Origin of the sequence: Pseudomonas sp. SMN5, assembly GCF_052041925.1 — a bacterium.
Classification (GTDB): Bacteria; Pseudomonadota; Gammaproteobacteria; order Pseudomonadales; family Pseudomonadaceae; genus Aquipseudomonas.
In genome coordinates, this window is sequence record NZ_JBKGGX010000011.1 from 56,072 (window position 1) to 112,756 (window position 56,685).

A 56,685-nucleotide genomic window follows, 5' to 3' on the forward strand; every position below is an offset into this window, starting at 1 on the left:
ATGTCCGCGGCGTCCTTCCTGGGGATTTCCGCGCTGGTATTCGCCTCGGGCTATGACGGCCTGATCTACTCCATCGGCTTCCTGGTGGGCTGGCCGATCATTCTGTTCCTGATCGCCGAGCGTCTGCGCAACCTGGGTAAATACACCTTTGCCGACGTGGCGTCCTATCGCCTGGGTCAAAAGCAGATCCGCACCCTGTCTGCCAGCGGCTCGCTGGTGGTGGTGGCGTTCTACCTGATTGCGCAGATGGTCGGCGCCGGCAAGCTGATCCAGCTGTTGTTCGGCCTGGACTACCATGTCGCAGTGATCCTGGTCGGTATCCTGATGTGCCTCTACGTGCTGTTCGGCGGCATGCTGGCGACCACCTGGGTACAGATCATCAAGGCAGTGCTGTTGCTGTCGGGCGCATCGTTCATGGCGCTGATGGTCATGAAGCACGTCAACTTCGACTTCAACATGCTGTTTTCCGAAGCGGTCAAGGTTCACCCTAAGGGTGAGGCGATCATGAGCCCTGGCGGTCTGGTGAAAGATCCTGTATCAGCCTTCTCCCTGGGGCTGGCGCTGATGTTCGGTACCGCTGGCCTGCCACACATCCTGATGCGCTTCTTCACCGTGAGTGACGCCAAGGAAGCCCGCAAGAGCGTGCTGTACGCCACCGGGTTCATCGGTTACTTCTACATCCTGACCTTCATCATCGGCTTCGGCGCGATCCTGCTGGTCAGCACCAACCCGGCCTTCAAGGACGCGGCAGGTGCCTTGCTGGGCGGCAACAACATGGCGGCGGTGCACCTGGCCGACGCGGTGGGTGGCAGTATCTTCCTGGGCTTCATCTCGGCGGTCGCCTTCGCGACCATCCTGGCGGTGGTTGCCGGCCTGACCCTGGCGGGTGCTTCGGCGGTGTCTCACGACCTGTATGCCAGCGTGATCAAGAAAGGCAAGGCCAACGAGAAGGACGAGATTCGCGTCTCGAAGATCACCACCATCGCCCTGGCGGTGCTGGCGATCGGCCTGGGCATCCTGTTCGAGAAGCAGAACATCGCGTTCATGGTAGGCCTGGCGTTCTCCATCGCGGCAAGCTGCAACTTCCCGGTGCTGCTGCTTTCGATGTACTGGAAGAAGCTCACTACCCGTGGCGCCATGATCGGTGGCTGGATGGGGCTGGTCAGCGCCGTGGGCCTGATGATCCTCGGCCCGACCATCTGGGTGCAGATCATGGGTCACGAGAAGCCGATCTACCCGTATGAGTACCCGGCGCTGTTCTCGATGATCATTGCGTTCGTGGGTATCTGGTTCTTCTCCATCACCGACAAGTCGACGGCTGCCGACAACGAGCGGGCGCTGTTCTTCCCACAGTTCGTGCGTTCGCAGACGGGCTTGGGGGCGAGCGGGGCAGTAAATCACTAAAAAACAGTGGCGAGCTGCAAGCTTCAAGCTGCAAGTTAGAAGCGATGCAGCATCGGAAAAATACCCCTGTCGAGAGGCAGGGGTATTTTTTTGTGCCTGGACTAAGGAGGTGATCAGGTCTGCCGCCACCGCGAGCAGGCTCGCTCCCATAGGCGACCGCATTCCAGTGTGGGAGCGAGCCTGCTCCGATGGTGGCAGCCCCCTCACCACAGATCAAAGCGCTTACAAACAAAACGGCCCCCGCTCTTATATATAAGAAGCGGGGGCCGTTCCGGTGCAGCTTGAGACCTTAATGCAAGACCCGGGTCTTACTTGCGATCTTGCAGCTCGGTGATGTCACGCGACTCGTAGCCAGTGTACAACTGGCGAGGGCGGCCGATCTTGTACGGGCTGGAGAGCATTTCTTTCCAGTGGGAGATCCAGCCGACGGTCCGCGCCAGGGCGAAGATCACGGTGAACATGCTGGTTGGAATGCCGATCGCCTTGAGGATGATCCCCGAGTAGAAGTCGACGTTCGGGTACAGCGAGCGCTCGATGAAGTACGGGTCGGTCAGGGCGATCTCTTCCAGGCGCATGGCCAGTTCGAGTTGCGGATCGTTCTTGATGCCCAGCTCTTTCAACACTTCGTCGCAGGTCTGCTTCATGACGGTGGCGCGCGGGTCGCGGTTCTTGTAGACCCGGTGACCGAAGCCCATCAGCTTGAACGGATCATTCTTGTCCTTGGCCTTGGCGATGAACTTGTCGATGTTCGAGACATCGCCGATTTCATCGAGCATGGTCAGTACCGCTTCGTTGGCACCGCCGTGGGCCGGGCCCCAGAGTGCGGCGATACCGGCGGCGATACAGGCGAACGGGTTGGCACCCGAGGAGCCGGCCAGGCGCACGGTGGAGGTCGAGGCGTTCTGCTCGTGGTCGGCATGGAGGATGAAGATCCGGTCCATGGCCTTGGCGAGCACCGGGCTGATCGGTTTGATCTCGCACGGGGTGTTGAACATCATATGCAGGAAGTTTTCTGCATAGGTCAGGTCGTTGCGCGGATACATCATGGGCTGGCCCATGGAGTATTTGTAGACCATGGCTGCCAGGGTCGGCATCTTCGCCACCAGGCGGATCGCGGAGATTTCGCGATGCTGGGGGTTATTGATGTCCAGGGAGTCGTGGTAGAAGGCCGAGAGTGCGCCGACTACGCCGCACATGACCGCCATCGGGTGCGCGTCGCGGCGGAAGCCGTTGAAGAAGGACTTCAGCTGCTCGTGAACCATGGTGTGGTTCTTGACGGTGCTGACGAACTGGGCCTTTTGCTCTGCGGTTGGCAGCTCGCCGTTGAGCAGCAGGTAGCAGGTTTCCAGGTAGTCCGATTTTTCAGCCAGTTGCTCGATCGGGTAGCCGCGGTGCAACAGGATGCCGTTGTCGCCGTCGATATAGGTGATTTTCGACTCGCACGAGGCGGTCGACATGAAACCCGGGTCAAAGGTGAAACGGCCCGTGGCCGTCAGGCCCCGTACGTCGATTACATCGGGACCAACGGTGCCGGTTAAAATGGGCAGCTCGACGGGGGCTGCGCCCTCGATGATCAACTGCGCTTTTTTGTCAGCCATGTGGCCTCCTATTAATGCTTGGAATCATCAGACAGACCCCCCACGCAGGGCCCGCACCACTATAGTGAGATAAATCCGAAAGTCAATTTGCCTAAAGTCTTGCTCCAGAAGGCTTTAAGCGGACTTTTTCCTCGAAATTGCCTGCCGTTTACGCCTTTTGCCACGCTTGTGCAATGCGCCATCAGTGGAAGGTGAACGCGTTGTCATTAGTAGCCTAACTGTCTATACTCGGCCACCGACCGCCAGGGGCTTTTGGGCCAGCTTTGCTGGGGGTCGTCACTCCCTGGGTGGTGAGTACCTGACCAGTGCGCGCCGCAACAACTTTGCCCTGATTCTTAGGGGCTCTTCAGTGTGAAAAAAGCCGTGAAAAGCCAACGACCTGTAAACCTAGACCTAAGGACCATCAAACTCCCAGTCACTGCTTACACGTCCATCCTTCACCGAATCTCCGGTGTCATTCTTTTCGTCAGCCTGGCCATCATGCTTTATGCATTGGACAAGTCGCTCGACTCGGAAGAAGGCTTCGGTCAGGTGAAAGCGTGTCTGACCAGTCCGCTAGCCAAGCTAGTGATTTGGGGCATCCTGTCCGCCTTGCTATATCACCTGGTTGCCGGTGTGCGCCACTTGATCATGGACATGGGCATCGGTGAGACGCTGGAAGGCGGCAAGCTGGGCTCGAAAATCATTATCGCCGTGTCTGCGGTGCTGATCGTTCTGGCAGGAGTCTGGATATGGTAACCAACGTCACGAACCTCTCGCGTTCGGGCCTCTATGACTGGATGGCGCAGCGTGTGTCTGCGGTCGTTCTCGCGGCTTACTTCATTTTCCTGATCGGATATGTCGTAGCAAACCCTGGCCTGGGCTATGCCCAATGGCATGAACTGTTCGCAAACAACTGGATGCGTATCTTCAGTCTGCTGGCACTTGTCGCACTGGGCGCTCACGCCTGGGTCGGCATGTGGACCATCGCCACCGACTACCTGACGCAGATGGCGTTCGGCAAGTCGGCGACTGCCGTACGTTTCCTGTTCCAGGCCGTATGCGGCGTCGCGATGTTCGCGTACTTCGTCTGGGGCGTGCAGATTCTTTGGGGTATCTGATTCATGGCTAACATTCCTACGATTTCTTTCGACGCCATCATTATTGGTGGCGGCGGTGCCGGCATGCGCGCAGCGCTGCAACTGGCGCAGGGCGGTCACAAGACTGCCGTGATCACCAAGGTTTTCCCGACCCGTTCGCACACTGTATCCGCCCAGGGCGGCATCACCTGCGCCATCGCATCCGCCGACCCGAACGATGACTGGCGCTGGCACATGTACGATACCGTCAAGGGTTCCGACTACATCGGTGACCAGGACGCTATCGAATACATGTGTCAGGAAGGCCCGGCCGCGGTGTTCGAGCTGGACCACATGGGCCTGCCGTTCTCGCGTACCGAAACCGGTCGTATCTACCAGCGTCCGTTCGGTGGCCAGTCCAAGGACTACGGCAAAGGCGGCCAGGCTGCCCGTACTTGCGCGGCGTCCGACCGTACCGGTCACGCGCTGCTGCACACCCTCTATCAGGGCAACCTGAAGGCCGGTACCACGTTCCTGAACGAGTACTATGCCGTTGACCTGGTGAAGAACCAGGACGGCGCGTTCGTCGGTGTGATCGCAATCTGCATCGAAACCGGCGAAACCACCTACATCCGTTCCAAGGCCACCGTGCTGGCGACCGGCGGTGCAGGCCGTATCTACGCCTCCACCACCAACGCCCTGATCAACACCGGTGACGGCGTCGGCATGGCTCTGCGTGCCGGCGTGCCGGTGCAGGACATCGAAATGTGGCAGTTCCACCCGACCGGCATCGCCGGCGCCGGTGTGCTGGTCACCGAAGGTTGCCGCGGTGAAGGCGGTTACCTGATCAACAAGCACGGCGAGCGTTTCATGGAGCGTTATGCTCCGAACGCCAAGGACCTTGCCGGTCGTGACGTCGTGGCTCGTTCGATGGTCAAGGAAATCATCGCCGGCAACGGTTGCGGTCCGAATGGCGACCACGTGATGCTCAAGCTCGACCACCTCGGCGAGGAAGTGCTGCACAGCCGCCTGCCGGGTATTTGCGAACTGTCGAAGACCTTCGCCCACGTCGACCCTGTCGTGGCCCCGGTTCCGGTCGTTCCAACCTGCCACTACATGATGGGCGGCGTTGCCACCAACATTCATGGCCAGGCGATCACCCAGGACGCCGCAGGCGTGGACCAGATCATTCCTGGCCTGTTCGCAGTGGGTGAAGTGGCGTGCGTATCGGTCCACGGTGCCAACCGTCTGGGCGGCAACTCGTTGCTCGACCTGGTGGTGTTTGGCCGTGCTGCCGGCCTGCACCTGGAGAAGGCGCTGACCGACGGCATCGAATACCGCGACGCCAGCGACACCGACATCGATGTGGCCCTCAAGCGTCTGGCCGGCCTCAACGAGCGTACCGAGGGCGAAGACGTCGCCACCCTGCGTCGCGAGCTGCAAAGCTGCATGCAGAACTACTTCGGTGTGTTCCGTACCGGCGAATACATGCAGAAGGGTATCGCCCAGCTGGCGCAATTGCGTGAACGAATTGCCAACGTGAAGATCAACGATAAATCGCAGGCGTTCAACACTGCGCGTATCGAAGCGCTGGAATTGCAGAACCTGCTGGAAGTGGCCGAAGCCACTGCGATCGCGGCAGAAGAGCGTAAAGAGTCCCGCGGCGCCCACGCCCGCGAAGACTTCGAAGACCGTGACGACGAAAACTGGCTGTGCCACACCTTGTACTTCCCGGGTGAAAAACGCGTCGCCAAGCGTGCCGTGAACTTCTCGCCGAAGACTGTTCCGACTTTCGAACCAAAAGTCCGGACTTATTAAGGGTGACCGCTATGTTGCAAGTCAGTGTTTATCGCTACAACCCTGATCAGGACGCCGCGCCGTTCATGCAGGACTTCCAGGTCGATACCGGTGGTAAAGACCTGATGGTGCTGGACGTGCTGGCCCTGATCAAAGAACAGGACGAAGGTTTCTCCTACCGTCGTTCCTGCCGTGAGGGCGTTTGCGGCTCCGACGGCATGAACATCAACGGCAAGAACGGCCTGGCCTGCATCACGCCGTTGTCGGCGGTGGTCAAGGGCAACAAGCTGATCGTTCGTCCGCTGCCAGGTTTGCCGGTTATCCGTGACCTGGTTGTCGATATGAGCATCTTCTACAAGCAATACGAGAAGGTGAAGCCATTCCTGCAGAACGACACGCCGGCCCCGGCCATCGAGCGTCTGCAGTCCCCGGAAGAGCGTGAGAAGCTCGACGGTCTGTACGAGTGCATCCTGTGCGCCTGCTGCTCGACCTCGTGCCCATCCTTCTGGTGGAACCCGGACAAATTCCTGGGCCCGGCCGCCCTGCTGCAAGCGTATCGCTTCCTGGCAGACAGCCGTGACACCAAGACGTCCGAGCGTCTGGCTGCACTGGATGACCCGTTCAGCGTCTTCCGCTGCCGCGGGATCATGAACTGCGTCAACGTATGTCCGAAAGGCCTGAACCCGACTAAGGCCATCGGTCACGTGCGTAACATGCTGCTGCAAAACGGCGTGTGATTCAGCTGCTGTACCCGTAGAACCGCTGTACCCGTAGAGGCTAGGGCGCGGGCTTCAACCCGCGTCGTAGCATAACCAGAACAGCCGCTCACAAAGCGGCGGTTCTTATTTTGAAGAAATGAGACAAGCAGGGGCATCCGGGCTGGTACCCGGACTATCAGCGTGATCCTAAGTGGCTTGTTTTAGTCGCTGCATTCGGACTTCTGCAAGTTTGCTCGGTGTTTTCGCCGGTGGTGTTCCCCTAATCGAGGGTGACCAAGCATGCAAGAAAGCGTGATGCAGCGCATGTGGAACAGTGCCCACCTCTCCGGTGGTAACGCTGCCTATGTGGAAGAGCTCTACGAGCTCTACCTGCACGACCCTAACGCTGTGCCAGAAGAGTGGCGCACCTATTTTCAGAAGTTGCCGGCTGACGGTAATTCTGCCACCGACGTTTCGCACTCGACGATTCGCGATCATTTCGTGCTGCTGGCAAAGAACCAGCGCCGCGCTCAACCGGTGTCTGCCGGCAGCGTGAGCAGTGAGCACGAGAAGAAGCAAGTCGAAGTGCTGCGACTGATCCAGGCCTACCGGATGCGTGGCCACCAGGCAGCCCAGCTGGATCCGCTGGGGCTGTGGCAGCGTCCTGCACCTGCAGACCTGTCGATCACTCATTACGGCTTGACCAATGCCGATCTTGATACGACCTTCCGTGCCGGCGACCTGTTCATCGGCAAAGAGGAAGCGAGCCTACGCGAAATTCACGAAGCGTTGCAGCAGACATATTGCCGCACCATCGGCTCTGAGTTCACGCACATCACCGATTCCGAGCAACGCCAGTGGTTCCAGCAGCGTCTGGAAAGCGTTCGTGGCCGTCCGACGTACTCCGCGGACATCAAGAGCCACTTGCTCGAGCGCGTGACCGCCGGTGAAGGCCTGGAGAAATACCTGGGTACCAAATACCCGGGTACCAAGCGTTTTGGCCTGGAAGGTGGCGAAAGCCTGATCCCGATGCTCGACGAGCTGATCCAGCGTTCCGGTTCCTACGGCACCAAGGAAGTCGTCATCGGCATGGCTCACCGTGGCCGCCTGAACGTGCTGGTCAACACCTTCGGCAAGAACCCGCGCGAGCTGTTCGACGAGTTCGAAGGCAAGAAGAAGGTCGAGCTCGGTTCCGGTGACGTTAAATACCACCAGGGCTTCTCGTCCAACGTGATGACCACAGGTGGCGAAGTCCACCTGGCCATGGCGTTCAACCCGTCCCACCTGGAAATCGTTTCCCCGGTGGTCGAGGGTTCGGTCCGCGCCCGTCAGGATCGTCGCAACGATCCGACCGGCGAGAAGGTGCTGCCGATCTCCATCCACGGTGACGCGGCATTCGCCGGTCAAGGCGTGGTCATGGAAACCTTCCAGATGTCGCAGACCCGCGGTTTCAAGACCGGCGGCACCGTGCACATCGTGATCAACAACCAGGTCGGTTTCACCATCAGCAACCCGCTGGACTCGCGTTCCACCGAGTACGCCACTGACGTTGCGAAAATGATCCAGGCGCCGATCCTTCACGTGAATGGTGATGATCCGGAAGCCGTGCTGTTCGTGACCCAGCTGGCCATCGACTACCGCATGCAGTTCAAGCGTGACGTGGTGATCGACTTGGTCTGCTACCGTCGTCGTGGCCACAACGAGGCCGACGAGCCAAGCGGTACCCAGCCTCTGATGTATCAGCAGATCACCAAGCAGCGTACCACCCGCGAGCTGTATGCCGATCGCCTGATCCAGGACGGTGTACTGGAAGCCGAGCGCGTCCAGGAAAAAGTCGATGAATATCGCAACGCCCTGGACAACGGCCTGCATGTGGTAAAAAGCCTGGTCAAGGAACCGAACAAAGAGTTGTTCGTGGACTGGCGTCCGTACCTGGGCCACGCCTGGACCGCACGTCACGACACGCGTTTCGACCTCAAGACCTTGCAGGAACTGTCCGCCAAGCTGCTGGAAATCCCGGAAGGCTTCGTGGTCCAGCGCCAGGTTGCGAAGATCTACGAAGACCGGCAGAAGATGCAAGCCGGCGGCCTGCCGATCAACTGGGGCTACGCCGAAACCATGGCGTACGCGACCCTGGCGTTCGAAGGTCACCCGATCCGCATGACCGGCCAGGACATCGGCCGCGGTACGTTCTCGCACCGTCATGCCGTCCTGCACAACCAGAAAGACGCCAGCACCTACATCCCGCTGAAGAACCTGTACAAGGGCCAGCCGCTGTTCGATCTTTACGACTCCTTCCTGTCGGAGGAAGCTGTACTGGCATTCGAATACGGCTACTCGACCACTACGCCAAACGCGCTGGTGATCTGGGAAGCCCAGTTCGGTGACTTCGCCAACGGTGCGCAGGTGGTGATCGACCAGTTCATCACCAGTGGCGAGCACAAGTGGGGGCGTCTCTGCGGCCTGACGATGTTGCTGCCGCACGGTTACGAAGGGCAGGGCCCCGAGCACTCCTCGGCGCGTCTTGAGCGCTACCTGCAACTGTGCGCCGAGCACAACATCCAGGTGTGCATGCCCACGACTCCGGCACAGATCTACCACTTGCTGCGCCGCCAGGTGATTCGTCCGCTGCGCAAGCCGCTGGTCGTGCTGACGCCGAAGTCGCTGCTGCGTCACAAGCTGGCTGTTTCGACGCTCGAGGATCTGGCCGACGGTTCGTTCCAGACCGTTATCCCGGAAATCGATGCCCTGGACCCGAGCAAGGTCGAGCGCATTGTCCTGTGCAGCGGCAAGGTCTACTACGACCTGCTGGAAAAACGCCGTGCCGAAGGCCGTGAAGATATCGCCATCGTGCGTATCGAGCAGCTGTATCCGTTCCCTGAGGACGACTTGAAAGAAGTCCTGGCGCCTTACACCAATGCCAAGGCGGCTGTCTGGTGTCAGGAAGAGCCGATGAACCAGGGCGCGTGGTACTGCAGCCAACACCACCTGCGTCGCAGCATCAGCCACCTCAACAAGTCTCTCGTACTCGAGTACGCGGGCCGTGAGGCTTCTGCTGCACCTGCCTGTGGTTACGCATCGATGCACGCCGAGCAGCAGGAACAACTGCTGCAAGACGCGTTTACCGTTTAACGCCTTCGCGCACCTGAAACCGAATTTAAGGAACCAAAGACAATGGCTATCGAGATCAAAGCCCCCACCTTCCCGGAATCGGTTGCCGATGGCACCGTTGCCACCTGGCACAAGAAACCGGGCGAGGCCGTCAAGCGTGACGAACTGATCGTCGACATCGAGACCGACAAGGTCGTACTGGAAGTCCTGGCGACCGCCGACGGCGTGCTGGGCGCTATCGTCAAGAACGAAGGCGACACCGTCCTGTCCGACGAAGTGCTGGGTTCGATCGAAGAGGGCGGTGCCGCCGCCGCTGCTCCGGCCGCCGCTGCTGCTCCTGCCGCTGCCCAGGCCGCCGTTCCGGCTGCCGATGGCGAAGACGACCCGGTCGCCGCGCCTGCTGCTCGCAAGATCGCTGAAGAAAACGGCATCAACATCGCTTCCGTTGCCGGCACCGGCAAGGGTGGTCGTGTGACCAAGGAAGACGTGGTTGCCGCCGTCGCCGCCAAGAAAGCTGCTCCAGCCGCCGCAGCTGCCAAGCCTGCCGCACCTGCCGCCGCCGCTCCGGTGTTCGCAGCCGGTGACCGCGTTGAAAAACGCGTTCCGATGACCCGCCTGCGTGCCAAGGTTGCCGAGCGTCTGGTCGAAGCCCAGTCGAACATGGCGATGCTGACCACTTTCAACGAAGTCGACATGACCGAAGTCATGGCCCTGCGTTCGAAGTACAAGGACCTGTTCGAGAAGTCCCACAACGGCGTGCGCCTGGGCTTCATGTCGTTCTTCGTCAAGGCGGCCACCGAGGCGCTGAAACGCTTCCCGGCCGTCAACGCGTCGATCGACGGTTCCGACATCGTCTACCACGGCTATGCCGACATCGGTGTCGCGGTCTCCAGCGACCGTGGCCTGGTGGTTCCGGTACTGCGCAACGCCGAGCTGATGAGCCTGGCCGAAATCGAAGGCGGCATCGCCACCTTCGGCAAGAAGGCCCGTGACGGCAAGCTGTCCATCGAAGAGATGACCGGCGGTACGTTCACCATCACCAACGGTGGTACATTCGGTTCGATGATGTCGACTCCGATCGTCAACCCGCCACAAGCGGCGATCCTGGGGATGCACAACATCATCCAGCGTCCGATGGCGATCAACGGTCAAGTCGTGATTCGTCCGATGATGTACCTGGCACTGTCCTACGATCACCGCCTGATCGACGGTAAAGAAGCGGTGACGTTCCTGGTGACCATCAAGAACCTGCTTGAAGATCCGGCTCGCCTGCTCCTGGATATTTAAAAAGCAGCTGCAAGCTGCAAGCTCCGAGCCTCAAGCCCACCGCGGGTGAGGTTTGAGCTTGCAGCTTGCGGCTTGTAGCTTGCAGCTAAAAGGAATCTTTTTATGACTCAGAAATTCGACGTGGTAGTGATTGGTGCTGGCCCTGGCGGCTACGTAGCGGCCATCAAGGCTGCACAACTTGGCCTTTCCACTGCCTGCATCGAGAAATACACCGATGGCGAGGGCAAACAGGCCCTGGGCGGTACTTGCCTGAACGTCGGTTGCATTCCTTCCAAGGCGCTGTTGGACAGCTCCTGGAAATACAAGGAAGCCAAGGAAAGTTTCAACGTCCACGGCATCTCCACCGGTGAAGTCAAGATGGACGTCGCAGCGATGGTTGGCCGCAAGGCTGGCATCGTCAAGAACCTGACCAGCGGTGTAGCCACCCTGTTCAAGGCCAACGGCGTGACCTCGATCCAGGGCCACGGCAAGCTGCTGCTGGGCAAGAAAGTCGAAGTGACAAAGCCAGACGGTTCGGTTGAAGTGATCGAGGCCGAGAACGTCATCCTGGCACCGGGCTCGCGTCCGATCGATATTCCACCGGCTCCAGTCGACCAGAACGTCATCGTTGATTCCACCGGCGCCCTGGAATTCCAGTCCGTGCCAAAGCGCCTGGGCGTGATCGGCGCCGGCGTGATCGGCCTGGAGCTGGGTTCGGTATGGTCGCGCCTGGGGGCGCAAGTGACCGTGCTCGAAGCCCTCGAAACCTTCCTGGTAGCTGCTGACACCGCGGTGTCCAAGGAAGCGTTCAAGACCCTGACCAAGCAAGGCCTGGACATCAAGCTGGGCGCTCGCGTGACCGGTTCCAAGGTCAACGGCGAAGAAGTCGTGGTCAACTACACCGACGCCAACGGCGAACAGACCATCACTTTCGACAAGCTGATCGTTGCGGTCGGCCGTCGTCCGGTGACCACCGACCTGTTGGCTGCCGATTGCGGCGTGAACCTGGACGAGCGTGGTTTCATCGCGGTCGATGATCATTGTGCAACCGACGTACCGGGCGTCTACGCCATCGGTGACGTGGTTCGCGGCATGATGCTGGCGCACAAGGCGTCCGAAGAAGGCATCATGGTCGTCGAGCGCATCAAGGGTCACAAGGCCCAGATGAACTACGACCTGATCCCTTCGGTTATCTACACCCACCCGGAAATCGCGTGGGTCGGTAAAACCGAACAGGCCTTGAAAGGCGAAGGCGTTGAAGTTAACGTCGGCACCTTCCCGTTCGCCGCCAGTGGCCGTGCCATGGCAGCCAACGATACCGGCGGTTTCGTAAAAGTCATCGCCGATGCCAAGACGGATCGTGTATTGGGCGTTCACGTCATTGGCCCAAGCGCGGCCGAGCTGGTACAGCAAGGCGCGATCGCGATGGAGTTCGGCACCAGCGCCGAAGACCTGGGCATGATGGTCTTCTCCCATCCGACCCTGTCCGAAGCCTTGCACGAAGCGGCCCTGGCCGTGAATGGCGGCGCCATCCACGTGGCCAACCGCAAGAAGCGTTAAGAAATAATAAGAAACCACGGCGGTACGGCCCGTCGTGAGCCTTGCGAGCAAGACTCACCGCGGAATGTCCGCTGGACGCAGTCTTGCGTAGCTCTGCCGGTTCACCGGAAGGCTACGCAAGCAGCAGTCACAGGTGGTGCGGCACTAAAAATGGTGCAGCACCGAATGCGCAGTACCTAACGAAGACGGTAATAAGCATGAATCTTCACGAGTATCAGGGTAAGCAGCTGTTCGCTGAGTACGGCCTGCCAGTATCCACAGGCTACGCGGTAGACACCCCGGAAGCGGCAGCAGAAGCTTGCGACAAAATCGGCGGCAGCGAATGGGTTGTCAAAGCCCAGGTTCACGCCGGTGGTCGCGGTAAAGCGGGCGGCGTCAAGCTGGTTCGCAGCAAAGAAGACGCCAAAGCCTTCGCACAGCAGTGGCTGGGCAAGCGTCTGGTGACCTACCAGACTGACGCCAACGGTCAGCCGGTCACCAAAATCCTGGTTGAATCGTGCACTGATATCGCTAAAGAGCTGTACCTGGGCGCTGTCGTCGACCGTTCGAGCCGCCGTATCGTGTTCATGGCTTCCACCGAAGGTGGCGTGGACATCGAGAAAATCGCTCACGATACCCCTGAGAAAATCCTCAAGGCCACTATCGATCCGCTGGTTGGCGCACAGCCATTCCAGGGTCGCGAGCTGGCATTCCAGCTGGGCCTGGAAGGCAAGCAGGTCACTCAGTTCGCCAAGATCTTCGTCGGTCTGGCCAAGCTGTTCCAGGACCACGACCTGGCCCTGCTGGAAGTGAACCCGCTGGTGATCAAGGCCGACGGCGACCTGCACTGCCTCGATGCCAAGATCAACATCGACGCCAACGCCATGTACCGTCAGCCTAAGCTGAAGACTTTCCACGATCCGTCCCAGGACGATCCGCGCGAAGCGCACGCTGCCAAGTTCGAACTGAACTACGTGGCCCTGGAAGGTAACATCGGCTGCATGGTCAACGGTGCCGGCCTGGCCATGGGTACCATGGACATCGTCAACCTGCATGGCGGCAAGCCAGCCAACTTCCTCGACGTGGGCGGCGGTGCTACCAAGGAACGCGTAACCGAAGCGTTCAAGATCATCCTGTCCGACACCAACGTCGCTGCAGTACTGGTCAACATCTTCGGCGGCATCGTTCGTTGCGACATGATTGCCGAAGGCATCATCGGCGCGGTGAAAGAAGTTGGCGTGAAAATCCCGGTTGTTGTTCGCCTCGAAGGCAACAACGCTGAGCTGGGCGCTAAAGTACTGGCAGAAAGCGGTTTGAACATCATCGCTGCTACCAGCCTGACCGACGCTGCTCAACAAGTCGTTAAAGCTGCGGAGGGCAAATAATGAGCGTCCTGATCAATAAAGACACCAAGGTTATCTGCCAAGGTATCACCGGTTCGCAGGGTAGCTTCCACACCCAGCAAGCCATCGAATACGGCACCCAGATGGTCGGCGGCGTAACGCCGGGCAAAGGCGGCACCGAGCACCTGGGCCTGCCGGTCTTCAACACCGTCAAGGACGCTGTTGCAGCCACTGGCGCGACCGCCAGCGTGATCTACGTTCCAGCTCCGTTCTGCAAGGATTCCATCCTTGAAGCGGCGTTCGGCGGTATCAAGCTGATCGTATGCATCACCGAAGGCATCCCGACCATCGACATGCTGGAAGCCAAGGTCAAGTGCGACGAGCTGGGTATCACCCTGATCGGCCCTAACTGCCCAGGCGTGATCACTCCGGGCGAGTGCAAGATCGGCATCATGCCAGGTCACATCCACTTGCCAGGCAAGGTCGGTATCGTTTCGCGTTCCGGCACCCTGACTTACGAAGCCGTGAAGCAGACCACTGACGCCGGTTTCGGTCAGTCGACTTGCGTCGGCATCGGCGGTGACCCGATCCCGGGCTCCAACTTCATCGACATCCTGAAGCTGTTCCAGGAAGACCCGAAGACCGAAGCGATCGTCATGATCGGTGAGATCGGCGGTTCCGCTGAAGAAGAAGCCGCAGCCTTCATCAAGGCCAACGTGACCAAGCCGGTTGTTTCCTACATCGCGGGTGTGACTGCTCCTCCGGGCAAGCGCATGGGCCATGCTGGCGCAATCATCTCCGGCGGCAAAGGCACTGCAGACGAGAAATTCGCTGCGCTGCAAGACGCAGGCGTGAAAACCGTGCGTTCGCTGGCAGACATCGGCAAGGCCCTGGCCGAGCTGACTGGCTGGGAAATGAAGAAGTAAGCTTCGGCTGACCTTTTTCGTTCCAGCAACAAAGGCCACCTTCGGGTGGCCTTTGTCGTTTCTGGCCCTTGAGAATTTATGTGCTGTGGCAGCGGGCTCTAGTGGCGAGCGAGCTTGCTCCCGCTCGACTGCGAAGCGGTCGCAAAACCAGGCAGCGCGTTCCGTCTGGCTGAACCTCACGGTTATCGTTTGGGCCGCTTCGCAGCCCAGCGGGAGCAAGCTCCCTCGCCACGGGAGTAAGCAAGGGTCGTGGATAAATAGATACGTAAACGCGACACCAAACTGTCGCGCATCGGATAGTTCGCCCCTAAACAGTGCGTTTTTCGCCCGAATTCGTTAGGCTAGCCGCCATTTTTGCGCTCGCGGCCCACAAGGAAGCGGCGCGCTAAACGGGTTGGTCTGATACGGACCGACAGCATTTCCCTTTACCCTCGGGGAAATCCCTCTCTAAATTCCGATTCAGTAGTGTGGTTTCCTTAATGAAAGTGTTGAAAGGCCAGGACATCCTGGCACTTGGTTTCATGACATTTGCCCTGTTTGTCGGGGCTGGCAACATCATATTCCCACCCATCGTCGGCTTGCAGTCCGGTCCCCATGTCTGGATGGCGGCGCTGGGCTTCCTGATCACCGCCGTCGGGCTTCCGGTCATCACCGTCGTGGCTCTGGCCAAGGTCGGTGGCGCCATGGACGCCTTGAGCAGCCCGATCGGCAAAATCGCCGGCGGCCTGCTGGCAGCCGTGTGCTACCTGGCGGTGGGACCGCTGTTCGCCACGCCGCGTACCGCCACCGTCTCGTTCGAAGTCGGCCTGGCGCCGCTGACCGGCGAAAGCCCGCTGGCACTGTTTCTCTATAGCGCTGTGTATTTCCTGGTGGTGTTCTTTATCTCGCTCTACCCGGGCCGCCTGCTGGACACTGTCGGGCGTTTTCTCGCGCCGTTGAAGATCATCGCCCTGGCGGTACTGGGCATCGCTGCATTTGCCTTGCCTGCCGGTGATATCGGCGTGGCGACCCCGGAATATGTTGCGGCGCCGTTTTCCCAAGGCTTCATCAATGGTTACCTGACCATGGATACCCTGGGTGCACTGGTGTTCGGCATCGTCATTGTGAACGCGATCCGTTCCCGTGGTGTCGAGTCGCCAGCGCTGATCACCCGCTACGCCATCATTGCCGGGCTGATCGCCGGGGTAGGGCTTGCGCTGGTCTACGTCAGCCTGTTCCGCCTGGGCTCGGGCAGCCATGAAGTGGCCGCCGGTGCGACCAACGGCGCCGCGGTATTGCACGCCTATGTGCAGCACACCTTCGGCAGCCTGGGCAGCGGCTTCCTTGCCGTGCTGATCTCCCTGGCATGCCTGGTGACCGCGGTCGGCCTGACCTGCGCCTGCGCCGAATACTTCAGCCGTGTCCTACCGCTGTCCTACAAGACCCTGGTGGTGATCCTGGCAGCGTTTTCGCTGCTGGTGTCCAACCTGGGCCTGACCAAGCTGATCGCCTTCTCGATCCCGGTTCTCACCGCGATCTACCCCCCGTGCATCGCCCTGGTGGCCCTCAGCTTCTGTAAGGACTTCTGGCACGAGCAGGGGCGCATCGTCGGCCCGGTGATGCTGGTGTCGTTGCTGTTTGGCCTGGTCGACGCGCTCAAGGGCGCCGGCCTGGCAGACTGGATGCCGGCACAGCTGGCCCATCTGCCGCTGAGCGAGCAGGGCCTGGCGTGGCTGGTGCCTTCGGTGATGACCCTGGCGGTGGCCGTGGTCTGTGACCGCCTGCTGGGCAAGCGCAGCGAAGCACTGGCCTAAGCTTATCGGTAAACGATGAAATGCCCCGTATCACTCGATACGGGGCATTTTTTTTGGGCGGCAGTGTCTTTTCTGGTGAGCTAACGTCGAAGCAGTGCCTTCAAGATTTACACAAGCCCTTTGGGAGCGAGCCTGCTCGCGATAGCGGAGTGTCAAGCGGCTTATTTGTAGCTGCCCCCCCGCATTCGCGAGCAAGCTCGCTCCCACAGGGTTCATTGCAAGTGGCTCCATGTCCATTTCATACAAAGGAATTGCATGTCATTCATCCAAGCCAACCTGACCCATCTGCTGGCCGCCGCCTGGTTCATCATCTGCTGGGCCGGCTACACCCGCTACGCCTCCTGGAAAGCCCGCGACACCGCGTGCCTGGCCAGCGTGATGCACCTGTACCGCGAAGACTGGATGCGCCGCATGTTGCTGCGCGAGAACCGTATTGCCGATGCCAGCGTGATCGGCAACCTGGAGCGCAACGCCTCGTTCTTCGCCTCCAGCACGCTGATCATCCTGGCGGGGATCCTGACGGTGCTGGGGGCGTCTGACAGGGCAGTGTCGTTGCTGGCCGACCTGCCGCTGGTACAGCAGGCTTCCCAGGGCATGGCGGAGATAAAGTTGCTGTGCCTGGCGCTGGTATTCGTCTATGCATTCTTTACCTTCAGTTGGTGCATGCGCCAATACAACTTCGCCGCAGTGTTGGTTGGCTCGGCACCGATGATCGGCGAGCGCCACGTTTCTGAGCAGGAACGCAAGGCATTTGCTCTAAGGGCGGCGCGGGTTATTTCCATGGCGGCCAACCAGTTCAACTTCGGGCTGCGCTCTTATTATTTCGGCATGACCATGCTGGCATGGTTCGTCAGCCCGTGGTTGTTCATGTTGATGAGTGCCGGCGTGGTATTCGTGTTGTATCAGCGCGAGTTTCATTCCGATGTGCTGGACGTGATGGTGTACACCCCGACGACGGAAGCGCCTGCGCCTGAGGCCGGCAAGGAAGCGGCCTGAGCGCACCCTGGGCTTGTCAAATCACAGATAAAAGAAAACCCGCACCAAGGCGGGTTTTCTTTTATCACTAAAACCGGATCAGTTGGTTTTAGGCGCAGTAGCCGGTGCGGTGGCAGGTGCTTGTTCCTGCGCGGCGGCTTTGTTCGCTTCGTTCTGATCTTTGGCAGCTTCGGCGTTTTCTTTCGCTGCTTCGTTCACTTTATCCTGTGCTTCGCCCATTTTCTGTTGGGCTTCCTGGGAGTGTTGGTTGGCGTCTTGAGCTTTGTCCTCGGATTTCTTATCGCAGGCAGCGAGACCGAGGGAGGCGGTCAACATCAAGGCAATAGCTAAAGTCTTACGCATGGGGTGTTTCTCCTTATGGAAATAACTACTGGCCTTTTGAGCAGCACCCCTCAGGTTAAGTTCCTCTTTTGCTACAGATATATAACCTGGTGTTGCGATTGAACTTTTATCCGGATAGGCCGTTGTCGGGCCAAGCCACTCGCTAGAGCATCGATGAAAATGCCCGAAAATCCCGTTTTTGAGCGTGCCACACGCTTTTTATCCGCGCTGCGCCATTGCCAGGTGTTGGGCTTGAAGCTGCACAGTGCCAGTCGTGAGGGGCTGACGGTGGTCCTGCCGTTCAGCCCGCGAATCGTCGGAAATCCGCTGACCGGTATCATCCACGGCGGCGCGCTGACCTCGCTGATGGACACCGCGTGCGGCATGTCGACCCTGTGCGTGCTGCCGCAGTTCGAGGTCTGCCCGACCCTGGATTTGCGCATCGACTACATGCACGCCGCCGAGCCCCACAAGGACGTCTATGGTTTCGCCCAATGCTACCGGGTCACTCCAGACGTGATTTTCACCCGCGGCTTCGCCTACCAGGACGACCCTGAACAACCCATCGCCCATGTGGTAGGCACCTTCATGCGCCTTGGCCAGCACGCCAGGGGCGTACGAACAGGTGGCCCGACGCTCACCGGGGAAACGCCATGATCGACATCCCTCACGAACAACTGCGCCAGGCGTGCGAGCGGGGCGACTACGCGCTGCTGTTGGCTTCGATCCCCTATGCGCAACTCATCGGCGTCGAATGCATACGCCAGGACCAGGCGCTGCTTTTCCGCCTGCCGGCGAACAAGGACAACATTGGTAACCCTTTACTGCCGGCGATTCATGGCGGCGTGATTGCCGGGTTCATGGAGTTGGCGGCAGCCGTTCATCTGCTGATCGCCACCGGCGTGCCGAATGTGCCGAAGATCATCGACTTCTCCCTGGATTACCTGCGCGCCGGGCAGTTTCGCGACACCTATGCCAGATGCCAGGTCTGGCGCCAGGGGCGACGAGTCGCCAACGTTGCGATCACCGCCTGGCAGGACACCGAGGCCGAACCCATCGCCACCGCCCGGGCGCATTTCAAGATCCAGGAGCCTTCGAAAGCACCTCGCCCTTGAAATCATCCCCGTAGCCCCCACCTTGAGGTCATCCCGCCGCCAATCTCAGCGAGGCGGACACCACCATCCACTTGGAGTTTGATGACCATGAGCGTGGAAACTCAAAAGGAAACCCTGGGCTTCCAGACCGAGGTGAAGCAACTGCTGCACCTGATGATTCACTCGCTGTATTCGAATAAGGAAATCTTCCTTCGCGAGCTGATCTCGAACGCCTCTGACGCTGTCGACAAATTACGTTTCGAAGCCCTTTCCAAGCCTGAACTGCTGGAAGGTGGCGCTGAGCTGAAAATCCGTGTGAGCTTCGACAAGGACGCGAAAACCGTCACCCTCGAAGACAACGGTATCGGTATGAGCCGCGAAGAGGTGATCACGCACCTGGGCACCATCGCCAAGTCCGGCACCGCCGATTTCATGAAGAACCTGTCCGGTGACCAGAAGAAGGATTCGCACCTGATCGGCCAGTTCGGTGTGGGTTTCTACTCCGCGTTCATCGTCGCCGAACGGGTCGAAGTGTTCAGCCGCCGTGCCGGCCTCGCTGCGAGCGAAGGCGTGCACTGGTCGTCCAAGGGCGAAGGCGAGTTTGAAGTGGCCACCGTCGACAAGGCGGACCGCGGTACCCGCATCGTGCTGCACCTCAAATCCGGCGAAGACGAGTTCGCCGATGGCTGGCGCCTGCGCAACATCATCAAGAAATACTCCGACCACATCGCGCTGCCTATCGAGCTGCCGAAGGAAGTCACCGCCGCCGAAGGCGAAGAAAAGCCTGAAGTGGAATGGGAAACCGTCAACCGCGCCAGCGCCTTGTGGACCCGTCCGCGTACCGAGGTCAAGGACGAGGAATACCAGGAGTTCTACAAGCACATCGCCCACGATTACGAGAACCCGCTGAGCTGGAGCCATAACAAGGTCGAAGGCAAGCTGGAATACAACTCGCTGCTGTACGTGCCGGCCCGTGCGCCATTCGATCTGTACCAGCGCGAAGCGCCACGCGGCCTGAAGTTGTATGTGCAGCGTGTGTTCGTCATGGACCAGGCCGAGTCGTTCCTGCCGCTGTACCTGCGTTTCATCAAGGGCGTAGTGGATTCCAATGACCTCTCGCTGAACGTTTCCCGGGAAATCCTGCAGAAAGATCCGATCATCGACTCCATGAAGTCGGCGCTGACCAAGCGCGTGTTGGACATGCTGGAAAAACTCGCCAAGAACGAGCCTGAGCAGTACAAGAGCTTCTGGAAGAACTTCGGCCAGGTGATGAAGGAAGGCCCGGCCGAAGATTTCGCCAACAAGGAAAAAATCGCCGGGCTGCTGCGCTTTGCCTCGACCCAGGGCGATGACGGCGAGCAGATCGTCGGCCTGGCCGATTACCTGGCCCGCGCCAAGGAAGGTCAGGACAAGATCTACTACCTGACCGGCGAAACTTATGCACAGGTCAAGAACAGTCCGCACCTGGAAGTCTTCCGCAAGAAAGGCATCGAAGTGCTGTTGCTGACCGACCGCATCGACGAGTGGCTGATGAGCTACCTCAATGAGTTCGACGGCAAGAGCTTCGTCGATGTGGCTCGTGGCGACCTGGACCTCGGCAACCTGGATTCGGAAGAAGACAAGAAAGCCGCCGAGGAAATCGCCAAGAGCAAGGAAGGCCTGGTGGAGCGGATCAAGACCGCGCTGGGCGACGCCGTCAGCGAAGTGCGCGTGTCTCACCGCCTGACCGATTCGCCGGCGATCCTGGCCATCGGCGAGCAGGATCTGGGTTTGCAGATGCGTCAGATCCTCGAAGCCAGCGGCCAGAAGGTCCCGGATTCCAAGCCGATCTTCGAATTCAACCCGGCGCACCCGTTGGTGGAAAAACTCGACAACGAGCAGAGCGAAGAGCGCTTCGGCGACCTGTCGCACATCCTGTTCGACCAGGCGGCCCTAGCGGCCGGCGACAGCCTGAAGGACCCGGCGGCGTATGTGCGTCGCCTGAACAAGCTGCTGGTTGAACTGTCAGCTTGATCTAGTGCAGGAAAAAACCCGCTTCGGCGGGTTTTTTCATTCCAGGTGTTCCCTTTGATGAGGAGTCCGTCATGAGTCAGGTTACGGTTCGTTCGGTGGTCTATCAGATCGATGGTCAAAACTATGAAGGCCGCCTGGCCTTCGACGTCAGCCAACAGGGCTCGCGCCCGGGTTTGCTGATGGCGCCCAACTGGATGGGTGTAGGGGCGGGGGCGGAAGAGATTGCCAAGTCAGTGGCGGCCAACGGCTATGTCGTGCTGATCGCCGACCTGTATGGCCAGGACGTGCGCCCGAGCAATGCCGATGAGGCGGGCGCGGCAATGATGCCGTTGAAAAATGACCGGGCGCTGTTGCGCAAGCGCATGCAGGTGGCGCTGGAACAGTTGCAAAGCCAGGGCGAAGCGCAGGTCGATGCGTCGAACCTGGCCACTTTCGGTTTCTGCTTCGGCGGCTGCTGTGCCTTGGAGCTGGCCCGCACCGGCGCGCCATTGAAAGCCGCCATCTCGTTCCACGGCACACTGGACACGCCCAACCCGGCGGATGCGAAGAACATCAAGGGTTCGGTATTGGTGATGCACGGTGCCTCGGACCCGCTGGTGCCCAAGGAGCAACTGCCGGCCTTCGAAGAAGAAATGAATGCCGCCGGGGTGGACTGGCAACTGCTGAGTTACGGCGGTGCGGTGCATTCGTTCACCGACCCGCAAGCCAATGTGCCGGGCAAGATGATGTACAACGCCACGGTCGCCAAACGGGCGTTCCGGTCGATGCATAATTTGTTGGGTGAGGTGTTCAAGGATTGAAACCGGGGACTGGATCCGGTTTATCTGTTGTCTGATACGACGCTATCGCGAGCAAGCTCGCTCCCACATTGACCGAGTAGTTCGCAATATTTGCTAACCACACCGATCCACTGTGGGAGCGAGCTTGCTCGCGATGGCAATCTATCAGGCAGTGCTGAATTCAGGGCAACTCAATCCGCTCGCTTTCCCCCGGCACGCTCGGCCAGTCCCCGGCCGCCCAGCGTCGGCGGGCTTCATCGATCCGGGCCGGGTCGCTGGAGACGAAGTTCCAGTTCATCCGCCGCGGCCCATCCAGCGGTGCGCCGCCGAACAGCACGGCGTGGCAGTCACCGCCGGCGAACAAGGTCATTTCTTCTCCGGCCGGCAGAATCACCAGCGAACGGGGTTCCACCGGCTCGTCGTCTAACAGTGCTTCGCCGCTCAATACATACAACGCACGCTCTTCATGCTCAGTGGGGATCAGCAGGGTCGTCGCGGTTTGCAGGTTCAATTCGGCATACAGCGTAGGAGAAAGCACCGGCACTGGCGATTCCAGGCAAAAGCCTGACCCGGCAATCATCCGGATCTTCACCCCGAGGTTCTCACTCACCGGCAGTGACCGGGCCGGGTGATGGCTGTAATGCCCCGGCCCCTGTTCATGAGTCTTGGGCGAGGCCAGCCAGACCTGCAAGCCGTGGAGCACGAATTCGCGGCCCAGTTGGGGCTCGGGGGTACGTTCGACATGGGCAATGGCGCTGCCGGCGGTCATCCAGCTGACATCGCCGGCTACGACCACTTGATCGGAGCCCAGGCTGTCCTTGTGCTGGAGCGTTCCCTCGAACAGGTAGGTGAGGGTGGACAGGCCGATATGTGGGTGCTGACGGATGTTCATGCCTTTACCGGCCGGGTAGGACGTTTGCAGCATGTGGTCGAAGAACACGAAAGGTCCGACGCTGCGGCATTGGGCGGACGGCAGCGGCCGGAGAATCGGCTGGCCTTCAACGTCTTCGGCACGGGGGCGAACGGTCAGGGGCGTGGTCATGGTGGCTTCCAGGTTGTGCACGGTGGCGCAGAGCATAACCCGCCGCCATGAGGCGCGGCACGCACGTTTGAACCCAGGCGGGACGGGCGAGGTCTATCCTGCTCATGGCCTATGGAGATTGCCTGTGCCCTCGATCCGCCTGATCGTTGCCTGGTTGCTGGCTATTTGCGCCAGCAGCGCTGTTGCCCGCGAATATGCCTACAGCGATGCACACCTGCATTACGTGGACTTCTTTCAGGAAACTGCCGGCATGCCCAAGCTGCTCCAGGCGATGGCGGACAATCGCATCGAGCATGCGATGATTGCCGGGATTCCGGTGGCCAAGAAGTGGCACGAGGATGAACCCAAGCGACCGCGCTACTACGCCGGCGACGATGCGGATGCCTATTGGTACAGCGCCACCGATGTGATCGTCGCCGCAGCGGTGAGCAAACTGAGCGCTGAACAACGGCGGCGCTTCCATCCGTTCCTGTCGGGTTTCAATCCCAACGACAAGAACTCCGATGCGCATATCCAGCGCATGCTCGACCTGTATCCGGGGCTATGGCAGGGCATCGGCGAGGTATTTACCCGCCATGACGACCTGACCGCGCTGACGGCGGGGGATACACCGCGTGCCAACAACGAAGCGATGACCCGCATCTATCACCTGGCGGCCGAGAATGACCTGCCAGTGATGCTGCACTCCAACATCACCTCCAAGCGCGAGAAAAACCCGCTGTACCTGGCGGAGATCGAAGAGCCATTGCGTAATCACCCGCACACGCGCTTTATCTGGGCCCACGCCGGCACGAGCATGGAGATCCACCGGCACCAGACCCGACTGGATTTTCTGTTGCCGACCTTGACGCGGATGCTTGAGTCTTACCCCAACTTGTACATCGACCTGTCCTGGAGCCTGCTCACGCCTTATTTGCTGGATGAGGCGGGCAAGCCCAGGCAGGAATGGGTGGAACTGGTGGAGCGCTTTCCAGAGCGGTTCATGGTGGGGTCGGACGTGGTGGGCCGTTTCAACAAGTTGGGCCAGGAACTGCACGGCTTCGATCCGTTCCTGGATGCGTTGCCCGAAGAGGTGGCGAGGAAGGTGGCGCGGGATAATTTCCTGGCGGTGTTGCCGCGCTCCGCTCCCAGATGAGCGAACTTTGTGGCGAGGGAGCTTGCTCCCGCTCAGTTGCGTAGCAGCCGCAAAAAAAAAGCAGGGGCCGCTGCGTGGCCCAGCGGGAGCAAGCTCCCTCGCCACAGAGGAATGAGGTGCATGTAAAGCTCTTTGTCATCAGTCTGTCACCCCCGCGTCATACCCTCGCGCTCATCTCAATCAAGGAGCGCACTATGCACCTCACCCGTTCAAGCGCACTGGTCGCGCTGCTGTTGACCTGCGGCCTGGCGCAAGCCGAGGTCCGCGTCGAAGGCCCGGTGGAATACGGCGTTTTCGAAGGGCCGCAAGCCGAGCTGCAATCGGGGGAGCGGGTCCTGCGTCGCAGCAACGAGCAGATCCGCCAGACCGAAAACGTACCGGCGAAGCTGGGCACCAAGTTCGGCATGCGCTATCAACTGGCGGGCAAGGTCGCGGATGACCAGCCGTTGACCCTGTTGTACTTCACCCCGGGCATCCGCACTCCCGACGGCGTACGCCACGACAAATTCGAAGTGGTGCAGAAACTGGTACCCGGTGCGCCCCAGGATGTGATGGCCTACGAGTTCACCGAAAGCCATGAAGTCGTGCCGGGGGAGTGGCGGTTCATGGTGTTCCAGGGTGATCGGTTGCTGACGCAGCAGCGGTTTGTGGTGCGCTGATACTCAAATGCTGTGGATGCACCCGGACCCCTGTGGGAGCGAGCCTGCTCGCGATGACGGCAGCACATCCAACATCCCTGCAAGCTGACACACCGCATCGCGAGCAGGCTCGCTCCCACAGGGGACGTTGGTGCGTTCAGCAGGCATAAAAAAACGCCCCGAACCAGTCGGGGCGTTTTTCAGTGTGGCGTAGCGGCGGGGCTTACTTGCCCTGCCAGCGCTTCAGCACCAGGGTGGCGTTGGTGCCGCCGAAGCCGAAGCTGTTGCTCATCACGGTGTCGATGGTGGCGTCTTCGCGAGTCTTGGTCAGGATCGGCAGGTCAGCCACTTCCGGATCCAGCTCGTCGATGTTGGCCGAACCGGCCATGAACTTGCCTTCCATCATCAGCAGGCAGTAGATCGCTTCATGAACGCCGGCGGCGCCCAGGGAGTGACCCGACAGGCTCTTGGTGGAGCTGATGGCCGGTGCCTTGTCGCCGAAGACTTCACGTACACCTTTCATTTCCGCGACGTCGCCGACCGGAGTCGAGGTGCCGTGGGTATTGAGGTAGTCGATAGGCGTGTCGACGGTGGACATGGCCATCTGCATGCAACGGACGGCACCTTCGCCGCTCGGGGCAACCATGTCGTAGCCATCGGAGGTGGCGCCGTAGCCGACGATTTCCGCGTAGATTTTCGCGCCGCGGGCCAGGGCGTGTTCCAGCTCCTCGACCACCACCATGCCGCCACCACCGGCGATGACGAAACCGTCACGCTTGGCGTCGTAGGCGCGGGAGGCTTTGTCCGGGGTTTCGTTGTACTGGGTGGACAGGGCGCCCATGGCGTCGAACAGGAACGACTGGCTCCAATGTTCTTCTTCACCGCCGCCGGCGAAGACGATGTCCTGCTTACCCAGCTGGATCTGCTCGACCGCGTTGCCGATGCAGTGGGCACTGGTGGCGCAGGCGGAGGAGATCGAGTAGTTGACGCCCTTGATCTTGAACGGCGTGGCCAGGCAGGCCGAAACGGTGCTGCCCATGGTCCGCGTGACGCGGTACGGGCCAACGCGCTTGACGCCTTTGTCGCGCAGGATGTCCAGCGCTTCCATCTGGTTCAGGGTCGACGCGCCACCGGAGCCGGCGATCAGGCCGGTGCGCACGTTGGACACTTGCTCGTCGGTCAGGCCGGAGTCTGCGATGGCGTCTTTCATGGCCAGGTAGGCGTAAGCCGCCGCGTGGCCGACGAAACGGTAGATCTTGCGATCGATCAATTCTTCGAGGTTCAGGTCGATGGAGCCGGAAACCTGGCTACGCAGACCCATTTCGGCGTATTCCGGATTGAACCGGATGCCCGGGCGACTTGCACGCAGGTTAGCGGAGACGGTCTCTTTGTCATTGCCCAGGCACGAAACGATGCCCAGACCAGTGATAACGACGCGGCGCATGCGGATAACCCTTAGAAGTTGTCAGTGGAGGTGAAAACGCCGACCCGAAGGCCCTCGGCGGTGTAGATCTCGCGACCGTCGACAGTGACCGAACCGTCGGCGATGGCCAGGTTCAGCTTGCCCTTGAGGACGCGCTTGATATGAATGTTATAGGTGACTTTCTTCGCGGTCGGCAGCACCTGACCGAAGAACTTCACTTCGCCCGAACCCAGGGCGCGACCGCGACCCGGCAGACCCTGCCAGCCGAGGAAGAAACCGACCAGTTGCCACATGGCGTCCAGACCCAGGCATCCCGGCATCACCGGATCGCCCTCGAAGTGGCAGGCGAAGAACCACAGGTCCGGAGTGATATCCAGCTCGGCGACCAATTCACCTTTGCCGTACTTGCCACCCATGTCGCTGATCAGGGTGATGCGATCCACCATCAGCATGTTAGGGGCGGGCAGTTGCGCGTTACCTGGGCCGAACAGCTCACCGCGACTGCAGCGCAGCAGATCTTCCCGGGTAAAGGCGTTTTGTTTGGTCATGCGAGCTCCTCAATAGTCCCATGCGGCAGGGTGGGGCAAATCTTCCCGGTCGCTCGAAGCGGTCATGCCTCGAAGCGACAGCCTACTCATAGACTATTGCGTTGTAGTGAAAGTCACAGCACACGGGAAATGAATGTACACCTGTGCACTGAAATTTTAATCAAGCCTCCGGTGAAGGCTCGTTTGGGTGCCTAAGACTGCCGCACTTTCGCCTTTCACGCCAGTCGCAGATCGTCCAATGGCCGGGACTAATGTACCCAGCGCTGCAGAATCTGCTGCAGTTCCAGCCTTTTGAACGGTTTGGCCAGGTAATCGTTCATACCGGCCTCAAGACACGCCTCGCGGTCGCCCTGCAAGGCGTTGGCGGTCAAGGCTATGATCGGCACATCAGTGCATCCCGGCAGTTGGCGGATCCGCCGCGTGGCTTCGTAGCCATCGATGACGGGCAGCCGGCAGTCCATGAGAATCGCTTCGAAAATCAGGCTCTCGGCGCTGCGCACGGCCTGGGCGCCATCGGTGGCGACGCTGACGATGAACCCGAGGCTGCGCAGCATGGCTTCGATCACGGTCTGATTCACCGGATTGTCCTCTACCAGCAGGATGTTGCGACCTTCGCCATCGCCGCTGCCAACCGGCGAGCGCGGCACCGGGGCGGGGGGCATCTGGCGCGACAGTGCCAGCGGGATTTCCAGGGTGAACACCGACCCCCGGCCTTCCTCGCTCTGGGCCCGCAGCGTACCGCCCATGCGTTCGGCCAGGGTACGGGCGATCGGCAAGCCCAGGCCGGTGCCGCCGTAGCGGCGGGAAATCGAGCTGTCGGCCTGTTGGAAAGCGTCGAACATCCGGTCCAGGCTTTCGGTGGCAATGCCGATACCACTGTCGCGCACGGTGCAGGTGAACCACAGCAGTTCGTGGTCCAGGGCCTGCCATTGGCATTGCACAGTGATCCGCCCCTGTTCGGTGAACTTCAGCGCGTTGCCGATCAGGTTGACCAGGATCTGCCGGATCCGCGTCGGATCGCCCTGGACCTGCAAGGCCTGCATGTCCTCGGGGATCTGCAATTCCAGGTCCAGCTTGCGTTGCGCAGCGCTGTGTTGGAACGACTGGGCGCAACTGCCCACCAGTTCGGCCAGGTTGAACGCAATATGTTCAAGCTCCAGGGCCGAGCGTTCGATGCGCGAGAAGTCGAGGATGTCGTTGATCACCTTCAACAGGTGCTCGGTGGATTGCGAAGCCAGCGCCGTGTACTCGTGCTGTTCGTCGGTCATGCGCGTGGTTTCCAGCAGTTGCAACATGCCCAGCACGCCATTCATGGGCGTACGCAGTTCATGACTCATCATCGCCAGGAACTCGGACTTGGCGCTGTTGGCTTTCTCCGCTTCCTCCCGGGTCTGGATCAGTTGCGCCATGGCCTGGTGCTGTTCCCGGCTGGCCTGCTGCAAGCCTTCGGCCAGGTTATTGATGTGCCGCGACAACGCGCCCAACTCGCCGTCATCGACGATGGGCAGCGGTGTGCTGTAGTCCCCTTGCTGGATCGCCTTGACCGCGTCGCCGATGTCACGGATCGGTTGGGACAGGCTGGACGCCAGCCGCCGCGCCACCAAAAACGTGAACAGCAGTGCGAACAGCGCCAGGATTGCGGCCTTGAGCAGGATTTCCTGCTGACGCTGGCTGAACGCGTCGTTAGACATGCCGACAATGACCCGACCCAGATAATCCTCGAGCGGTGCCTCGATGGATGTGCTGGTGCCCTGCAGGAAATCATTGTTCAGGGCGATGCGTTGCAGGCGCACCGGCGCCTGGAACACTTCGACCTGCTGGGCGCGGCTGCGGGTCTGTTCGGGTTGCTCGACATACACCAACACTTTCCCGGCGCTGTCCTGGACTTCCAGAAAACGCACGTGAGGCGTCGCCAGGGTCGCGGTGAGCAGGCTTTCCAGGACCTCGTTGTTGCCGGAAATCACTCCGTACTCCGTGGCAGGAGCCAGTTGGTTGGCGATCAGTTGCCCGGTGTGATTGAGCTCCTGGCGCAGGTCCTGGATCCGCACGAAGGTAAAGAAGCTGATCAACAGTACGGTCAGCAGCAACGCCGGGCCGAGGGCGATGACCTGAGTGCGGGTGTTGATGTCCCAACGGCGACGCAAGGTCATGGGCGTTGTTCTCCTTCGGCCAGCATTGCCGCGACGGATTCGGCTTCGATCGGTTCGATCCCCAGCGAGCGGGCGACCTGGCGGTTGCCCAGGACTTTGAAGCGGGTCGGATAAAGGGTGCGCGGCCAACTAGCGGCGGGACGGTCGAGCAACTCGTCGAGAATCGCCAGCCAGTCTTCCTGGTCGCTGTAGCTGCTGGCCAGGCTGCCGGCCTTGACGAACGCAGCGCTCGGGCCGATCAGCGCACGCTGCCGGGCGTAGCTGCTGAGCAACAGGTTCTTGACCGTCTTGGGGTTGTACAGGTCGGGGTCATCGAGGCCCAGCAGCACATCGCTCTGGCCCAGCAGGTTTTGCAGGGGGCGGCTGTCGCTGGTGTCGTCCCAGCGCTCGGCGACGATCTCCAGGGCCAGTGGTGCGGCGGCCTGGCGAATGTCCTTGAGCAGGAATTCGCTGTGTCGGTCGTACAGCACGCCGACCCGCCGCACTTGCGGCAGGATCGTGCGGATCAGCCGCAGTTGTCGCGCCACCGGCGGGTCGCTCCACAGCAGGCTCAGGTGCTCGGGTGTGGCGTCGCCGAGGCGCTCCCGGGCTTGCTGGCGACTGATGCGCAACACCAATGTCGCCGGTCCGCGGGCGTCCTGCAAACGCCAGTCGAGGCTGGGCAGATCAAGCAGGATCAGGCGGACACCGGCCGGCAGCTTGTCCGGCGCCGGCAGGCTGGCCAATGGCGTGAATCGCACCTCATCCTCGGGCCGCAGCGCCCTGAGGGCCTGGGTGAAGGATTGCACGCCGGGGCCGTCCTCGGCGCCGGTCAACAGAATGTCGGCGGCGCGGGCCTCGAACATCGCCAACCAGCCGGCCAGCAGCAGGCATAACGCCAGTGGCAGGCGGCCAGACAATGGCGTCTTGCGTGAGCGGCCCCGGGCCATCTAGAAGGACAACTCCGCACTGAAGTACAGGGTATGGCGCGAGTCGTAGCGGTTGTCGATGAACGTGGTGGGTTGATTATCCAGGCGCTCTTGCAGGACGCCGGCCAGCTCCAGGCTCGCCTTGCCCAGGGGGATGCGTCGGGCGAGGCGGGTGTCGACCCGTTCGAAGCGATAACCGTTGATGGCATCGGCGGCGTAGTAGAACACGGCGCTGTTCCAGCCTTGGCCCCAGTCCCGCAGCCAGCCGGCCGAACCGCTGTTGCGGGCTGTCAGTTGTTCGTCGAGCGGGTTGCTGGCCTTGGCGTCGACGTAGGCATAGGTCAGGCGCAGGCGGTCGGCGCTGGTCATGCGCCAGTCGAATTGGGTTTCGGCGCCGGAAAACTCTGACCGATTGCTGTTGCTGGCGATGTACTGATTGTTGCGCAGCGGTTCGCTGATCATGCCGGTTATTTCGTCATGGAACAGCTTTACGTCCATCGCCAGGCCCAGGTCCATGAAGAAACCGTTGTAGCCCAGCTCTCGGGAGCGCATGTGTTCTTGCTCCAGGTCGCCCGGGCCACGGGTTCGGACGAAGTAACGGGCACTGCGCTGGCCGAAGGCGGCGGGCTGCAGGCTGGTGACCTGGTAGCTCCAGTTGACGTTGTTCTCGAACATGTCCGGCGAACGCACGGCTTCGGAGTACACCGCCCGCAGGCCGTGGCGCGGGGTGATCAGGTAATTGACCGCGACCCTCGGGGTCAGCGAGCTGCCGGTCAGGCGGGTGTCTTCGAACATCGCGCCGCCTTGCAGCAGCCAGTGTTCACTGGCTCGCCATTCGAGCTGGCCGAACAGCCGCCAGGTGGTGTCGTCCACGGTGCCGTTGAAATAGGTCTCGGAGTCGGCCCGGTCGTAGCGATAGTTCGCCCCGGTGACCAGGCGCAGGCTGTCGGACAAGCTCAGCGTGTCCTGGATTTCCAGGTCGTAGCGCGACTCCCGGGCGCTCTGGTCGATGTCCCCGCAGAGCGTGCGCGAAGCGCCGTTGCGCCACTGGTCGAGCACCTGGTTGCCGAGCGCCTGTTCTTGCGCGGTGCCGGGCGGCGCGCCGCTGGCGGTGAAGCTGGGCATATTGCGCGCCAGCTTCTCGGCGTAATAAGGGTTGAGTTGCCACAGGTCCGTCAGTTGCGGGCTGAAGGACACTTCGGCATCGCAGGCGCGCCAGGTCTGCTGGCGATCCCAGTGCTGGGCCGAGCCTTGTACATAAAGGCTGTGCTCGGGATTCAGGTCCAGGTTCCAGCGCAGGGAACCGGCATAGTCCTTGGCAATGACGTCGGAGTTATCCCCAGCGGCGGTGATCCCGGCAAATACCGGGCGGTAGGTGTAGGGCCGCTGGTTGGTCCCGTCCTTGGCATTGAGCTGCCAGTCGATGCTTTGCCGCTCATCGAGGGTCTGGCTGACGGACAGGTTGAAGCGGTTCAGGCGACGGCTGTCACGGTAGTCGGCGCCGTTGCGGTTGCTGTCAAAACCGTCGTCTTCCTGGCCGGACAATGACAGTCGCAGGTCGCCGCCGTCCCAGCCGCTGCCCTGGCTGGCGTACCAGTCGCTGATGCCGCGCTGGCCCCGGGTGATTTTCATCCGGGTGCCGTGGCTGTCGGCAGGCGCGCGAGTGATGATGTTGACCACCGCCATCAGCGCATTGGCGCCGTAGCTGACGGTATTGGGACCGCGGAAGACTTCGATTCTCTCGATGTCCTCCATGGCTACCGGAATATCGCTCCAGTCCACGGTTGCCAGGCCGGCGCGGTACACCGAGCGGCCATCGATCAGCACCTGCATGCGCCGTGCTTCGCTGGCGTTGGTGCCGTGATAATTCACGGCGGCCTGGTTGCCGCTGATATTGCCGACCATCATGCCCGGCACCAGGCGCAACAGTTCGCTGATGTCCCGGGCACCGCTGGACTTGATCAACTCGCTGTCCAGTACCGTCATGCTGCCTGGCACCGCCGCCGGCGATTGCTTCAGGCGCGTGGCCGTCAGCACTTGCGGCAACGGCTGGCTGTCGACAAACAGGTCGTCAGCCAGCACCGGCGGGCTGATGATCAGCGCCAGTAACAGCGACGAGCCTGGACGGAGGGGGCCAACTGACACGGCACAGCCTTCGGTAATGGAGGAATGGCGGGCATGGTAACTGAGCTGAACGACTTTTCCATTCACGTTGATGGCATTTTCCCAAGAGCTGAGAGTCAGCTTTCTACCATCGCAGGTAATTTTTGCCGGGGCTGGTCGCGCTCCGGCCGCTCCGTATAATGCCCCGCATTGCCACTTGGTATGGATGAACGGATTGCATATGACTGAACAGCGCCCGATTGCGGTCCTGGGAGGCGGGAGTTTCGGTACCGCCGTGGCCAACCTGCTGGCCGAGAATGGCCTTGTAGTGCGCCAATGGATGCGCGACCCGGAGCAGGCCGAGGCTATCCGGGTCAACCGCGAGAATCCGCGTTACCTCAAGGGCATCAAGATCCGCCCGGAAGTGGAGCCGGTCACCGATTTGCAGGCGACCCTGGAGGACAGCGAGCTGTTTTTCGTCGCCTTGCCATCCAGTGCCTTGCGCTCGGTCCTGGCGCCCCATGCCGAACGCTTGAGCGGCAAGCTGCTGGTGAGCCTGACCAAGGGCATAGAGGCCCAGAGCTTCAAGCTGATGAGCGAAATCCTCGAAGAAATCGCCCCCAAGGCGCGGATCGGAGTGATCTCCGGGCCGAACCTGGCGCGGGAGATCGCCGAGCACGCGCTGACCGCCACCGTGGTCGCCAGTGAAGACGAAGCGCTGTGCCAACGAGTCCAGGCCGCGCTGCATGGCCGTACCTTCCGGGTCTATGCCAGCGCCGACCGTTATGGGGTGGAGTTGGGCGGGGCCCTGAAGAACGTCTATGCCATCATCGCCGGCATGGCAGTGGCACTGGGCATGGGCGAAAACACCAAGAGCATGCTGATTACCCGGGCGCTGGCGGAAATGACCCGGTTTGCCGTGAGCCAGGGCGCCAATCCGATGACCTTCCTGGGATTGGCCGGAGTGGGCGACCTGATCGTCACCTGTTCTTCGCCCAAGAGCCGTAACTATCAGGTCGGTTTCGCCCTCGGCCAGGGCTTGAGCCTCGATGAAGCGGTGTCGCGCCTGGGGGAAGTCGCCGAGGGCGTGAACACCCTCAAGGTGCTCAAGGCCAAGTCCCAGGAGGCGGGCGTCTACATGCCGCTGGTCGCCGGGCTGCACGCGATTCTGTTCGAGGGGCGCACGCTGGAGCAGGTCATCGAACTGTTGATGCGGGGCGAACCGAAGACCGATGTCGATTTCATTTCCACCAGCGGTTTCAACTGAACCTTTACTGACCGCGAGCAGGAGCGAGCCATGAACGATCCGAAAGGGCAACCCCAATACGAGTCCATCCTGTTGCGTGTGCTGTGGATGGTGATCTACCTGCTGGTCTGGCAGGTGGCGCAGTTCATCCTCGGCGCCGTGGTGCTGGTGCAACTGGTTTATCGGCTGATCTACGGCGCCCCCAGCGCCAGCCTGATGAATTTCGGCGACAGCCTGAGCCAGTTCCTCGCGCAGATCGGTCGTTTCGGCACGTTCCACAGCGACCAGAAGCCTTGGCCGTTCGCGGACTGGCCGACCCCACGCGCACCGGACGGCGAAGCACCGCACGCCGTGGCGCCGGCGCCGCACCCGGTCCGCGATGAAGAGCCGAAGCTATGAAACTGTGGATATTGCGCCATGGTGAGGCCGAGCCTTACGGCGCTCGACCGGATCCGGAGCGAACCTTGACCTCCCACGGCCGCGAAGAAGTGCTGCGCAGTGCCGCCGGGTTGATCGGCCAGCCGCTGCTGGCGATTTACGCCAGCCCTTACCGGCGCGCCCAGCAGACGGCGCAACTGGTGCGCGAAGCGCTGGGGTTCGAGCCGGAACTGGTCACCGTGGATTGGCTGACGCCGGACATCCGGCCCCAAGCGGTGCTGGAGCACCTCGGGGACCAGGGCGATGTGCTGCTGGTCAGCCATAACCCGTTGGTGGGCAGCTTGCTGGGATTGCTGCAGCACGGTCATCTGCAACAACCCGAACAGGTGAAGACGGCCGGCCTGGCCGAGCTGGAAGGCGAGCTGCCGCTGGCCGGGGCGATGACGCTCAAGGGCCTGCGTCATCCGTGAGGTGGCACAATTGAATGCAACAAAAACAACAAAGGAAAGGCAACGATGAGTCTGTGGCGCACCACCCCCAACATCGAACAACTGAACGCGGCTGGTAAAAATACCATCAGTGAAGTGCTGGACATCCGTTTCGAGTCGTTCGACGACGAGTCCTTGACCGCCAGCATGGTGGTCGACCATCGCACCCACCAACCGTTCGGCCTGCTGCACGGCGGCGCTTCGGTGGTACTGGCCGAGACGGTCGGTTCCATGGCTGCCTACCTGTGCGTGGACACCAGCAAGTTCTATTGCGTGGGCCTGGAGATCAACGCCAACCACCTGCGCGGCGTGCGCAGTGGCCGGGTCACCGCCACCGCCCGGATGGTCCACCTGGGCCGCACCACCCAGGTCTGGGACATCCGCTTGACCAACGATGACGGCAAGGTCAGCTGCGTATCGCGCCTGACCATGGCCGTGGTGCCACTGGGCGAGCAGCCGCCGGCGCGTTGAGGTTTTGTGGCTGCCGAAGGCCGTATGGCTGGCAAATCCACCGTGGCGAGGGAGCTTGCTCGCGCTGGGCTGCGAAGCGGCCCCAAACCTACCAATTCCATTCCCCTGGTACAGCGCGCATCCTGAAATAGGCCTGCTACGCAGGCCAACGGGAGCAAGCTCCCTCGCCACGGGGGATTCTGGGGGCCATAGCCCAACCCCGCCTGTCATCATTCCTGTCACTTACGGTCATTGCCGCGCCAACGGCTTGTGCGGACAATCAGCCGCAGTTCCCCAATGGATCGGCTGTCATGTCGCAACAGGTATTTTTCGCCCACGCCAACGGTTTTCCATCGGCCACCTACGGCAAATTGTTCGCCGCGCTGGCGCCGCAGTACGAAGTCGCGCACCTGGAGTTGCACGGGCATGACCCACGCTTTCCGGTGGACGACAACTGGCACAACCTGGTGGACGAGCTGATCCATCACCTGGAGTTGCAACCGGCACCGGTGTGGGGCGTCGGTCACTCCCTGGGCGGCGTGCTGCATCTGCACGCGGCCTTGCGTCGTCCGCAGCTGTACCGTGGCGTGGTCATGCTTGATTCACCGGTGCTGACCCGAGCCGACCAATGGGTGATCCTGGCCGCCAAGCGCCTCGGTTTCATTGATCGCCTGACCCCGGCCGGCCGGACGCTGGGGCGACGCGAGGAATTCGCGGACCTGGCGTCGGCCCGGCAGTATTTCGCCGGCAAGACCCTGTTCCGTGGTTTCGATCCGGATTGCTTCGACGCCTACTTGCAACATGGCCTGCGGCAGGACGGTGATCGACTGCGACTGCGTTTCGACCCTGCCACGGAAATCAGCATCTATCGCGGCGTACCGCACACCAGCCCCGGACGGGCGCGCAAGCTCAAAGTGCCGTTGGCGGTGGTGCGCGGGCGGCAGAGCCGGGTGGTGATGCGTCACCACACTCGTTCGGTGGGCCGCATGCCCCAGGGCGAGGCCTTGAGCATGCCCGGCGGTCACATGTTTCCCCTCGAACGTCCGCAGGACACCGCCAACCTGCTCAAGGACCTTTTCCAACGCTGGGAAGGGCGCAGCGCATGAGTGTGGTCGAAGAGGTCCGCCTGAGCCTGCCCCATATCGAACTGGCGGCGCATCTGTTCGGCCCGGAAAATGGCCGGCCGGTGATCGCCTTGCACGGCTGGCTGGACAACGCCAACAGCTTTGCCCGCCTGGCGCCGCGCCTGGAGGACCTGCGGATCATTGCCCTGGACATGGCCGGCCACGGTCACTCCGGGCATCGGCCGCCCGGTGCCAGCTATTCCCTTTGGGATTCGGCCCACGACGTCCTGCAAGTCGCCGAACAATTGGGCTTGAAGCGTTTTGCGCTGCTGGGGCACTCCATGGGGGCCATCGTTGCGCTGGTGCTCGCCGGCTCTTTGCCGGAGCGGGTGACACACCTGGCACTGATCGACGGATTGATCCCTCCTACCGCCAAGGGTGATAACGCGGCCGAGCGCATGGGCATGGCCTTGCAAGCGCAGCTGGATTTGCAACACAAACGCAAACCGGTCTACGAGACCCTCGAGCGCGCCATCGAAGCGCGCATGAAGGGACTGGTCGCGGTGAGCCGCGAGGCTGCCGAGTTGTTGGCCCAGCGCGGCCTGATGCCGGTGCCCGGCGGGTATACCTGGCGCACCGACAATCGCCTGACCTTGCCGTCGCCCGTGCGCCTGACCGATGAGCAGGCCATGGCATTCGTGGCGCGGATCGGTTGCCCTGCACATCTGGTGGTGGCGTCCGGCGGCTTGCTCGTGCAACACCGTGCCCTGCTGGAGCGTCTACCCTTCAGTCATGAACAGCTGCCAGGCGGCCATCATTTGCACGTGAACGACGAGGCGGGTGCCGCGCTTGTAGCAGACTGTTTCAATCGGTTCTTCAGCGATTCTTGACTTGCGCCGGGCAACTGTCGAGGCTGGGCGGGTTGAAAGGGAGACAACCATGACAGATCTCTGTTTACTCGCCTCACGCTGCGTCGATGCCACCCGCCGTATCCAGGCCTTTCGGGCCAAGTCGACCCGATGAAACTATCCATTCGTACCTTCGTCCTGCTGATGCTGCCCTGCATCAGCCCGGCCTCGTTCGCCGCCGATGTGCCCGGCAGTCGCGACCTGGAACCTGTACCCCGCATGCCCGATGCGCAGATTGTCGATTATCGGCAATCCAGCGACGTGGAGCGGGTCTATCCCATGAGCGCGATCCGCAAGATCAGCGGCCAGTTGCGTTTCGACGGTCAGGTCGACAGCCGGGGTAATGTCACTTCGGTGACCTACGAGCTCCCGCCTGAGCATTCGGCCACCCAGGGCTTCACCGCCGCTCGCGAAGCCTTGCAGAAGCAGGGCGCGCAGGCGTTGTTCTGGTGCCAGGCCCGGGATTGCGGCGAGAGCAGCCTGTGGGCCAATGAAGTGTTCGGCAATGCCAAGCTCTACGGCGCCGACAACGGGCAGGCCTACCTGCTGCTGCGCCTGGCGCCGCCGGCGGACAACACATTGATGGCGCTGTACGCCATCACCCGCGGCAACCGCAAGGCCTACCTGCACGTCGAGCAGTTCGAGGCCGGTGCACCGCTGGGAGAGCTGCTGCCAACCTCGGCCACGCTGCTGCGCCAGCTCAAGGACACCGGGGTGCTGGATCTGCCGCGCCTTTCCGGCGCGCCGGACGACGCCTGGGTTCGTCTGTTGTCCCGGGCACTGAACCTGGACACGGGCCTGCGGGTCAGTATCGCCGGACCCAACGCCGAGGACTGGCTGCAGGCGCTGGCGGCGCAGGGCGTGCGACTGGCGCGCATGGAGACCGCAGCGGGCGATGCGGCGGGCCTGCACCTGGAGTTGCTGCGCTAAGCTGTTGCGAGGCGACGGGTACCACGCCGTTGCCTCGACCCTGTTCATTTCCGAGACCCTACATGCTCAATAACGATCGACTGTTGGTGCAGATCCTGCTCCTTGTATTGTTCGGCGCAAGCCTCTGGGTGATGGCGCCGTTCTGGTCGGCGCTGTTCTGGGGCGCGGTGCTGGCATTTGCCAGTTGGCCATTGATGCGCCTGCTGACCCGTTGGCTCAACGGTCGCGAATCTCTGGCGGCGGCACTGCTGACGGTGGGCTGGATGCTGCTGGTGGCGGTGCCGCTGGTATGGCTGGGTTTCAACCTGGCCGATCATGTGCGCGACGCCACGTCCTTCATCAGGGATGTCCAGGTCGATGGCCTGCCCGACGCCCCGGTATGGCTGGCCGACCTGCCACTGGTGGGCGGTCGACTGGTGGCGATCTGGAACAGCGTCGATCAGCAGGGCGCGGCGATGATGGTGTCCATCAAGCCGTACCTGGGGCAGGTCGGCAACTGGCTGCTGGCCCGCAGCAAGCAGATTGGCGGCGGCATGCTCGAACTGACCCTGAGCATCGTGTTCGTGTTCTTTTTCTATCGCGACGGCCCGCGCCTGGCGGCGTTTGTCCACGGGTTGCTGGAACGCTTGATCGGCGACCGTGCCGGTTACTACATAGAACTGGTAGCCGGTACGGTCCAGCGGGTGGTCAATGGCGTGATCGGTACTGCGGCGGCCCAGGCCTTGCTGGCACTGATCGGCTTCCTGATTGCCGGGGTGCCGGGCGCCCTGGTCCTGGGGATCGTCACGTTCCTGTTGAGCCTGATTCCGATGGGACCGCCGCTGGTCTGGATCCCCGCCACGGCCTGGTTGGCCTGGAAGGGTGAATACGGGATGGCGGTGTTCCTCGGCATCTGGGGCACGTTCATCATCAGCGGCGTGGACAACGTGCTCAAGCCCTATCTGATCAGCCGCGGCGGAAACCTGCCGCTGGTCATCGTGCTGCTGGGTGTGTTCGGCGGCTTGATCGCCTTCGGCTTCATCGGCCTGTTCATCGGCCCAACCTTGCTGGCCGTGGCGTACAGCCTGTTGACCGACTGGAGCAAAAGCCAGGCACGCTAGTTTTACCGATTACCGGGTCCCGCAAGGGCACCGGTTCCGCTACAATGCGCGCCGATTTCGACCTTGCCTGAGAGCCCGCTCATGTCCGCCTGCCAGACGCCCATCATCGTCGCCCTGGATTTCCCTACCCGTGACGCCGCCCTGAAGCTGGCCGACCAGTTGGACCCCAAGCTGTGCCGGGTCAAAGTCGGCAAGGAACTGTTCACCAGCTGCGCTTCGGAAATCGTCGGCACTTTGCGCGACAAAGGGTTCGAAGTGTTCCTGGACCTGAAATTCCACGATATCCCTAACACCACCGCGATGGCGGTCAAGGCGGCGGCCGAGATGGGCGTGTGGATGGTCAACGTGCATTGCTCCGGCGGCCTGCGCATGATGGCGGCCTGCCGTGAAGTGCTGGACCAGCGCAGCGGCCCGCAACCGTTGCTGATCGGCGTGACCGTGCTGACCAGCATGGAGCGCGAGGACCTGGCCGGAATCGGCCTGGACATCGAGCCCCAGGAGCAAGTGCTGCGCCTGGCGGCGCTGGCACAGAAGGCGGGCCTGGATGGTCTGGTCTGTTCGGCGTTGGAGGCCTATGCCTTGAAGACCGCACATCCGACGCTGCAACTGGTGACCCCGGGTATTCGCCCGGCGGGCAGCGCCCAGGACGACCAGCGGCGCATCCTGACCCCACGCCAGGCCCTGGACGCCGGTTCCGATTACCTGGTGATCGGCCGTCCGATCAGCCAGGCGGCCGACCCGGCCAAGGCATTGGCAGCGGTGGTGGCCGAACTGGCCTGAGCAAGCGCCAGGCCCTGTCTGGCGCAAATCAACTGTGGGAGCGAGCCTGCTCGCGATGGCGATGCATCAGTCAACTTTAATGTGTCTGATAAACCGCTATCGCGAGCAAGCTCGCTCCCACAGTTGTTTGTGTGTCAGACCTTCAATACCAGCTTTCCGAAATTCTCCCCACTGAACAATTTGGTCAATGTCTCGGGGAACGTCTCCAGTCCTTCGACGATGTCCTCCTTGCTCTTGAGCTGCCCCTTGGCCATCCAACCGGCCATTTCCTGCCCGGCAGCGGCGAATTGCGAGGCGTAGTCCATTACCACGAAGCCTTCCATGCGTGCCCGGTTGACCAGCAGTGACAGATAGTTGGCCGGGCCTTTTACCGCTTCCTTATTGTTGTACTGGCTGATGGCGCCACAGATCACCACGCGGGCCTTGAGGGCCAGGCGGCTGAGCACGACATCCAGGATGTCGCCGCCGACGTTATCGAAATACACGTCCACGCCCTTGGGGCATTCGCGCTTGAGCCCGGCCTGGACGTCTTCGCTCTTGTAGTCGATGGCGCCGTCGAAGCCCAGTTCATCGATCAGGAATTTGCATTTGTCGGCGCCACCGGCAATGCCCACCACGCGACAGCCTTTGAGCTTGGCGATCTGCCCGGCGATGCTGCCCACCGCACCTGCGGCGCCTGATAGCACTACGGTTTCACCGGCCTTGGGCGCGCCGACATCCAGCAGTGCGAAATAAGCGGTCATGCCGGTCATGCCCAGCGCGGACAGATAACGTGGCAGCGGGGCCAGTTTCGGGTCGACCTTGTAGAAACCTCTTGGCTCACCCAGGAAAAAATCCTGCACGCCCAGCGCACCGTTGACGTAGTCTCCGACGGCGAACCCCGGATTGTTCGAAGCGATCACCTGACCGACACCCAGGGCCCGCATCACTTCACCGATGCCTACCGGCGCAATATAGGACTTGCCTTCGTTCATCCAGCCGCGCATGGCCGGGTCCAGGGACAGGTACTCGTTCTTTACCAGGATCTGGCCGGCGGCCGGCTCGCCGACCGGTACTTGCTGATAGGTGAAAGTCTCGCGGGTCGCCGCACCCACCGGGCGCTTGGCGAGCAGGAACTGGCGATTGGTCTGGGCAGTCATGGCTGGCACTCAAGATGAATGAAGCTTTGTTGATAGACCTTCGGCGCACTGGCCGCAAGGTTTGCCGACCCAGCGAATGCACGCCAATCCAACGCAGTGATAGTGCCTGCCGTCCCGTTATCACCGGCGCCCATGATCCCTTAACCGGTATCTGGATAGTGCTGCCGCGCTGCCCGGGGCTGTGACTACACTTCGTCGATCCCGCATTTTCGAGGAACTGGCAATGAGCATGACGTTTTCCGGACAGGTCGCCCTGGTGACGGGCGCCGCCGCTGGCATTGGCCGCGCCACCGCCCAGGCGTTCGCGGCAGAAGGCTTGAAAGTCGTGGTGTCCGATCTGGACGCCGCCGGCGGCGAGGGCACCGTGCAAGCGATCCGCGAGGCGGGCGGTGAAGCGGTGTTCGTGCGCTGCGACGTGACGCTGGAAGCCGACGTGCAGCACCTGATGAACGAAGTGATCAGTACCTACGGCCGCCTGGATTACGCGTTCAACAACGCCGGGATCGAGATCGAAAAGGGCAAGCTCGCCGATGGCACCCTCGACGAGTTCGACGCGATCATGGGCGTCAATGTGAAAGGCGTCTGGCTGTGCATGAAGTATCAGTTGCCGTTGTTGCTGGCCCAAGGCGGCGGGGCCATCGTCAACACGGCCTCGGTGGCCGGCCTGGGGGCGGCGCCGAAGATGAGCATCTATGCCGCCTCCAAACATGCAGTGATCGGCCTGACCAAATCGGCCGCCATCGAATACGCCAAGAAAAAGATCCGCGTGAATGCCGTGTGCCCGGCGGTGATCGATACCGACATGTTCCGGCGCGCCTATGAGTCGGATCCGAAAAAAGGCGAGTTCGCCAACGCCATGCACCCGGTAGGGCGGATCGGCAAGGTCGAAGAAATCGCTAGTGCCGTGTTGTACCTGTGCAGCGATGGTGCGGCATTTACCACCGGCCATTCCCTGGCGGTGGATGGCGGAGTCACTGCGTTCTGACGATGCACGCTGTTGAGTTTGCAGGAACAAGCCCGCACTGGTTGCGGGCTTTTTCTTGGGCGATGGCAAAACGATTGGATCGAGCAGCCATTGTGTTTCAAAGGTTGAAAATCAGCACTTTTGGCGACGTTGTCGTACATCGCCCTGCGACGGCCTGTGCTTAACTGTTTCCAGAAATAAAACAAATGCTTAGGAGTTTGGTTACTCATGGAATTGAGAATCGACCGACAGGCCCTGGTGCCAGTCGTGCAGCAAATCGTCGACGCCTTGATCGGATGGATCCGACAGGACGCAGTCGAGCCTGGGACACGCCTGCCCTCCATCCGCCAGTTGGCACGGGACAATCTGCTCAGCCAGTCCAGCGTCAGTGAGGCGTGCGAGCGTCTGGTGGCTCAAGGGCTATTGGCGTCCCGCCATGGGTCGAGCTTTTTTGTGGCGCCGCCCCCTTCGCCCGGGCCCGTGTCTGCCAGCAGTAATCAGCGCAAGAACCTACATCTCAACCGCCTCGACCTTGATGACGGCTCGTCATGGGAGCTGAAGCTGGGTGATGGCGGGCTGCCGGAGAGCTGGCGTGAAAGCGACGACTTGGGCTACGCGATTCGCCAGGTCACGCGCACCGACATGGCGGGGTTGTTCAATTACAGCACGCCGCTGGGGCTGCCCGCCTTGCGCGAGCAATTGTCCAGGCGCCTGAAGCAGTTCAATATCGACGTCGACAAAGACCTGGTCCTGACCACCTCCGGGGCCACCCAAGGGCTCGATCTGATCGTGCGGACGCTGTTGTCGCCCGGGTCCTGCGTGGTGGTGGAAAGCCCCGGTTATCCGAATTTGTTCGACCTGCTCCGACTGCACCGGATTGAAATGCTCGAACTGCCCAGGACCCCGCGCGGCCCGGACGTCGAGGCGCTGAAAAACCTTTTGGCGACTCGCCGGCCCAGTGCCCTGTTCATCAACAGCGCCTGCCACAATCCGACCGGCAGCAGCCTCGCTCCGGCAGTGGCTCAACGGCTGTTGGAACTGACCAGGCAATACGCCGTGCAGGTGATCGAAGATGACGTCTATGCCGACTTCCAGAGTTCGACGCGCACCCGCCTGGCGGCGCTGGACCCGGAGGTGATCTACCTGGGCAGTTTTTCGAAAACGCTCAGCAGCTCGTTGCGAGTCGGATTCATCGCGGCGCCGTCACCGATCATCACACGCTTGAGCGAGGTCAAGGGGGTGACCAGCATGGGCGGCTCGCGGTTCTGTGAGTCGGTGCTGGCCAGCCTGCTGGCCAATGGTGCCTACCGCAAGCTGGTCCAGCGCCAGCGCCAACGTTTGGCGGGCGATATGGCCTCTGTGTTGCAAGTACTGGAGGATGCCGACTGGGAGGTGTTCGGCAAGCCGGCCGGTGGGCTTTTCATCTGGGCACGTCCGCCATTGTGTGACTACGCTGGATTACAGCGCCTGGCCAAGCGGTTCGGCGTGCTGCTGTCTTCGCGTACCGCTTTCAGCCCTTCAGGTGCCGACAGTGACTGGCTGCGGATCAACGTAGCGTGTGCCCACGATCCGAGGGCCAAGGCGTTTTTCCAGGCTGCGGCTCTGGATCGACCTCAAGCGTTCTGAAAACGACGAAGCTGTAGCTTTTTGCCATTATTCCGACGCCAGCATCTTGTGTTGCAGGGCGTCTCGTTGCGAATCTGCGAACAACACACACTGGCAGAGGACTGAGCGCAATGAATTCGGCCGTGCAAGGACGTTTTGCCAATTTGGGTATGGCAAAGAAACTGGGTATCGGATTTGTCCTGGTGCTGCTGCTGACTGCTGTAGTCGCGGCGATCGGCGTCTGGTCCCTGCAGACCATCAGTCAGCGTTTCGAGGGGCTGAAGCAGATGTCCTCCCTCAACAGTGGTTTGCTCAAGGTCCGGTTGCTGGAACAGGAATTCGCCTCGCGCTCGGACCCCAAGACGGCCGATGCTTTGCGCCAGGGCGTTGACCAGCTGGTTGTCCTGGCCGGCGAGCTCAAGGCCCAGTCGGCCGCCAATGTGCCGGTGATGAACGATGTGGAGCAGGCGCTGACGGCGTATCGCAAGGCGTTCGACGAATTTGTCGGTTTGAGTCAGAGCAAGGATCTGGCGCTGGAGATGGCGAGCTGGTCGGTGTCCAGCGTGGCCAATAACCTGGATGTTTTACAGGCAGGCCTGGCGGACGATGGCGCCTATACCTTGAAGGATTCCGAAGGCAAGGAAGGTGCCGAGTTCATCGAGCAGGCCAATCAGGTCAGCGAGGTTTCGCGGCTGATGCTGCAGGCCATGAACGAGGCGCGGGTCCGCTTGGACCAGAGCCGCAAAGGCAACGCCGAGGGCGCCGGCCAAGGCACCATCGAACAGGCCGAGCAGGCCATGAAGCAGGCCGAAGCTCTCAAGACGACCGTCAAGGATCCAGGCTACCAGACTGTGCTCAACGAAGTGGCCGGACACATCGCCGGTTTCAATCAGCAACTGGCTGAGTACACCGGTCTGTTGGACAAGGAAAAGGCTGTCTACCAGCAATTGCACGAGCGGGCCGCCCAAGTGGTGGAACGGGTTGACCAGGCCTACGCCGCCGAAGACCACGCCATGCAGGCCGAGCTGAAAAAGAACTCACTGCTGATCATTGGATCGTCGGCGCTGGCGCTGTTGGTGGGCTTGATTGCCGCCTGGGTCATCACCCGGCTGATCGTGGGGCCGCTGCGTAGCGTGATTCGTGTGGCCCAGCGAATCGCCGCAGGCGACTTGAGCGCCACGGTCGAAGTGACGCGGCGGGACGAGATCGGTCAATTGATGCTGGCGATGCAGCAGATGGGCGCTGGCTTGAGTGGCATTGTCAGCGGCTTGCAGGCGGGTATCGAACAATTGGCCAATTCGGCCCAATCGCTGTCGGCCGTGACGGAGCAGACCAACCTCGAAGTGAGCAGTCAGAAAGAGGAAACCGAACAGGTCGCCACGGCGATGAACCAGATGACCGCCACCGTGCACGATGTGGCGCGTAATGCCGAAGAAGCGGCCCAGGCGGCTCAGACCGCCGACGATAAGGTCGAGAGCGGACAACAGGTGGTGCGCCAGAGCATGGCGCGCATTGAGCAATTGGCCGATTCGGCCACGTCGGCCAGCTCCAGCATCGAAAGCCTCAGCGCCGAGATCCAGAACATCGGCACGGTGCTGAGTGTGATCAAGAGCGTGGCTGAGCAAACCAACCTGCTGGCGCTCAACGCCGCCATCGAGGCCGCACGGGCCGGGGAGCAGGGCAGGGGCTTTGCCGTCGTGGCCGACGAAGTGCGAGCCCTGGCCAGGCGTACGCAACAGTCCACCGAGGAAATCGAGCGGTTGGTCAGCGCCTTGCGTGCAGCGGCCCAGGCTTCCGTGCAGCAGATCCAGGGCAGCGGTGAGCTGGTGAAGATGGCGGTCAGCGATGCCTTGCAGACCGAAAGCGCCTTGGGCAGCATTGCGGCGGCGGTGTCGTTGATCCAGCAGATGAACCAGCAAATCGCCGCAGCGGCCGAAGAGCAGAGCTCTGTGGCCGAAGAAATCAACCGCAGCGTCACCAGCATCCGCGCCAGCGCTGATCAATCGTCCCTGGCGATGCGCGGTAACGCGGCGTCCAGCATCGAGCTGGCGCAGTTGGGCGTTGAGCTGAAGGGGATGGTGGGGCATTTCAAGTTGTGAGCCGGCGATAGCCGATTCAACACAAAAGCAGTTTTGTCTGCCAGGAGTGAATGCGGGCATAACTGCGGGGAACACAACCCCCCGTGGCGAGGAAGCTTGCTCCCGCTGGGGCGCGTAGCGGCCCTGAAACCTGATGGCGCGATGGATCAGGTTGAGGAGGGGATTTTCTTGGGGCTGTTGCGCCCGAGGCGTCGGACCGGCCCAGCGGGGGCAAGCTCCCTCGCCACAGGAGCTCTACCGCCACAGGGTAGCGCCGTATCAGTCGTAAACCTTCTTCTTCTTCCACTCGTCGTTTATTTCGTCTTCCTTCAAGCCTTCGGTCAACTGGTTGACTTCGCCTTCGACCGGCTGGGTGCTGGCCAGGACCATTGCGTTGGCGCGGGCCAGGAGTTTTTCCAGGTAGGCCAGTTGTTCGGCGTAGGCCTGTGGTTCCTGCTGCTTGCGCAGATACTGCACGCCGCGTTCGAACGCCAGGCGCGCTTGCCCCGGTTGTTCCTGTTGCAAGGCTTGTTGGCCGAGGTTGTTGAAGAACTCGATGTGCAGCAGTACCAGGATGTACCGCACTTCACGGATCCAGCGCTTGGCTTCGTTGGGCGGCAGAAAACCGTCCTGGGCGGCGCGGGTGATCTGGCCATGCAAGGCTTCGAGCAGGAATCGCACATCCTTGGCCTTGGCTTCGGTCAGGATCGGGGCGGGCGGGTTGGACACAGGGATCGATTCACCCTGGGCGGCCAGAGCGCTCAACTCGTCCAGGCGTGCCTTGACCGCGGTATTGTTCTTCTCCAGGTTCAGCAGGCGCTGGCAGACGTTCATCTCCAGACGTGTCATCAGCAATTTCAGGGCTGGGGTCATCAACTGCCCGGGGAAGGTTTCGGTGAGCTCGCCGCAGCGACGCATGCGGTCATTGAGTTCGACCTTGGTGCGGACCTTTTCCAGCTTATTGTTTTCCACCACATGGTTCATGTAGCCAATGGCGATCAACAGTGCGATCCCGGCTACGACGAGCAGGGTGATCATGAGTGGTGTCACCGGTAAGACCTCTTTATTGGGGTACGCATGTCATGAGTGTAGTGGCTAGGCTATTAGGCGCATAGGCCGATTAGACGGGCGTCGCGCTGTTTATGGGCTGGATCGTCAGATGAATGCACATTGCCACCATTTCCTGGAGGCAACTATAGCGTCTTGGCGGGCGACAGAATATAGGCGCCAGAGACCGGGCGGGGGAAATCTGCGAATCACCTGCAAACCGGGCGAAGTCATTGATTTAAATAAATTTATATCTGGGGGTTGACGACCCCCCAATCCATCCATAGAATGCGCGCCACTTACAGCGTAAAGCACTCAGCGAAACGCGGTAGGGAGTGAATGTAGTACGTGTGTCCCCTTCGTCTAGTGGCCTAGGACACCGCCCTTTCACGGCGGTAACAGGGGTTCGAGTCCCCTAGGGGACGCCAATGCGGGAATAGCTCAGTTGGTAGAGCACGACCTTGCCAAGGTCGGGGTCGCGAGTTCGAGTCTCGTTTCCCGCTCCAATTTTAAACAGCGTTGCCTTTGGGCAGGGCTGAGTGAAACCAGAACCGCCATCTTCGGATTCGGATCTGGGCACTGGAACACACACCATGTGTTCCGGGCAGCGTGTCCCCTTCGTCTAGTGGCCTAGGACACCGCCCTTTCACGGCGGTAACAGGGGTTCGAGTCCCCTAGGGGACGCCATTTGCGGGAATAGCTCAGTTGGTAGAGCACGACCTTGCCAAGGTCGGGGTCGCGAGTTCGAGTCTCGTTTCCCGCTCCAAATTCAAAAAAACGCCGCTCATCGAGCGGCGTTTTTTTATGCCTGTGGAAAGCCGCTCCAGTCCTCCAGGCTGTGCACTAGGTTCTCTGTTTTTTCCGACCTCATCGCGCGGGTTGTGGGTCCTCATTCTCCTTCGCAGCCATTCTCCTGTGGGAGCAAGCCTGCTCGCGAACGGATGCATGAACGCCCCCTTCGACCGGGCAGAAAAAAGCCCGCCGGGTCAACCATGCGGGCTTTTGAACAGCGCTTATAAAATCAGTGCTTGCTGTCTTGGTCCGACATCGCCAGCAACTGCTTTTCCTGGTTCCAGTCGAAGGGCTCGTCGTTTTGTTCGGCTTCGAAGCGACGCTCCTCCAGGGCCTGGTACAGGGCGATTTCGTCGTCGGGCATGTAATGCAGGCAATCGCCGCCGAAATACCAGAGCAGGTCGCGAGGCACCAGGTGGGCGATCTGTGGGTAACGGACGATGACCTGGCACAACAGATCCTGGCCCAGGTACTGGCTTTCGATAGGGTCTACAGGCAGTTGGGCACGCAGTTCGTCGAAACGCTCCACAAACAGGGCATGGCTTTCTTCGGGAACCTGTTCGGCCTCACCCACGGCGACCAGGATGCTGCGCAAGTGGTCGAGCAAGACGAGGTGATCGGCAACGACGTTGGACACGAGATAAGTCCTCAAGAGCAAAACGGGCGCAGGAGTATAAGGGGCCCGCGCGCGGTTTTATAGGGTTGGGCGGATTGGGCCGATGAGAGTCATGTGTGTTGGCTCCTGACAAAAGGGGATTGTGGCGAGGGAGCTTGCTCCCGCTCGGTCGGTCCGACGCCTCGGGCGCAGCAACCGCAAAAGTCGGGTGCCGCTACGCGCCCCAGCGGGAGCAAGCTCCCTCGCCACATAAAGTACAAACCCTCGACACGGGGTGTTTGAAATTCCTCTCTGTCAGCGCACTTTAGCCTCGGCGGGTGTCAGTTGCTCCTTGTCGAAGTCGTCCACGTCAATGACCTTGCGCCGGGCCGCTTCGGCCGCACGCAGGGCCTGGGCTTCGCCCGCCTGCAGTACACCCGCCTCAAGCGCAGTGTCGATCAGCGGTTCGCCAGGTGCCGGATTGAGCTGACCATGTTTGAACGCCTCATGCAGTTTCTTGTGCAAGGGACGGGCAGCCTCCAGCAGGTTACAGGCATGCTGCAGGGCTCCGACCGGATCTTCAGGCGATTGCGGGCGATAGCAGCCCTGCAGCAACTCTTCGAGGGTCGGGTCGCCTTTGGATCGACCGATGACCGCAGCCACCTCTGCATCCAACCTGTCGCTAGGTCCCTTGTGGCGACGGCCGAAGGGGAATACCACCAGGCGCAGCAGGCAACCGAGCACGCGGCTGGGGAAGTTGGCCAGCAATTCGTCCAGGGCCCGCTCGGCCTGGCCCAGGCTTTCTTCCATGGCCCAGGTGAACAGTGGCGTCATGTGATCCGGCGAACCGAGATCGTGGTAACGCTTGAGCGCGGCGGAAGCCAGGTACAGGTTGCTCAGCACATCGCCCAGGCGCGCCGATAACCGTTCCCGGCGCTTGAGCTCGCCCCCCAGCAGCATCATGCTCAGGTCTGCCAGCAAGGCGAACGCCGCCGCTTGCCGGTTGAGCGCTCGGAAATAACCTTGGCTCAAGCCGTTGCCGGGCGCCCGCTCGAAGTGGCCCAGGCCCAGGTTCAGTACCAGGGTACTGGCGGCGTTGCTGACGGCAAAACCGATGTGCTTGAGCAGCAACCCGTCGAACTCGATCAGCGCCTGGTCCTTGTCCTCGCGGGTGGCCAAGGCCATTTCCTTGAGCACGAACGGATGGCAGCGGATGGCACCCTGGCCGAAGATCATCAGGTTGCGTGAGAGGATGTTCGCGCCTTCGACAGTGATGAAGATCGGCGCGCCTTGCCAACTGCGCCCCAGGTAATTGTTCGGGCCCATGATGATGCCCTTGCCGCCGTGCACGTCCATGGCGTGGCTGATGCACTCGCGGCCGCGCTCGGTCAGGTGATACTTGAGGATGGCCGACAGTACCGAGGGCTTTTCCCCCAGGTCGACCGCATTGGCGGTCAGCATGCGCGCGGCGTCCATCAGCCAGGCGTTGCCACCGATACGCGCCATGGCCTCCTGGATGCCTTCGAAGGCGGACAGCGGTACGTTGAACTGTTCGCGCACCTGGGTGTACTGGCCGGTTACCAAGCTGGTGAACTTCGCCGCCCCGGTGCCCACCGCCGGCAGCGAGATCGAGCGGCCGACCGACAGGCAGTTCATCAGCATCATCCAGCCCTTGCCGAGCATCTCCTGGCCGCCAATGAGGAAATCCAGGGGAATGAACACATCCTTGCCCCAGTTCGGACCGTTCATGAACGCGGCGCCGAGCGGCAGGTGGCGCTGGCCGATCTGCACGCCGGGCGTGTCGGTGGGGATCAGAGCGAGGCTGATGCCCAGGTCTTCTTCGTCGCCCAGCAGATGATCCGGGTCATACGCCTTGAAGGCCAGGCCCAGCAAAGTAGCTACCGGGCCGAGGGTGATGTAGCGCTTTTCCCAGTTCAGGCGCAGCCCTAGGGTTTCCCGGCCTTGCCATTGGCCCTTGCAGACGATGCCGGTGTCGGGCATCGCCCCGGCATCGGAGCCGGCCAGCGGCCCGGTCAGGGCGAAGCAGGGGATGTCATCGCCACGGGCCAGTCGCGGCAGATAATGGTCGCGTTGTTCGTCGGTGCCGTAGTGCAACAGCAGTTCCGCCGGGCCGAGGGAGTTGGGGACCATCACCGTAGAAGCGAGGTCGCCGCTGCGGGTCGCCAGTTTCATGGCGACCTGAGAGTGGGCATAGGCGGAGAAGCCCTTGCCGCCGTATTCCTTGGGAATGATCAGTGCGAAGAAGCCATGTTCCTTTATGTGCGCCCAGGCTTCGGGCGGCAGGTCCATGGCCTGGCCGATCTGCCAGTCGCTGACCATGGCACAGAGCTCTTCAGTGGGCCCGTCGAGGAATGCCTGTTCTTCTTCGGTCAGTTGCACCTTGGGATAAGACAGTAGTGTGTCCCAGTCCGGACGGCCGCTGAACAGTTCGCCGTCCCACCACACCGTACCGGCGTCGATGGCGTCGCGCTCGGTCTGGGACATGGGCGGCAAGGTTTTCTGGAACCAGTCGAACATCGGTGCACTGAAATAGCGCCGACGCAGGTCCGGCAGCAGTAGCGGTGCTGCAACGGCGGCGAACAAAATCCAGAGGACCAGCATCAGCCAACCGGGCGCGTGGCTGAAAATTCCCATGGCCAGCAGGTAGACCGCGACGATGCCCAGCGCGGGCAGCGGGTCGGTGCGCCGATGCGCGAGCCAGGCGACCCCGACGACCAGGACCAGTATCCACAACAACAGCATATGTAATCCTCCGTGAACCAAGGCAAGCCGACCTTCAGAGCTTAGACGGCATCTGCAAAGCCGGCGGTAGGCGCGATGTGATTGAAATCGTGGGAAACCCTGGATGTATTGCGCCAGTCTGGTTGGCAACAGCCGTAGGAAATCGTTCGTCGCTGAGGTGAGAAAACGCCATTGTTTGGCTGAAATGTCGTGATTGCTGGGGCAGGGCTGTGGATGGACTCGAGCTGCACTGGTGCAGGTCAGCGCAGGCCCGCTTTGTGGCGAGGGAGCTTGCTCCCGTTGGCTGCGCAACAGCCCCGGGCTTTTTTGCGGTCGCTGCGCCCGAGGCGTCGGACCGACCGAGCGGGAGCAAGCTCCCTCGCCACAAAGGTAGCGCCAACTTCACCCATGCAGGTGCTGTTCAAGAGGCACCCCAATAGCTGAATCCTGTTTGCTACCGGTGTCATGCAGACCGATTTGAGTCACACCAGATCCGGCGTATGCTGCTGCGGCATTTCATCCATAGAGGAAGCCGTGATGCTGAAGATTTGGGGCCGGAAGAATTCATCGAACGTGCGCAAGGCGCTGTGGTGCGCCGAGGAGCTGGGGTTGGCCTACGAGGCGATTGACGCCGGTGGGGCGTTCGGTGTGGTGGACACCCCCGAGTACCGGGCGAAAAACCCCAATGGCAGGGTACCGATGATCGAAGACGACGGCTTCGTGCTGTGGGAATCCAATACCATCGTGCGTTACCTGGCGGCTCGCCATGCGTCGGGAACGACCTGGTATCCCGCTGACCTGCAGGCGCGGGCCAGCGCCGAAAAATGGATGGACTGGACCACTTCGACCTTTGCCGCACCGTTTCGCACGGTATTCTGGGGCGTCTTGCGTACCCCGGCCGAGCAACAGGACTGGGCGGCGATCAACGAGGCGATCAAGGTTTGCGACGAGTCGCTGGTCATGGTAGATCAGGCGTTGAGCCAGCAGCCGTACCTTTCGGGCGATGAAATCGGCATGGGTGATATCCCCCTCGGCTGTTTCATTTATGCCTGGCTGGAGATGCCTATCCAACGCGCCCCACTGCCTCATGTAGAGGCCTGGTACGCCCGGTTGCAACAACGTCCGGCCTACCGCAAGGCGGTCATGACCGCGTTGACTTAATACTTACTATCGACACGCTTGACTGTACTTGCGCGGCGACGCCACGCACCATGCCCTTCGTGCGCCATGGTTGTATTGCTCGCTGCGCGCCCTTATCTATCTTTTTCATCCCTTCTTGGTGCGTAATCCGATATGAGTTCCGCTCTGTCCATCCGGCAGCTAACCAAAACCTACGGCAACGGTTTCCAGGCCTTGAGTGGTATCGATCTGGACGTCGCCGAAGGTGACTTTTTCGCCTTGCTCGGCCCCAACGGTGCCGGCAAGTCCACCACCATTGGCATTCTTTCCACACTGGTGAACAAGACCAGCGGCACGGTAAATGTCTTCGGCCATGACCTGGATCGCCAGCCTGCCGCCCTCAAGCGGAGCATCGGCGTGGTGCCTCAGGAATTCAACTTCAACCAATTCGAAAAGACCTTCGACATTGTCGTGACCCAGGCCGGTTACTACGGCATCCCGCCGAAGATCGCCAACGAGCGTGCCGAGCAATACCTGACTCAACTGGGGTTGTGGGACAAGCGCGACGTGCCGTCCCGTTCGTTGTCCGGCGGCATGAAGCGGCGACTGATGATTGCCCGTGCGCTGGTGCATGAACCGCGACTGCTGATCCTCGACGAGCCGACGGCGGGCGTGGACATCGAGTTGCGCCGTTCGATGTGGACCTTCTTGACCGAGCTGAACCAGAAGGGCATCACCATCATCCTCACCACGCATTACTTGGAAGAGGCTGAACAGCTGTGCCGCAACATCGGCATCATCGACCACGGCACCATTGTCGAGAACACCAGCATGCGCCAGTTGCTCAGCCAGCTGCATGTGGAGACCTTCCTGCTGGACCTCAAGCACGACCTGAAAGTAGCGCCCCAGATCGTCGGCTATCCGGCACGCCTGGTGGACAGCCGGACCCTGGAAGTCCAGGTGGATAAATCCGTCGGCATCACCGGGCTGTTCACCCAGCTGGCATTGCAGAACATCGAAGTACAGAGCCTGCGCAATAAAACCAATCGCCTCGAGGAGTTGTTCGTGTCCCTGGTGGAAAAAAACCTGGCAAAGGTGGCGGTATGAGTTCCGAGCTACGCCCCAACCTGATCGCCCTCAATACCATCGTCTACCGTGAAGTCCGGCGCTTCATGCGAATCTGGCCGCAGACCCTGCTGCCGCCGGCCATCACCATGGTTCTGTACTTCGTGATCTTCGGCAACCTGATCGGTCGGCAGATCGGCGACATGGGCGGCTTCACGTACATGGACTACATCGTGCCGGGGTTGATCATGATGTCGGTGATCACCAACTCCTACGGCAACGTGGTTTCGAGCTTCTTTGGCAGTAAATTCCAGCGCTCCATCGAAGAATTGATGGTCTCGCCGGTTTCGCCCCACACGATTCTTATCGGCTACACCCTGGGCGGTGTGTTGCGCGGCCTCGCGGTGGGCCTGATCGTGACCCTGCTGTCGCTGTTCTTCACTCATCTGCAAGTGCATCACCTGGGCGTGACGGTGCTGGTGGTGGTACTGACGGCCACGATCTTTTCGTTGCTGGGTTTCATCAATGCCGTGTTTGCGCGCAATTTCGATGACATCTCCATCATCCCGACCTTCGTGCTTACGCCGTTGACCTACCTGGGTGGGGTGTTCTACTCGATCTCGCTGCTGCCCCCGTTCTGGCAGACCGTGTCCCTGGCCAACCCGGTCCTGCACATGGTCAACGCCTTTCGCTACGGCATCCTCGGGGTCTCGGACATCAAGATCAGCATCGCGATTACCTTCATGCTGGTGGCGACCGTGGTGCTTTATATCGGCTGTGCGCGGTTGTTGGTCAGTGGGCGGGGGATGCGTACCTGATCCCCTGTTGGAGCGAGCTTGCTCGCGATGGCGTCGACTCATTCAGTAAACTGTTGTCTGACACACCGCTATCGCGAGCAAGCTCGCTCCCACATTGAAATGCAAAAAAGGCCTCCATTCACTGGAGGCCTTTTTGCACCTCACATCCGGCTTTTCTTGCGCCGCTTCCATTGCCGGGTCACCCACCAGCGCCAATAGCTCATGGTCATGAAGTAGGCCAGGGCACCCAGCACCAGTCCCGTCACTACCGAACCCAGCAGGAACGGCTGCCACAAGGTAGACAACTGGCCGCTGATCCATTCCCAGGTCAGTTCGTCCGGGAGCGTGCGGGCTGGCACGTCCATCAGCCAGGCGCCGGTCTGGTAGGTGCAGAAAAATACCGCCGGCATGGTGATCGGATTGGTCAGCCATACCAGGCTCACCGCAATCGGCATGTTGCCCCGGACGGCGACGGCCAGGGCGGCGGCCAGCAACATCTGCAGCGGGATGGGCAGAAAGGCGGCAAACAGGCCTACCGCCATCGCCCGGGCGACCGAATGCCGGTTGAGGTGCCACAGGTTGGGATCGTGCAGCAAGGTGCCGAGAAAGCGTAAGGATTTGTGTTCCCGAATGCTCTCTGGGTCTGGCATGTAACGTTTGAATAAGCGCCGGGGCATAAGGCTTCTCGGTCGGGTGCAAAGCAATAAGCGGCAAGTATGTCTGGATTCTACGATTGGCTGATTCAGACTTTGTGACAATTGATAACGTCCGCGGTGCCCCAGAGCGACTAAGCCTGTAGAGGGCACTTTCAAGGACGGGTTATGCGCACAGGGTTGGTCGCGCTTGCACTGGGGCTGCTGACCCCGGTTTTTCTGCCGGCGCTGCCGCCGTTGTGGCTGATGGCGGCCATGTCGGTGCTGGCGCTGATGGTGTTGCCATTTCGAACTTACCCCCTGGGTTTGTTCCTGCTGGGGTTGGCCTGGGCCTGCCTGTCGGCGCAACTGGCCCTGGACGAGCGGTTGCCTGTCGCGCTGGATGGAGAGACCCGCTGGGTCGAAGGGCGCGTGGTCGGCTTGCCGCAATACGGTGGCGATGGGGTGCGCTTCGAACTGGCCGATGGACATTCACGGCGTACCCGCCTGCCGAAGTCGATGCGCCTTGCCTGGTTCGGCGGTCCGCCGGTCAACAGCGGCGAGCGGTGGCGACTGGCGGTCAAGCTCAAGCGGCCCGTCGGGCTGCGCAACCCGCACGGTTTCGACTATCAGGCCTGGCTGTTGAGTCGCGGCATCGGCGCGACCGGTACGGTCAAGGACGGTCATCGCGTGCAACCGGCCCACGGCGCCTGGCGCGATGGTGTGCGCCGGGCGCTGGCGCACGTCGATGCCCAGGGCCGCTCCGGTGCGTTGGCGGCGTTGGTGCTGGGCGACGGCACCGGGTTGAGCCGCGAGGATTGGCAGGTGCTGCAAGACACCGGCACCGTGCATTTGCTGGTGATTTCCGGGCAACACATTGGCCTGCTCGCGGGCCTGATGTACCTGTTGGTAGCAGGTTCGGCGCGCTATGGATTATGGCCAGCGAGGCTGCCCTGGTTGCCGTGGGCCTGCGCCCTGGCCTTCGGCGCCGCCCTGGGCTACGGTTTGCTCGCCGGGTTCGAGGTGCCGGTACGGCGGGCCTGCGCGATGATTGGCCTGGTGTTGCTCTGGCGCTGGCGTTTCAAACATCCTGACCCCTGGTGGGCCTGGCTGCTGGCGTTCAACGGGGTGTTGCTGTTCGATCCGCTCGCCTGCCTGCGGCCTGGGTTCTGGTTGTCGTTTGCCGCCGTCGCGGTGTTGGTGTTCACCTTCGGCGGACGCCTGGGGCCCTGGCGCTGGTGGCAGACCTGGACCCGCGCCCAATGGCTGGTGGCGGTCGGGCTGTGTCCTTTACTGCTGATACTGGGCTTGCCGGTCAGCCTCAGCGGGCCGTTGGTGAACCTGCTGGCGGTGCCCTGGATCAGTCTGTTGGTGTTGCCACCGGCACTGCTCGGCACGGCATTGCTGCCGGTGCCCGGGGTGGGCGAAGGATTGCTGTGGGTCGCCGGCGGCTTGCTCGATCTGCTGTTCAAGGGCCTGGCGTTGATTGCCGGACGCCTGCCCGCCTGGGTTCCGGCTTCGGTGCCGTTGTGGGCCTGGTGCATTGCAACTCTCGGTGCTGGCTTGTTGCTGTTGCCCAAGGGCGTGCCGCTGCGCGTACTCGGCTGGCCGATGGTGTTGCTGATGGCGTTCCCGCCCAAGGAATCTCCATTGCCCGGGCAAGCGCAGGTCTGGCAATTGGACGTGGGCCAGGGACTGGCGGTGCTGGTGCGGACTCACGGTCACACTCTGCTGTACGACGCCGGGCCGCGGTTTGGCGAGGCCGATGTCGGTGAGCGCGTGGTGCTGCCGACGTTGCGCAGGCTCGGCGTGCGCGGGCTGGACCTGATGTTGCTCAGCCATGCCGACGCCGATCATGCCGGCGGTGCCCAGGCCGTGCGCAACGGGCTGCCGACGCTGCGGGTGATCAGCGGCGATCCGGCCGCACTACCTGAGGAGTTGCAGGCCGCGTCATGCGACAGCGGGACTACCTGGGAATGGGACGGCGTCAGGTTCCAACTGTGGCGCTGGCCAGCGGCCCTCGAAAGCAATCAGAAGTCCTGCGTCCTGCTGGTGGAGGCGGGCGACGAGCGATTGCTGCTGACTGGCGACATCGACGTCCATGCCGAACGCGCCTTGCTCGACGGCCCCCTGGCCGCGCCCATCCACTGGCTGGCGGCGCCTCATCACGGCAGTCGCAGTTCCTCGTCGATGCTCCTGCTGTCGCGCCTCAAACCGCACTCTGTGCTGATTTCGCGAGGGCATGGCAACTCGTTCGGCCATCCTCATCCACAGGTCATGGCACGCTATCGTCGCTTGGGCATGGCGATTTATGACAGCGCCGAGCAGGGCGCCATTCGTCTGCAACTGGGTGCCTTCGAGCCGCCGCACACCCAGGCAGGTGTGCGGCGGTACTGGCGCGACCCGCCGCACACCGGGCCAGCGGGCGGGCGTTGATCCAGCTCAACGGGCAAGGTGCTTGTCGGCGGCGCGGGTCTCCAAGGCGAGTCGGTGTGATAAAGTGGCGCACTTTTTTGAGGGGGCAGTCACTGTGTGGGAATTGGTCAAATCCGGCGGCTGGATGATGTTGCCGATCATTCTGAGTTCCATCGCGGCACTGGGTATCATTGCCGAGCGGCTGTGGACCTTGCGGGCCAGCCGAGTGGCCCCGGACCATCTGGTCGGGCAGGTGTGGGTCTGGATCAAGGACAAGCAACTGAACAAGGACAAGCTCAAGGAGCTGCGCGCCAGTTCGCCCCTGGGGGAAATCCTTGCCGCCGGCCTGGCGAACTCCAAGCATGGCCGCGAGATCATGAAGGAATGCATCGAGGAGGCCGCTGCCCGGGTCATCCACGAGCTGGAGCGCTACATCAACGCCCTGGGTACCATCGCCGCGATGTCGCCGCTGCTGGGCCTGCTGGGTACGGTGCTGGGCATGATCGACATTTTCAGTGCATTCACCACCTCCGGCACAGCCACGAACGCTGCCGTGTTGGCGGGCGGTATCTCCAAGGCGCTGATCACCACCGCTTCCGGCCTGATGGTGGGGATTCCGGCGGTGTTCTTCCACCGGTTCCTGCAACGCCGTGTCGATGAGCTGGTGG

General features: G+C 61.5%; 48 protein-coding genes, 4 tRNA genes and 1 pseudogene (2 of these 53 only partly in view). 40 read left to right on the forward strand and 13 right to left on the reverse strand.

All coding sequences use genetic code 11. The features are described from left to right. A protein-coding gene (locus ACLEJR_RS12975) for a cation acetate symporter (RefSeq protein WP_440794293.1) crosses the window boundary here: on the forward strand, window positions 1-1,404 show its 3' portion. 255 nt of this gene lie to the left of the window's left edge; 1,404 of the gene's 1,659 nt are visible here — the last part of the coding sequence; its start codon lies off the left edge, out of view; it ends in the stop codon at window positions 1,402-1,404. 308 nt (window positions 1,405-1,712) lie between these two features. Here the strand turns inward: ACLEJR_RS12975 and gltA are convergent, their stop codons facing one another. Beyond that, window positions 1,713-3,002, reverse strand: a complete 1,290-nt coding sequence (gene gltA, locus ACLEJR_RS12980; RefSeq protein ID WP_245138783.1) for a citrate synthase — start codon at window positions 3,000-3,002, stop codon at window positions 1,713-1,715. 351 nt (window positions 3,003-3,353) lie between these two features. Between gltA and sdhC the strand changes: the two genes are divergently transcribed. The 11 genes from sdhC to ACLEJR_RS13035 all read left to right on the forward strand — a co-directional run bounded on the left by sdhC (window position 3,354) and on the right by ACLEJR_RS13035 (window position 17,529). Beyond that, the gene (gene sdhC, locus ACLEJR_RS12985; RefSeq protein WP_245138782.1) at window positions 3,354-3,740 is read left to right on the forward strand and encodes a succinate dehydrogenase, cytochrome b556 subunit; all 387 of its coding nucleotides are present in this window, start codon (window positions 3,354-3,356) and stop codon (window positions 3,738-3,740) included. Then, window positions 3,734-4,102, forward strand: a complete 369-nt coding sequence (gene sdhD, locus ACLEJR_RS12990) for a succinate dehydrogenase, hydrophobic membrane anchor protein (protein WP_003179222.1) — start codon at window positions 3,734-3,736, stop codon at window positions 4,100-4,102. Before sdhC ends, sdhD begins: the two co-directional genes overlap by 7 nt. Before the next feature lie 3 nt (window positions 4,103-4,105). After that, window positions 4,106-5,878, forward strand: coding sequence for a succinate dehydrogenase flavoprotein subunit (sdhA, locus tag ACLEJR_RS12995; protein ID WP_440794290.1), 1,773 nt, complete (start codon window positions 4,106-4,108; stop codon window positions 5,876-5,878). Between the two features lie 11 nt (window positions 5,879-5,889). Next, entirely contained in the window at window positions 5,890-6,594 is a 705-nt protein-coding gene (locus tag ACLEJR_RS13000) for a succinate dehydrogenase iron-sulfur subunit (protein ID WP_039594133.1), read from the forward strand. 261 nt (window positions 6,595-6,855) lie between these two features. Beyond that, window positions 6,856-9,687: a 2-oxoglutarate dehydrogenase E1 component gene (locus ACLEJR_RS13005; RefSeq protein WP_440794288.1), complete on the forward strand. Its 2,832-nt coding sequence runs from the start codon at window positions 6,856-6,858 to the stop codon at window positions 9,685-9,687. Between the two features lie 42 nt (window positions 9,688-9,729). Then, a complete protein-coding gene (gene odhB / locus ACLEJR_RS13010) occupies window positions 9,730-10,953 on the forward strand; it encodes a 2-oxoglutarate dehydrogenase complex dihydrolipoyllysine-residue succinyltransferase (RefSeq protein ID WP_440814427.1) in 1,224 nt (407 codons plus the stop codon). A 102-nt stretch (window positions 10,954-11,055) separates the two neighbouring features. Further along, entirely contained in the window at window positions 11,056-12,492 is a 1,437-nt protein-coding gene (gene lpdA, locus ACLEJR_RS13015) for a dihydrolipoyl dehydrogenase (RefSeq protein WP_440794284.1), read from the forward strand. A 197-nt stretch (window positions 12,493-12,689) separates the two neighbouring features. Then, a complete protein-coding gene (sucC, locus tag ACLEJR_RS13020; protein WP_003179235.1) occupies window positions 12,690-13,856 on the forward strand; it encodes an ADP-forming succinate--CoA ligase subunit beta in 1,167 nt (388 codons plus the stop codon). After that, window positions 13,856-14,740: a succinate--CoA ligase subunit alpha gene (sucD, locus tag ACLEJR_RS13025; protein ID WP_053149972.1), complete on the forward strand. Its 885-nt coding sequence runs from the start codon at window positions 13,856-13,858 to the stop codon at window positions 14,738-14,740. Before sucC ends, sucD begins: the two co-directional genes overlap by 1 nt. Before the next feature lie 479 nt (window positions 14,741-15,219). After that, window positions 15,220-16,533, forward strand: coding sequence for a branched-chain amino acid transport system II carrier protein (gene brnQ, locus ACLEJR_RS13030; RefSeq protein WP_440794282.1), 1,314 nt, complete (start codon window positions 15,220-15,222; stop codon window positions 16,531-16,533). 255 nt (window positions 16,534-16,788) lie between these two features. Further along, window positions 16,789-17,529 (forward strand): DUF599 domain-containing protein, encoded by a 741-nt coding sequence (locus ACLEJR_RS13035; protein ID WP_440794280.1) that lies wholly within the window; start codon window positions 16,789-16,791, stop codon window positions 17,527-17,529. Window positions 17,530-17,607: 78 nt separating this feature from the next. Here the strand turns inward: ACLEJR_RS13035 and ACLEJR_RS13040 are convergent, their stop codons facing one another. After that, window positions 17,608-17,871: a hypothetical protein gene (locus ACLEJR_RS13040; RefSeq protein WP_440794278.1), complete on the reverse strand. Its 264-nt coding sequence runs from the start codon at window positions 17,869-17,871 to the stop codon at window positions 17,608-17,610. 159 nt (window positions 17,872-18,030) lie between these two features. On the opposite strand from ACLEJR_RS13040, the gene ACLEJR_RS13045 reads away from it, so the two are divergent. From ACLEJR_RS13045 to ACLEJR_RS13060, 4 genes are all read left to right on the forward strand, one after another. Further along, complete coding sequence (locus tag ACLEJR_RS13045; protein ID WP_440794418.1) at window positions 18,031-18,507, forward strand: PaaI family thioesterase; 477 nt, start codon at window positions 18,031-18,033, stop codon at window positions 18,505-18,507. Then, window positions 18,504-18,965 carry a PaaI family thioesterase gene (locus tag ACLEJR_RS13050; protein WP_440814429.1) on the forward strand — a complete coding sequence of 154 codons (462 nt, stop codon included), beginning with the start codon at window positions 18,504-18,506 and terminating at the stop codon, window positions 18,963-18,965. Before ACLEJR_RS13045 ends, ACLEJR_RS13050 begins: the two co-directional genes overlap by 4 nt. Before the next feature lie 87 nt (window positions 18,966-19,052). Continuing rightward, window positions 19,053-20,957: a molecular chaperone HtpG gene (htpG, locus tag ACLEJR_RS13055; protein ID WP_440794274.1), complete on the forward strand. Its 1,905-nt coding sequence runs from the start codon at window positions 19,053-19,055 to the stop codon at window positions 20,955-20,957. Between the two features lie 71 nt (window positions 20,958-21,028). Next, window positions 21,029-21,757: a dienelactone hydrolase family protein gene (locus ACLEJR_RS13060; protein WP_440794272.1), complete on the forward strand. Its 729-nt coding sequence runs from the start codon at window positions 21,029-21,031 to the stop codon at window positions 21,755-21,757. A gap of 160 nt (window positions 21,758-21,917) precedes the next feature. Here the strand turns inward: ACLEJR_RS13060 and ACLEJR_RS13065 are convergent, their stop codons facing one another. Beyond that, the gene (locus tag ACLEJR_RS13065; protein ID WP_440794416.1) at window positions 21,918-22,778 is read right to left on the reverse strand and encodes a pirin family protein; all 861 of its coding nucleotides are present in this window, start codon (window positions 22,776-22,778) and stop codon (window positions 21,918-21,920) included. A gap of 124 nt (window positions 22,779-22,902) precedes the next feature. Between ACLEJR_RS13065 and ACLEJR_RS13070 the strand changes: the two genes are divergently transcribed. Together ACLEJR_RS13070 and ACLEJR_RS13075 are read left to right on the forward strand one after the other, a co-directional pair. Then, the gene (locus ACLEJR_RS13070) at window positions 22,903-23,913 is read left to right on the forward strand and encodes an amidohydrolase family protein (protein ID WP_440794271.1); all 1,011 of its coding nucleotides are present in this window, start codon (window positions 22,903-22,905) and stop codon (window positions 23,911-23,913) included. Between the two features lie 194 nt (window positions 23,914-24,107). Next, a complete protein-coding gene (locus tag ACLEJR_RS13075) occupies window positions 24,108-24,572 on the forward strand; it encodes a DUF3859 domain-containing protein (RefSeq protein ID WP_440814430.1) in 465 nt (154 codons plus the stop codon). A 202-nt stretch (window positions 24,573-24,774) separates the two neighbouring features. Here ACLEJR_RS13075 and fabB read toward each other — a convergent pair whose 3' ends face one another. The 5 genes from fabB to ACLEJR_RS13100 all read right to left on the reverse strand — a co-directional run bounded on the left by fabB (window position 24,775) and on the right by ACLEJR_RS13100 (window position 31,725). Beyond that, complete coding sequence (gene fabB, locus ACLEJR_RS13080) at window positions 24,775-25,995, reverse strand: beta-ketoacyl-ACP synthase I (RefSeq protein WP_440794267.1); 1,221 nt, start codon at window positions 25,993-25,995, stop codon at window positions 24,775-24,777. A gap of 11 nt (window positions 25,996-26,006) precedes the next feature. Then, on the reverse strand, window positions 26,007-26,522 hold the full coding sequence (fabA, locus tag ACLEJR_RS13085) for a 3-hydroxyacyl-[acyl-carrier-protein] dehydratase FabA (protein WP_440794265.1): 516 nt from the start codon (window positions 26,520-26,522) through the stop codon (window positions 26,007-26,009). Window positions 26,523-26,770: 248 nt separating this feature from the next. Then, the gene (locus ACLEJR_RS13090; RefSeq protein ID WP_440814431.1) at window positions 26,771-28,672 is read right to left on the reverse strand and encodes an ATP-binding protein; all 1,902 of its coding nucleotides are present in this window, start codon (window positions 28,670-28,672) and stop codon (window positions 26,771-26,773) included. Then, a complete protein-coding gene (locus ACLEJR_RS13095) occupies window positions 28,669-29,601 on the reverse strand; it encodes an ABC transporter substrate-binding protein (protein ID WP_440814434.1) in 933 nt (310 codons plus the stop codon). Before ACLEJR_RS13095 ends, ACLEJR_RS13090 begins: the two co-directional genes overlap by 4 nt. Then, window positions 29,602-31,725, reverse strand: a complete 2,124-nt coding sequence (locus ACLEJR_RS13100) for a TonB-dependent receptor plug domain-containing protein (protein ID WP_440794260.1) — start codon at window positions 31,723-31,725, stop codon at window positions 29,602-29,604. It abuts the gene before it with no gap. 199 nt (window positions 31,726-31,924) lie between these two features. Here ACLEJR_RS13100 and ACLEJR_RS13105 point away from each other — a divergent pair, with 199 nt between their 5' ends. The 9 genes from ACLEJR_RS13105 to pyrF all read left to right on the forward strand — a co-directional run bounded on the left by ACLEJR_RS13105 (window position 31,925) and on the right by pyrF (window position 39,027). Then, entirely contained in the window at window positions 31,925-32,950 is a 1,026-nt protein-coding gene (locus ACLEJR_RS13105; RefSeq protein ID WP_440794259.1) for an NAD(P)H-dependent glycerol-3-phosphate dehydrogenase, read from the forward strand. 30 nt (window positions 32,951-32,980) lie between these two features. Next, the gene (locus tag ACLEJR_RS13110; protein WP_440794257.1) at window positions 32,981-33,328 is read left to right on the forward strand and encodes a DUF4389 domain-containing protein; all 348 of its coding nucleotides are present in this window, start codon (window positions 32,981-32,983) and stop codon (window positions 33,326-33,328) included. After that, window positions 33,325-33,777: a phosphohistidine phosphatase SixA gene (sixA, locus tag ACLEJR_RS13115; RefSeq protein ID WP_440814437.1), complete on the forward strand. Its 453-nt coding sequence runs from the start codon at window positions 33,325-33,327 to the stop codon at window positions 33,775-33,777. Before ACLEJR_RS13110 ends, sixA begins: the two co-directional genes overlap by 4 nt. Before the next feature lie 45 nt (window positions 33,778-33,822). Then, entirely contained in the window at window positions 33,823-34,266 is a 444-nt protein-coding gene (locus ACLEJR_RS13120) for a hotdog fold thioesterase (RefSeq protein WP_440794253.1), read from the forward strand. A gap of 290 nt (window positions 34,267-34,556) precedes the next feature. Beyond that, a complete protein-coding gene (locus tag ACLEJR_RS13125) occupies window positions 34,557-35,351 on the forward strand; it encodes an alpha/beta fold hydrolase (RefSeq protein WP_440794251.1) in 795 nt (264 codons plus the stop codon). Continuing rightward, window positions 35,348-36,199, forward strand: a complete 852-nt coding sequence (locus tag ACLEJR_RS13130) for an alpha/beta hydrolase (RefSeq protein WP_440814439.1) — start codon at window positions 35,348-35,350, stop codon at window positions 36,197-36,199. The genes ACLEJR_RS13125 and ACLEJR_RS13130 overlap by 4 nt, the downstream gene beginning before the upstream one ends. 129 nt (window positions 36,200-36,328) lie before the next feature. Then, the gene (locus ACLEJR_RS13135; RefSeq protein WP_440814442.1) at window positions 36,329-37,147 is read left to right on the forward strand and encodes a DUF4892 domain-containing protein; all 819 of its coding nucleotides are present in this window, start codon (window positions 36,329-36,331) and stop codon (window positions 37,145-37,147) included. Between the two features lie 62 nt (window positions 37,148-37,209). Further along, on the forward strand, window positions 37,210-38,247 hold the full coding sequence (locus tag ACLEJR_RS13140) for an AI-2E family transporter (protein WP_440794246.1): 1,038 nt from the start codon (window positions 37,210-37,212) through the stop codon (window positions 38,245-38,247). Between the two features lie 81 nt (window positions 38,248-38,328). Beyond that, a complete protein-coding gene (pyrF, locus tag ACLEJR_RS13145; protein ID WP_440814445.1) occupies window positions 38,329-39,027 on the forward strand; it encodes an orotidine-5'-phosphate decarboxylase in 699 nt (232 codons plus the stop codon). Between the two features lie 134 nt (window positions 39,028-39,161). On the opposite strand, the gene ACLEJR_RS13150 is transcribed toward pyrF, so the two are convergent. Next, window positions 39,162-40,166, reverse strand: coding sequence for an NADP-dependent oxidoreductase (locus ACLEJR_RS13150; protein ID WP_440814446.1), 1,005 nt, complete (start codon window positions 40,164-40,166; stop codon window positions 39,162-39,164). Window positions 40,167-40,389: 223 nt separating this feature from the next. On the opposite strand from ACLEJR_RS13150, the gene ACLEJR_RS13155 reads away from it, so the two are divergent. From ACLEJR_RS13155 to ACLEJR_RS13170, 4 genes and pseudogenes are all read left to right on the forward strand, one after another. Continuing rightward, on the forward strand, window positions 40,390-41,151 hold the full coding sequence (locus ACLEJR_RS13155; RefSeq protein WP_440814448.1) for an SDR family oxidoreductase: 762 nt from the start codon (window positions 40,390-40,392) through the stop codon (window positions 41,149-41,151). A gap of 207 nt (window positions 41,152-41,358) precedes the next feature. Continuing rightward, window positions 41,359-42,756 carry a PLP-dependent aminotransferase family protein gene (locus ACLEJR_RS13160; RefSeq protein ID WP_440814451.1) on the forward strand — a complete coding sequence of 466 codons (1,398 nt, stop codon included), beginning with the start codon at window positions 41,359-41,361 and terminating at the stop codon, window positions 42,754-42,756. 992 nt (window positions 42,757-43,748) lie between these two features. Further along, a pseudogene (locus ACLEJR_RS13165) lies at window positions 43,749-43,973 on the forward strand (HAMP domain-containing protein); the annotation flags it as partial. Then, window positions 43,971-44,834 carry a methyl-accepting chemotaxis protein gene (locus tag ACLEJR_RS13170; RefSeq protein WP_440814583.1) on the forward strand — a complete coding sequence of 288 codons (864 nt, stop codon included), beginning with the start codon at window positions 43,971-43,973 and terminating at the stop codon, window positions 44,832-44,834. The pseudogene ACLEJR_RS13165 and the gene ACLEJR_RS13170, both read left to right, overlap by 3 nt. Before the next feature lie 258 nt (window positions 44,835-45,092). Here ACLEJR_RS13170 and ACLEJR_RS13175 read toward each other — a convergent pair whose 3' ends face one another. Then, window positions 45,093-45,851 carry a hypothetical protein gene (locus ACLEJR_RS13175; protein ID WP_440814454.1) on the reverse strand — a complete coding sequence of 253 codons (759 nt, stop codon included), beginning with the start codon at window positions 45,849-45,851 and terminating at the stop codon, window positions 45,093-45,095. 361 nt (window positions 45,852-46,212) lie between these two features. Here ACLEJR_RS13175 and ACLEJR_RS13180 point away from each other — a divergent pair. From ACLEJR_RS13180 to ACLEJR_RS13195, 4 genes are all read left to right on the forward strand, one after another. Further along, window positions 46,213-46,288, forward strand: a tRNA-Glu gene (locus tag ACLEJR_RS13180). Window positions 46,289-46,290: 2 nt separating this feature from the next. After that, a tRNA-Gly gene (locus ACLEJR_RS13185) sits at window positions 46,291-46,366 on the forward strand. A gap of 105 nt (window positions 46,367-46,471) precedes the next feature. Further along, window positions 46,472-46,547 (forward strand) — tRNA-Glu (locus tag ACLEJR_RS13190). A 3-nt stretch (window positions 46,548-46,550) separates the two neighbouring features. Further along, window positions 46,551-46,626 (forward strand) — tRNA-Gly (locus tag ACLEJR_RS13195). A 255-nt stretch (window positions 46,627-46,881) separates the two neighbouring features. Here the strand turns inward: ACLEJR_RS13195 and ACLEJR_RS13200 are convergent. Together ACLEJR_RS13200 and ACLEJR_RS13205 are read right to left on the reverse strand one after the other, a co-directional pair. Then, window positions 46,882-47,289, reverse strand: a complete 408-nt coding sequence (locus ACLEJR_RS13200) for a PA2817 family protein (RefSeq protein WP_440794235.1) — start codon at window positions 47,287-47,289, stop codon at window positions 46,882-46,884. Window positions 47,290-47,562: 273 nt separating this feature from the next. Then, complete coding sequence (locus ACLEJR_RS13205; protein ID WP_440814456.1) at window positions 47,563-50,010, reverse strand: acyl-CoA dehydrogenase; 2,448 nt, start codon at window positions 50,008-50,010, stop codon at window positions 47,563-47,565. 516 nt (window positions 50,011-50,526) lie between these two features. Between ACLEJR_RS13205 and ACLEJR_RS13210 the strand changes: the two genes are divergently transcribed. The 3 genes from ACLEJR_RS13210 to ACLEJR_RS13220 all read left to right on the forward strand — a co-directional run bounded on the left by ACLEJR_RS13210 (window position 50,527) and on the right by ACLEJR_RS13220 (window position 52,991). Then, a complete protein-coding gene (locus tag ACLEJR_RS13210; protein ID WP_440794231.1) occupies window positions 50,527-51,150 on the forward strand; it encodes a glutathione S-transferase family protein in 624 nt (207 codons plus the stop codon). Between the two features lie 132 nt (window positions 51,151-51,282). After that, a complete protein-coding gene (locus tag ACLEJR_RS13215) occupies window positions 51,283-52,215 on the forward strand; it encodes an ABC transporter ATP-binding protein (RefSeq protein ID WP_440794229.1) in 933 nt (310 codons plus the stop codon). After that, window positions 52,212-52,991, forward strand: coding sequence for an ABC transporter permease (locus ACLEJR_RS13220; RefSeq protein WP_072347169.1), 780 nt, complete (start codon window positions 52,212-52,214; stop codon window positions 52,989-52,991). The genes ACLEJR_RS13215 and ACLEJR_RS13220 overlap by 4 nt, the downstream gene beginning before the upstream one ends. Before the next feature lie 140 nt (window positions 52,992-53,131). Here ACLEJR_RS13220 and ACLEJR_RS13225 read toward each other — a convergent pair whose 3' ends face one another. Then, window positions 53,132-53,647 (reverse strand): DUF2062 domain-containing protein, encoded by a 516-nt coding sequence (locus tag ACLEJR_RS13225; protein ID WP_440794227.1) that lies wholly within the window; start codon window positions 53,645-53,647, stop codon window positions 53,132-53,134. A 144-nt stretch (window positions 53,648-53,791) separates the two neighbouring features. On the opposite strand from ACLEJR_RS13225, the gene ACLEJR_RS13230 reads away from it, so the two are divergent. Further along, window positions 53,792-56,038, forward strand: coding sequence for a DNA internalization-related competence protein ComEC/Rec2 (locus ACLEJR_RS13230; protein ID WP_440814458.1), 2,247 nt, complete (start codon window positions 53,792-53,794; stop codon window positions 56,036-56,038). A 94-nt stretch (window positions 56,039-56,132) separates the two neighbouring features. Beyond that, window positions 56,133-56,685, forward strand: the 5' portion of a protein-coding gene (locus ACLEJR_RS13235) for a MotA/TolQ/ExbB proton channel family protein (protein WP_440814460.1). Its footprint extends 83 nt past the window's final position; only the first 553 of its 636 coding nucleotides appear in the window; the start codon lies at window positions 56,133-56,135; its stop codon lies off the right edge, out of view.

Coding starts and splice junctions, on each gene's coding strand:
- gltA (WP_245138783.1), bottom strand. CDS start 3,002: ATGGCTGACAAAAAAGCGCAGTTGATCATCGAGGGCGCAGCCCCCGTC.
- sdhD (WP_003179222.1), top strand. CDS start 3,734: ATGGTAACCAACGTCACGAACCTCTCGCGTTCGGGCCTCTATGACTGG.
- sdhA (WP_440794290.1), top strand. CDS start 4,106: ATGGCTAACATTCCTACGATTTCTTTCGACGCCATCATTATTGGTGGC.
- ACLEJR_RS13000 (WP_039594133.1), top strand. CDS start 5,890: ATGTTGCAAGTCAGTGTTTATCGCTACAACCCTGATCAGGACGCCGCG.
- ACLEJR_RS13005 (WP_440794288.1), top strand. CDS start 6,856: ATGCAAGAAAGCGTGATGCAGCGCATGTGGAACAGTGCCCACCTCTCC.
- odhB (WP_440814427.1), top strand. CDS start 9,730: ATGGCTATCGAGATCAAAGCCCCCACCTTCCCGGAATCGGTTGCCGAT.
- lpdA (WP_440794284.1), top strand. CDS start 11,056: ATGACTCAGAAATTCGACGTGGTAGTGATTGGTGCTGGCCCTGGCGGC.
- sucC (WP_003179235.1), top strand. CDS start 12,690: ATGAATCTTCACGAGTATCAGGGTAAGCAGCTGTTCGCTGAGTACGGC.
- sucD (WP_053149972.1), top strand. CDS start 13,856: ATGAGCGTCCTGATCAATAAAGACACCAAGGTTATCTGCCAAGGTATC.
- brnQ (WP_440794282.1), top strand. CDS start 15,220: ATGAAAGTGTTGAAAGGCCAGGACATCCTGGCACTTGGTTTCATGACA.
- ACLEJR_RS13035 (WP_440794280.1), top strand. CDS start 16,789: ATGTCATTCATCCAAGCCAACCTGACCCATCTGCTGGCCGCCGCCTGG.
- ACLEJR_RS13040 (WP_440794278.1), bottom strand. CDS start 17,871: ATGCGTAAGACTTTAGCTATTGCCTTGATGTTGACCGCCTCCCTCGGT.
- ACLEJR_RS13045 (WP_440794418.1), top strand. CDS start 18,031: ATGCCCGAAAATCCCGTTTTTGAGCGTGCCACACGCTTTTTATCCGCG.
- ACLEJR_RS13050 (WP_440814429.1), top strand. CDS start 18,504: ATGATCGACATCCCTCACGAACAACTGCGCCAGGCGTGCGAGCGGGGC.
- htpG (WP_440794274.1), top strand. CDS start 19,053: ATGAGCGTGGAAACTCAAAAGGAAACCCTGGGCTTCCAGACCGAGGTG.
- ACLEJR_RS13060 (WP_440794272.1), top strand. CDS start 21,029: ATGAGTCAGGTTACGGTTCGTTCGGTGGTCTATCAGATCGATGGTCAA.
- ACLEJR_RS13065 (WP_440794416.1), bottom strand. CDS start 22,778: ATGACCACGCCCCTGACCGTTCGCCCCCGTGCCGAAGACGTTGAAGGC.
- ACLEJR_RS13075 (WP_440814430.1), top strand. CDS start 24,108: ATGCACCTCACCCGTTCAAGCGCACTGGTCGCGCTGCTGTTGACCTGC.
- fabB (WP_440794267.1), bottom strand. CDS start 25,995: ATGCGCCGCGTCGTTATCACTGGTCTGGGCATCGTTTCGTGCCTGGGC.
- fabA (WP_440794265.1), bottom strand. CDS start 26,522: ATGACCAAACAAAACGCCTTTACCCGGGAAGATCTGCTGCGCTGCAGT.
- ACLEJR_RS13090 (WP_440814431.1), bottom strand. CDS start 28,672: ATGACCTTGCGTCGCCGTTGGGACATCAACACCCGCACTCAGGTCATC.
- ACLEJR_RS13095 (WP_440814434.1), bottom strand. CDS start 29,601: ATGGCCCGGGGCCGCTCACGCAAGACGCCATTGTCTGGCCGCCTGCCA.
- ACLEJR_RS13105 (WP_440794259.1), top strand. CDS start 31,925: ATGACTGAACAGCGCCCGATTGCGGTCCTGGGAGGCGGGAGTTTCGGT.
- ACLEJR_RS13110 (WP_440794257.1), top strand. CDS start 32,981: ATGAACGATCCGAAAGGGCAACCCCAATACGAGTCCATCCTGTTGCGT.
- sixA (WP_440814437.1), top strand. CDS start 33,325: ATGAAACTGTGGATATTGCGCCATGGTGAGGCCGAGCCTTACGGCGCT.
- ACLEJR_RS13120 (WP_440794253.1), top strand. CDS start 33,823: ATGAGTCTGTGGCGCACCACCCCCAACATCGAACAACTGAACGCGGCT.
- ACLEJR_RS13125 (WP_440794251.1), top strand. CDS start 34,557: ATGTCGCAACAGGTATTTTTCGCCCACGCCAACGGTTTTCCATCGGCC.
- ACLEJR_RS13130 (WP_440814439.1), top strand. CDS start 35,348: ATGAGTGTGGTCGAAGAGGTCCGCCTGAGCCTGCCCCATATCGAACTG.
- ACLEJR_RS13135 (WP_440814442.1), top strand. CDS start 36,329: ATGAAACTATCCATTCGTACCTTCGTCCTGCTGATGCTGCCCTGCATC.
- ACLEJR_RS13140 (WP_440794246.1), top strand. CDS start 37,210: ATGCTCAATAACGATCGACTGTTGGTGCAGATCCTGCTCCTTGTATTG.
- pyrF (WP_440814445.1), top strand. CDS start 38,329: ATGTCCGCCTGCCAGACGCCCATCATCGTCGCCCTGGATTTCCCTACC.
- ACLEJR_RS13150 (WP_440814446.1), bottom strand. CDS start 40,166: ATGACTGCCCAGACCAATCGCCAGTTCCTGCTCGCCAAGCGCCCGGTG.
- ACLEJR_RS13155 (WP_440814448.1), top strand. CDS start 40,390: ATGAGCATGACGTTTTCCGGACAGGTCGCCCTGGTGACGGGCGCCGCC.
- ACLEJR_RS13160 (WP_440814451.1), top strand. CDS start 41,359: ATGGAATTGAGAATCGACCGACAGGCCCTGGTGCCAGTCGTGCAGCAA.
- ACLEJR_RS13170 (WP_440814583.1), top strand. CDS start 43,971: ATGGGCGCTGGCTTGAGTGGCATTGTCAGCGGCTTGCAGGCGGGTATC.
- ACLEJR_RS13175 (WP_440814454.1), bottom strand. CDS start 45,851: ATGATCACCCTGCTCGTCGTAGCCGGGATCGCACTGTTGATCGCCATT.
- ACLEJR_RS13205 (WP_440814456.1), bottom strand. CDS start 50,010: ATGCTGTTGTTGTGGATACTGGTCCTGGTCGTCGGGGTCGCCTGGCTC.
- ACLEJR_RS13210 (WP_440794231.1), top strand. CDS start 50,527: ATGCTGAAGATTTGGGGCCGGAAGAATTCATCGAACGTGCGCAAGGCG.
- ACLEJR_RS13215 (WP_440794229.1), top strand. CDS start 51,283: ATGAGTTCCGCTCTGTCCATCCGGCAGCTAACCAAAACCTACGGCAAC.
- ACLEJR_RS13220 (WP_072347169.1), top strand. CDS start 52,212: ATGAGTTCCGAGCTACGCCCCAACCTGATCGCCCTCAATACCATCGTC.
- ACLEJR_RS13225 (WP_440794227.1), bottom strand. CDS start 53,647: ATGCCCCGGCGCTTATTCAAACGTTACATGCCAGACCCAGAGAGCATT.
- ACLEJR_RS13230 (WP_440814458.1), top strand. CDS start 53,792: ATGCGCACAGGGTTGGTCGCGCTTGCACTGGGGCTGCTGACCCCGGTT.